Origin of the sequence: Burkholderia sp. Bp9143 (genome assembly GCF_003853645.1) — a bacterium.
Taxonomy (GTDB): domain Bacteria; phylum Pseudomonadota; class Gammaproteobacteria; order Burkholderiales; family Burkholderiaceae; genus Burkholderia.
Genome location: NZ_QTPO01000017.1, coordinates 57027 through 112496, shown reverse-complemented (window position 1 = coordinate 112496; position 55470 = coordinate 57027). Strand labels below are relative to the sequence as shown.

General features: G+C 67.8%; 58 protein-coding genes (2 of these 58 running past the window's edge). 25 read left to right on the top strand and 33 right to left on the bottom strand.

What is annotated here, in order from left to right:
* The 6 genes from DIE23_RS15410 to DIE23_RS15385 form a co-directional block, all read left to right on the top strand.
* Positions 1-70: the 3' end of a type II toxin-antitoxin system RelE/ParE family toxin gene (locus DIE23_RS15410; RefSeq protein ID WP_185646459.1), read on the top strand. The gene continues 260 nt to the left of window position 1, outside the view; only the last 70 of its 330 coding nucleotides appear in the window; its start codon lies beyond the left edge, outside the window; it ends in the stop codon at positions 68-70.
* The gene (locus DIE23_RS15405) at positions 57-344 is read left to right on the top strand and encodes a helix-turn-helix transcriptional regulator (RefSeq protein WP_124612914.1); all 288 of its coding nucleotides are present in this window, start codon (positions 57-59) and stop codon (positions 342-344) included. The genes DIE23_RS15410 and DIE23_RS15405 overlap by 14 nt, the downstream gene beginning before the upstream one ends.
* A gap of 343 nt (positions 345-687) precedes the next feature.
* Complete coding sequence (locus tag DIE23_RS15400) at positions 688-2088, top strand: MFS transporter (protein ID WP_124612913.1); 1401 nt, start codon at positions 688-690, stop codon at positions 2086-2088.
* Positions 2089-2407: 319 nt separating this feature from the next.
* Positions 2408-4858, top strand: a complete 2451-nt coding sequence (gene nirB, locus DIE23_RS15395; protein WP_124612912.1) for a nitrite reductase large subunit NirB — start codon at positions 2408-2410, stop codon at positions 4856-4858.
* Positions 4859-4890: 32 nt separating this feature from the next.
* Positions 4891-5289, top strand: a complete 399-nt coding sequence (locus tag DIE23_RS15390; RefSeq protein ID WP_124612911.1) for a nitrite reductase (NAD(P)H) small subunit — start codon at positions 4891-4893, stop codon at positions 5287-5289.
* Entirely contained in the window at positions 5286-8123 is a 2838-nt protein-coding gene (locus DIE23_RS15385) for a nitrate reductase (RefSeq protein ID WP_124612910.1), read from the top strand. The genes DIE23_RS15390 and DIE23_RS15385 overlap by 4 nt, the downstream gene beginning before the upstream one ends.
* Positions 8124-8196: 73 nt before the next feature.
* Here the strand turns inward: DIE23_RS15385 and DIE23_RS15380 are convergent, their stop codons facing one another.
* Together DIE23_RS15380 and DIE23_RS15375 are read right to left on the bottom strand one after the other, a co-directional pair.
* Positions 8197-8766, bottom strand: a complete 570-nt coding sequence (locus DIE23_RS15380) for a hypothetical protein (RefSeq protein ID WP_124612909.1) — start codon at positions 8764-8766, stop codon at positions 8197-8199.
* 219 nt (positions 8767-8985) lie between these two features.
* A complete protein-coding gene (locus tag DIE23_RS15375) occupies positions 8986-9444 on the bottom strand; it encodes an Lrp/AsnC family transcriptional regulator (RefSeq protein WP_006486309.1) in 459 nt (152 codons plus the stop codon).
* A 125-nt stretch (positions 9445-9569) separates the two neighbouring features.
* Here DIE23_RS15375 and DIE23_RS15370 point away from each other — a divergent pair, with 125 nt between their 5' ends.
* From DIE23_RS15370 to surE, 3 genes are all read left to right on the top strand, one after another.
* Positions 9570-10307 (top strand): AzlC family ABC transporter permease, encoded by a 738-nt coding sequence (locus DIE23_RS15370; protein ID WP_124612908.1) that lies wholly within the window; start codon positions 9570-9572, stop codon positions 10305-10307.
* Complete coding sequence (locus DIE23_RS15365; RefSeq protein ID WP_409364234.1) at positions 10297-10599, top strand: AzlD family protein; 303 nt, start codon at positions 10297-10299, stop codon at positions 10597-10599. The genes DIE23_RS15370 and DIE23_RS15365 overlap by 11 nt, the downstream gene beginning before the upstream one ends.
* Positions 10600-10794: 195 nt before the next feature.
* Positions 10795-11574, top strand: a complete 780-nt coding sequence (surE, locus tag DIE23_RS15360; RefSeq protein ID WP_124612907.1) for a 5'/3'-nucleotidase SurE — start codon at positions 10795-10797, stop codon at positions 11572-11574.
* A gap of 115 nt (positions 11575-11689) precedes the next feature.
* On the opposite strand, the gene DIE23_RS15355 is transcribed toward surE, so the two are convergent.
* The 6 genes from DIE23_RS15355 to DIE23_RS15330 form a co-directional block, all read right to left on the bottom strand.
* Positions 11690-12511, bottom strand: a complete 822-nt coding sequence (locus tag DIE23_RS15355) for an SDR family NAD(P)-dependent oxidoreductase (protein WP_124612906.1) — start codon at positions 12509-12511, stop codon at positions 11690-11692.
* 69 nt (positions 12512-12580) lie between these two features.
* Positions 12581-13048, bottom strand: coding sequence for a cupin domain-containing protein (locus DIE23_RS15350; protein WP_124612905.1), 468 nt, complete (start codon positions 13046-13048; stop codon positions 12581-12583).
* A gap of 127 nt (positions 13049-13175) precedes the next feature.
* Positions 13176-14399 carry a Zn-dependent hydrolase gene (locus DIE23_RS15345; protein ID WP_124612904.1) on the bottom strand — a complete coding sequence of 408 codons (1224 nt, stop codon included), beginning with the start codon at positions 14397-14399 and terminating at the stop codon, positions 13176-13178.
* A 160-nt stretch (positions 14400-14559) separates the two neighbouring features.
* Entirely contained in the window at positions 14560-15912 is a 1353-nt protein-coding gene (locus DIE23_RS15340; protein WP_124612903.1) for a pyridoxal-dependent decarboxylase, read from the bottom strand.
* Between the two features lie 20 nt (positions 15913-15932).
* Positions 15933-16232: a helix-turn-helix transcriptional regulator gene (locus DIE23_RS15335; RefSeq protein ID WP_059464945.1), complete on the bottom strand. Its 300-nt coding sequence runs from the start codon at positions 16230-16232 to the stop codon at positions 15933-15935.
* A gap of 184 nt (positions 16233-16416) precedes the next feature.
* Complete coding sequence (locus DIE23_RS15330; protein WP_124612902.1) at positions 16417-17304, bottom strand: LysR family transcriptional regulator; 888 nt, start codon at positions 17302-17304, stop codon at positions 16417-16419.
* A 128-nt stretch (positions 17305-17432) separates the two neighbouring features.
* On the opposite strand from DIE23_RS15330, the gene DIE23_RS15325 reads away from it, so the two are divergent.
* Entirely contained in the window at positions 17433-18470 is a 1038-nt protein-coding gene (locus DIE23_RS15325) for an aldo/keto reductase (protein WP_124612901.1), read from the top strand.
* A gap of 54 nt (positions 18471-18524) precedes the next feature.
* Here the strand turns inward: DIE23_RS15325 and DIE23_RS15320 are convergent, their stop codons facing one another.
* A complete protein-coding gene (locus DIE23_RS15320; protein WP_124612900.1) occupies positions 18525-20003 on the bottom strand; it encodes a PLP-dependent aminotransferase family protein in 1479 nt (492 codons plus the stop codon).
* Between the two features lie 131 nt (positions 20004-20134).
* Here DIE23_RS15320 and DIE23_RS15315 point away from each other — a divergent pair, with 131 nt between their 5' ends.
* The 3 genes from DIE23_RS15315 to DIE23_RS15305 all read left to right on the top strand — a co-directional run bounded on the left by DIE23_RS15315 (position 20135) and on the right by DIE23_RS15305 (position 22811).
* Positions 20135-20611 (top strand): GNAT family N-acetyltransferase, encoded by a 477-nt coding sequence (locus tag DIE23_RS15315; RefSeq protein ID WP_124612899.1) that lies wholly within the window; start codon positions 20135-20137, stop codon positions 20609-20611.
* 157 nt (positions 20612-20768) lie between these two features.
* Complete coding sequence (locus DIE23_RS15310) at positions 20769-21782, top strand: hypothetical protein (RefSeq protein WP_124612898.1); 1014 nt, start codon at positions 20769-20771, stop codon at positions 21780-21782.
* A 219-nt stretch (positions 21783-22001) separates the two neighbouring features.
* Positions 22002-22811, top strand: coding sequence for a TlpA disulfide reductase family protein (locus DIE23_RS15305; protein WP_124612897.1), 810 nt, complete (start codon positions 22002-22004; stop codon positions 22809-22811).
* 115 nt (positions 22812-22926) lie between these two features.
* On the opposite strand, the gene DIE23_RS15300 is transcribed toward DIE23_RS15305, so the two are convergent.
* Together DIE23_RS15300 and DIE23_RS39545 are read right to left on the bottom strand one after the other, a co-directional pair.
* Entirely contained in the window at positions 22927-23331 is a 405-nt protein-coding gene (locus DIE23_RS15300; protein ID WP_096500715.1) for a peptide ABC transporter ATPase, read from the bottom strand.
* Between the two features lie 491 nt (positions 23332-23822).
* Positions 23823-23984, bottom strand: coding sequence for a hypothetical protein (locus DIE23_RS39545; protein ID WP_185646458.1), 162 nt, complete (start codon positions 23982-23984; stop codon positions 23823-23825).
* A gap of 19 nt (positions 23985-24003) precedes the next feature.
* On the opposite strand from DIE23_RS39545, the gene DIE23_RS15295 reads away from it, so the two are divergent.
* Positions 24004-24393 (top strand): fucose-binding lectin II, encoded by a 390-nt coding sequence (locus DIE23_RS15295; RefSeq protein ID WP_124612896.1) that lies wholly within the window; start codon positions 24004-24006, stop codon positions 24391-24393.
* Positions 24394-24635: 242 nt separating this feature from the next.
* Complete coding sequence (locus DIE23_RS15290) at positions 24636-25370, top strand: fucose-binding lectin II (protein WP_124612895.1); 735 nt, start codon at positions 24636-24638, stop codon at positions 25368-25370.
* A gap of 194 nt (positions 25371-25564) precedes the next feature.
* On the opposite strand, the gene DIE23_RS15285 is transcribed toward DIE23_RS15290, so the two are convergent.
* On the bottom strand, positions 25565-26935 hold the full coding sequence (locus DIE23_RS15285; RefSeq protein WP_124612894.1) for a M23 family metallopeptidase: 1371 nt from the start codon (positions 26933-26935) through the stop codon (positions 25565-25567).
* A gap of 328 nt (positions 26936-27263) precedes the next feature.
* Here DIE23_RS15285 and DIE23_RS15280 point away from each other — a divergent pair, with 328 nt between their 5' ends.
* Positions 27264-28139 carry a mechanosensitive ion channel family protein gene (locus DIE23_RS15280; RefSeq protein WP_124612893.1) on the top strand — a complete coding sequence of 292 codons (876 nt, stop codon included), beginning with the start codon at positions 27264-27266 and terminating at the stop codon, positions 28137-28139.
* A gap of 54 nt (positions 28140-28193) precedes the next feature.
* Here DIE23_RS15280 and DIE23_RS15275 read toward each other — a convergent pair whose 3' ends face one another.
* Positions 28194-29339 (bottom strand): branched-chain amino acid ABC transporter substrate-binding protein, encoded by a 1146-nt coding sequence (locus DIE23_RS15275; protein WP_124612892.1) that lies wholly within the window; start codon positions 29337-29339, stop codon positions 28194-28196.
* Positions 29340-29409: 70 nt separating this feature from the next.
* On the bottom strand, positions 29410-30447 hold the full coding sequence (locus DIE23_RS15270) for a histone deacetylase family protein (RefSeq protein WP_124612891.1): 1038 nt from the start codon (positions 30445-30447) through the stop codon (positions 29410-29412).
* A gap of 124 nt (positions 30448-30571) precedes the next feature.
* Here DIE23_RS15270 and DIE23_RS15265 point away from each other — a divergent pair, with 124 nt between their 5' ends.
* The 5 genes from DIE23_RS15265 to dbpA all read left to right on the top strand — a co-directional run bounded on the left by DIE23_RS15265 (position 30572) and on the right by dbpA (position 35645).
* Positions 30572-31060, top strand: a complete 489-nt coding sequence (locus tag DIE23_RS15265; protein ID WP_124612890.1) for an Lrp/AsnC family transcriptional regulator — start codon at positions 30572-30574, stop codon at positions 31058-31060.
* 61 nt (positions 31061-31121) lie between these two features.
* Positions 31122-31442: a hypothetical protein gene (locus DIE23_RS15260; protein WP_124612889.1), complete on the top strand. Its 321-nt coding sequence runs from the start codon at positions 31122-31124 to the stop codon at positions 31440-31442.
* Between the two features lie 539 nt (positions 31443-31981).
* Positions 31982-33625, top strand: coding sequence for a malate dehydrogenase (quinone) (mqo, locus tag DIE23_RS15255; RefSeq protein WP_124612888.1), 1644 nt, complete (start codon positions 31982-31984; stop codon positions 33623-33625).
* A gap of 428 nt (positions 33626-34053) precedes the next feature.
* A complete protein-coding gene (locus DIE23_RS15250) occupies positions 34054-34251 on the top strand; it encodes a hypothetical protein (protein WP_124612887.1) in 198 nt (65 codons plus the stop codon).
* Positions 34248-35645, top strand: a complete 1398-nt coding sequence (gene dbpA / locus DIE23_RS15245; protein WP_124612886.1) for an ATP-dependent RNA helicase DbpA — start codon at positions 34248-34250, stop codon at positions 35643-35645. Before DIE23_RS15250 ends, dbpA begins: the two co-directional genes overlap by 4 nt.
* A gap of 21 nt (positions 35646-35666) precedes the next feature.
* Here dbpA and DIE23_RS15240 read toward each other — a convergent pair whose 3' ends face one another.
* On the bottom strand, positions 35667-36551 hold the full coding sequence (locus DIE23_RS15240) for a LysR substrate-binding domain-containing protein (RefSeq protein ID WP_124612885.1): 885 nt from the start codon (positions 36549-36551) through the stop codon (positions 35667-35669).
* A 122-nt stretch (positions 36552-36673) separates the two neighbouring features.
* Between DIE23_RS15240 and hndA the strand changes: the two genes are divergently transcribed.
* A complete protein-coding gene (hndA, locus tag DIE23_RS15235) occupies positions 36674-37624 on the top strand; it encodes a 2-hydroxy-1-naphthoic acid nonoxidative decarboxylase (protein ID WP_124612884.1) in 951 nt (316 codons plus the stop codon).
* Between the two features lie 73 nt (positions 37625-37697).
* Here the strand turns inward: hndA and DIE23_RS15230 are convergent, their stop codons facing one another.
* The 17 genes from DIE23_RS15230 to DIE23_RS40170 all read right to left on the bottom strand — a co-directional run bounded on the left by DIE23_RS15230 (position 37698) and on the right by DIE23_RS40170 (position 51580).
* Positions 37698-38600 (bottom strand): transporter, encoded by a 903-nt coding sequence (locus DIE23_RS15230; protein ID WP_124612883.1) that lies wholly within the window; start codon positions 38598-38600, stop codon positions 37698-37700.
* 67 nt (positions 38601-38667) lie between these two features.
* Positions 38668-39489 carry an alpha/beta fold hydrolase gene (locus DIE23_RS15225; RefSeq protein ID WP_124612882.1) on the bottom strand — a complete coding sequence of 274 codons (822 nt, stop codon included), beginning with the start codon at positions 39487-39489 and terminating at the stop codon, positions 38668-38670.
* Between the two features lie 37 nt (positions 39490-39526).
* Complete coding sequence (locus DIE23_RS15220) at positions 39527-39718, bottom strand: 2-hydroxymuconate tautomerase (protein WP_044845485.1); 192 nt, start codon at positions 39716-39718, stop codon at positions 39527-39529.
* 28 nt (positions 39719-39746) lie between these two features.
* Positions 39747-40535 (bottom strand): 2-oxo-3-hexenedioate decarboxylase, encoded by a 789-nt coding sequence (gene dmpH / locus DIE23_RS15215; RefSeq protein WP_124612881.1) that lies wholly within the window; start codon positions 40533-40535, stop codon positions 39747-39749.
* Complete coding sequence (gene dmpG / locus DIE23_RS15210) at positions 40532-41578, bottom strand: 4-hydroxy-2-oxovalerate aldolase (protein WP_124612880.1); 1047 nt, start codon at positions 41576-41578, stop codon at positions 40532-40534. Before dmpG ends, dmpH begins: the two co-directional genes overlap by 4 nt.
* Before the next feature lie 36 nt (positions 41579-41614).
* Positions 41615-42535 (bottom strand): acetaldehyde dehydrogenase (acetylating), encoded by a 921-nt coding sequence (locus DIE23_RS15205; protein ID WP_124612879.1) that lies wholly within the window; start codon positions 42533-42535, stop codon positions 41615-41617.
* Positions 42536-42576: 41 nt separating this feature from the next.
* Positions 42577-43359 carry a 2-oxopent-4-enoate hydratase gene (dmpE, locus tag DIE23_RS15200; RefSeq protein WP_124612878.1) on the bottom strand — a complete coding sequence of 261 codons (783 nt, stop codon included), beginning with the start codon at positions 43357-43359 and terminating at the stop codon, positions 42577-42579.
* 29 nt (positions 43360-43388) lie between these two features.
* Positions 43389-44900: a 2-hydroxymuconic semialdehyde dehydrogenase gene (locus tag DIE23_RS15195; RefSeq protein ID WP_124612877.1), complete on the bottom strand. Its 1512-nt coding sequence runs from the start codon at positions 44898-44900 to the stop codon at positions 43389-43391.
* A 67-nt stretch (positions 44901-44967) separates the two neighbouring features.
* A complete protein-coding gene (locus tag DIE23_RS15190; protein WP_124612876.1) occupies positions 44968-45417 on the bottom strand; it encodes a heme-binding protein in 450 nt (149 codons plus the stop codon).
* Between the two features lie 21 nt (positions 45418-45438).
* A complete protein-coding gene (locus tag DIE23_RS15185; RefSeq protein ID WP_124612875.1) occupies positions 45439-46383 on the bottom strand; it encodes a catechol 2,3-dioxygenase in 945 nt (314 codons plus the stop codon).
* Between the two features lie 17 nt (positions 46384-46400).
* Positions 46401-46757 carry a 2Fe-2S iron-sulfur cluster-binding protein gene (locus DIE23_RS15180; RefSeq protein ID WP_124612874.1) on the bottom strand — a complete coding sequence of 119 codons (357 nt, stop codon included), beginning with the start codon at positions 46755-46757 and terminating at the stop codon, positions 46401-46403.
* 1 nt (position 46758) lies between these two features.
* A complete protein-coding gene (locus DIE23_RS15175) occupies positions 46759-47823 on the bottom strand; it encodes an NADH:ubiquinone reductase (Na(+)-transporting) subunit F (protein ID WP_124612873.1) in 1065 nt (354 codons plus the stop codon).
* Between the two features lie 25 nt (positions 47824-47848).
* Positions 47849-48205, bottom strand: coding sequence for a phenol hydroxylase subunit P4 (locus DIE23_RS15170; RefSeq protein WP_124612872.1), 357 nt, complete (start codon positions 48203-48205; stop codon positions 47849-47851).
* Positions 48206-48285: 80 nt separating this feature from the next.
* Complete coding sequence (locus DIE23_RS15165; protein WP_124612871.1) at positions 48286-49836, bottom strand: aromatic/alkene/methane monooxygenase hydroxylase/oxygenase subunit alpha; 1551 nt, start codon at positions 49834-49836, stop codon at positions 48286-48288.
* A 38-nt stretch (positions 49837-49874) separates the two neighbouring features.
* Positions 49875-50144 carry an MmoB/DmpM family protein gene (locus DIE23_RS15160; protein ID WP_124612870.1) on the bottom strand — a complete coding sequence of 90 codons (270 nt, stop codon included), beginning with the start codon at positions 50142-50144 and terminating at the stop codon, positions 49875-49877.
* Between the two features lie 37 nt (positions 50145-50181).
* Complete coding sequence (locus DIE23_RS15155; protein ID WP_124612869.1) at positions 50182-51177, bottom strand: phenol hydroxylase; 996 nt, start codon at positions 51175-51177, stop codon at positions 50182-50184.
* 16 nt (positions 51178-51193) lie between these two features.
* Positions 51194-51580, bottom strand: coding sequence for a phenol hydroxylase subunit (locus tag DIE23_RS40170; RefSeq protein ID WP_260436072.1), 387 nt, complete (start codon positions 51578-51580; stop codon positions 51194-51196).
* Between the two features lie 130 nt (positions 51581-51710).
* Between DIE23_RS40170 and DIE23_RS15145 the strand changes: the two genes are divergently transcribed.
* Both DIE23_RS15145 and DIE23_RS15140 read left to right on the top strand, forming a co-directional pair.
* On the top strand, positions 51711-53399 hold the full coding sequence (locus DIE23_RS15145; RefSeq protein ID WP_124612868.1) for a sigma-54-dependent Fis family transcriptional regulator: 1689 nt from the start codon (positions 51711-51713) through the stop codon (positions 53397-53399).
* Between the two features lies 1 nt (position 53400).
* Entirely contained in the window at positions 53401-54141 is a 741-nt protein-coding gene (locus DIE23_RS15140; protein ID WP_124612867.1) for a GntR family transcriptional regulator, read from the top strand.
* 24 nt (positions 54142-54165) lie between these two features.
* Here DIE23_RS15140 and DIE23_RS15135 read toward each other — a convergent pair whose 3' ends face one another.
* Positions 54166-54990, bottom strand: coding sequence for a phosphate/phosphite/phosphonate ABC transporter substrate-binding protein (locus DIE23_RS15135; protein ID WP_124612866.1), 825 nt, complete (start codon positions 54988-54990; stop codon positions 54166-54168).
* 302 nt (positions 54991-55292) lie between these two features.
* Between DIE23_RS15135 and DIE23_RS15130 the strand changes: the two genes are divergently transcribed.
* Positions 55293-55470 carry the start of a fatty acid desaturase gene (locus tag DIE23_RS15130; RefSeq protein ID WP_124612865.1) on the top strand. The gene runs 848 nt beyond the window's last position, so the window shows 178 of its 1026 coding nt (coding positions 1-178); the start codon lies at positions 55293-55295; the stop codon falls past the right edge of the window.

The window sequence follows — 55470 nt, the reverse complement described above, 5'->3', positions numbered from 1 at the left end:
AAGGACGCCCCGAAAAGAACTGGAAATCGCACGCCGTCGACTCAAGGAGGTTCAGCATGGCAACGTATAAGGAACTGCGCGAGCGTGCCTTGTCCAACCCGGAGGTGCGCGCCGAATACGAACGACTGAACCGCGAAGAACTCGCACTGCTCGACGTGATGCTGGCGGCCCGGCGAGACGCCGGCCTGTCGCAAGCCGATGTGGCCGAGCGCATGGGCACGAAAGCACCGGCGGTGACGCGACTCGAGCGCGCGCTCGCAACGGGCCGGCATTCACCGTCCATCGATACGCTGCGCAAGTACGCAGCAGCGTGCGGCAAGAAACTCGTGATCTCGTTCGCGTGATTCGTCATACCTGGCCGCCCGTCGTTTGAGCGGCCAGTCCATTGACCGCATGCCCCATTCCGGTACCCTGCTCGACCAACAGTAGTACCCCGAATCATCCCGGTGCATCGTCGCACCGGCACCGCGCCGCGCGCACGTTGACAGTGCCGCTCTCCCCGCGTCGCACCGATCGCCGTGGATCCCCCCTCTCCCGCCGCCGACAAGGCCCGGCGCCCCATCCACAGACATCTGCCGCAGCTGGCATACATATTGCCAACCAGGACCTGACGCCGCATGACGGCGCCTTGCGATGTTCGGACCGATCCCGCCGGTGTCCGACCGGCAATCCGCAGAGGTCACCACCATGACGCGTTTGCGCACCTCCCTGCAGAGCGGCAACTGGCGCTCGCTGCTCGCGTGCTTCCTGTATTTCGACACCGGCTTCACCGTCTGGGTGCTGTACGGCCCGCTCGCGCCGTTCATCGGCAAGGACATCGCGATGTCCGCCGCGCAGCAGGGCTTCCTCGTCGCGGTGCCGGTGCTCGCCGCGGCGATCCTGCGCGTGACGCTCGGCAACCTGTATCAATCCGCGAACGGACGCACGATCGCGCTGATGGGCGTCGTGTTGTCCGCATTGCCGGCCGTCGTCCTGCCGTGCGTGCCCGGTACGCCGTCATATGCGCTGCTGCTTGTGCTCGGCGTGTTCCTCGGGATGGGCGGCGCAAGTTTCGCCGTTGCGCTGCCGATGGCGGGCAGCAGCTACCCGCCGAAAGTGCAGGGGCTGGTGCTCGGCCTTGCCGCGGCCGGCAATATCGGCGCGGTGCTCGACGGCTTCATGTTTCCGCACATCGCGGCCGCCGTCGGCTGGAAGCTGTCGACCGCCGCCGCGCTGCCGCTGCTCGCGATTGCCGGCTTCGCGATCGCCGCGTGGGCCGACGACCGTGGCGAAAAATCCGGCAGCGTGCCGCGTGCGCTCGGCGCGTTCGCGATCACGCTCGCCGGCCTCGTCGCACTGGTCCTGGCCGTGCACGGCGGGCTGTTCGGTGCCGGCAAGACGGGCGTGCTGCTGCTGCCGGTGATGGGCGCGTTGCTCGCGATCGCGATCCTGCCCGCGCGCTACCGCGCGGTGCTCGCCGAGCGCGATACGTGGGTCATCATGCTGATCTACAGCATCACGTTCGGCGGCTTCGTCGGCATGTCGTCCTACGTGACGCTGCTGCTGACGTCGCTGTATCAGATGCCGAAAATCGACGCCGGCCTGTTCATGTCGTTGCTCGCGTTCCTCGGCGCGATCGTGCGGCCGCTCGGCGGCTTCATCGCGGACCGCGTCACCGGCGTACGCACGCTGATCGTGCTGCTCGCCGCGATCGCCGTCGCCGATTTCGCATTTGCCGCGTGGATGCCGCCGCTCGCAGGCGGCATCGCATTGCTGATCTGCCTGTACGTCGCCTTCGGTCTCGGCAACGGCGCGACCTTCCAGCTCGTGCCGCACCGCTGGCAAGGCAAGACCGGCCTGCTGTCCGGCATCGTCGGCGCCGCGGGCGGAATCGGCGGCTTCTATCTGCCCGTCGTGATGGGCATCGCGAAGGAAAGCACCGGCAGCTACCAGCTCGGCTTCGTCACCTTCGGCGCTCTCGCTGCCTGCGCCTGCGGCGCGCTCGTGCTGCTGCGTGCGCAATGGCTCTCCTGGGCCATGCCCGCCGACGCGCGCACGGCCGCCCTGCCGGCAATGCCGGCGCACGGCATCACGCATGTTGCCGAGTAAGCGCCACGGCGGGCCGGCACATCGGCCCGCTCGACCGGCGAGGTCCATACCGCGTGCAACATGCCGATCCGGGCGGGCTTGCGGCACGCGCACCCGCAAGCGCGCGACGGTAAAACTCTGACGAATCGATCGTTGCCGCCCCCGTGCACCGACTTGCGTTGCAATGCACCAATGTTGCTCGTGCCGCGCATGCAGGCGGTGCGCATGCACCTGCGCGCGTCGTGCCGCGACGCGACCCGTCGCGATTGGCATGTCGCTTGCTTTTTGTCTCCTTGACAAGCGGGGCGACCCGCTCGCTGAACGCCAAGGAGACGTCGGAATGCGGAAGATGAAGCTGGTGATGGTCGGCAACGGAATGGCGGGCGTACGTACGCTCGAAGAACTGTTCAAGCTGGCCCCGGATCTGTACGACGTCACGGTGTTCGGCGCGGAACCGCATCCGAACTACAACCGGATCCTGCTGTCGCCGGTGCTGGCCGGCGAACAGACGCTCGAACAGATCGTCCTGAACGATTACGCGTGGTACGAGCAGCATGGCGTGAAGCTGCTGACCGGCCGCAAGGTCGTGAAGATCGACCGCGTGCGCCGGGTCGTGGTGGCCGACGACGGCACCGAGGCACCGTACGACCGCCTGCTGCTCGCGACCGGCTCGAATCCGTTCATGCTGCCGATCCCCGGGATCGGGCTCGACGGCGTGCTCGGCTATCGCGACATCGCCGATACGCAGGCGATGATCGACGCGTCGTCGCACTATCGACGCGCGGTCGTGATCGGCGGCGGGCTGCTCGGCCTCGAAGCCGCGAACGGCCTGAAGCTGCGCGGCATGGACGTGACGGTCGTCCACCTCGCGCCGACGCTGCTCGAGCGGCAGCTCGACGCGACCGCGGGCGAATTGCTGCGCAAGTCGCTGGAAGCACGCGGCCTGACGTTCCTGATGTCGAAGCAGACCGCCGCGCTCGAAGCCGACGGCCCGGACGGCAAGCGGGTGCGCGCGATCCGCTTCGCCGACGGCGACTCGCTCGAAACCGATCTCGTCGTGATGGCGATCGGCATCCGGCCGAACACCGAGCTCGCGGAAAGCACGGGGCTCTACTGCAATCGCGGTGTCGTCGTGAGCGACACGATGCAGACCTACGACCCGCGCATCTACGCGGTCGGCGAATGCGCGAGCCACCGCGGCATCGCGTACGGCCTCGTCGCGCCGCTGTTCGAGCAGGCCAAGGTCGCGGCGAACCATCTCGCGGAATTCGGCATCGGCCGCTACGTCGGCTCGGTCACGTCGACGAAGCTGAAGGTCACCGGCATCGATCTCTACTCCGCCGGCGACTTCCTCGGCGGCGAAGGCACCGAGGACATCACGCTGTCCGATCCGCTCGCGGGCGTCTACAAGAAGATCGTCGTCAAGGAAGACAGGATCGTCGGCGCGTGCCTGTACGGCGACACCGCCGACGGCGCGTGGTATTTCAAGCTGCTGCGCGAGGGCCGCAACATCGCGGACATCCGCGACACGCTGATGTTCGGCGAGACGAGCCTCGGCGACACCGGTCACAGCGGCGTCACGCACGCGGCGACGATGCCCGACACGGCCGAGGTGTGCGGCTGCAACGGCGTCTGCAAGGGCACGATCGTCGGCGCGATCAAGGAGAAGGGGCTCTTCACGCTGGAAGACGTGCGCAAGCACACGAAGGCGTCCGCGTCGTGCGGTTCCTGCACGGGCCTCGTCGAGCAGATCCTGATGTCGACGCTCGGCGGCGATTATTCCGCGTCGCCGAAGGCGAAGCCGGTCTGCGGCTGCACCGACCGCACGCATGCGGAAGTGCGCACGGCGATTCGCGAGCACAAGCTGCTGTCGGTGCCGGCCGCGATGCACTTCCTCGAATGGCGCACGCCGAACGGCTGCTCGACCTGCCGCCCGGCACTGAACTACTACTGCATCAGCACCTGGCCGCACGAGGCGAAGGACGATCCGCAATCGCGCTTCATCAACGAACGCGCGCACGCGAACATCCAGAAGGACGGCACCTATTCGGTCGTGCCGCGCATGTGGGGCGGCGTAACGACCGCCGACGAGCTGCGCCGCATCGCCGATGTCGTCGACAAGTATGCGATTCCGACCGTCAAGGTCACGGGCGGGCAGCGGATCGACCTGCTCGGCGTGAAGAAGGAAGACCTGCCCGGCGTGTGGCATGACCTCGGAATGCCGAGCGGCCACGCGTACGCGAAGGCGCTGCGCACCGTGAAGACCTGCGTCGGCTCCGAATGGTGCCGCTTCGGCACGCAGGACTCGACGCTGATGGGCCAGCAGCTCGAACGCGCGCTGTGGCGGATGTATGCGCCGCACAAGGTCAAGCTCGCGGTGTCCGGCTGCCCGCGCAACTGCGCGGAATCGGGGATCAAGGACGTCGGTGTGATCGGCGTCGATTCCGGCTGGGAAATCTACGTCGGCGGCAACGGCGGAATCAAGACCGAGGTCGCGCAATTCTTCTGCAAGGTAAAGACGCACGAGGAAGTGCTCGAGTACGCGGGCGCGTTCCTGCAGCTCTATCGCGAGGAAGGCTGGTATCTGGAGCGCACCGTGCATTACCTCGAACGCGTCGGGCTCGACCACGTGAAAGCGCGCGTGCTCGACGATGCCGACAACCGCGCGGCGCTGTGGGAACGCCTGCAGTTCGCGCTGAAGGACGAGCCCGATCCGTGGCACGACACCGACGAGGCGCAGGTCGACCTGCGCCAGTTCACCCCGATCGCCGTCGAGACGGCCGGCCGCTGACGCCGCCACTGCCACCGCCAGGAAACCCTACGATGACCCCTTTCGAACCCGACTGGATCGCGGTCTGCCGGATCGACGACATTCCCCCGCTCGGCGCACGCGTCGTCAAGCGGCCCGAAGGCGCGCCGGTCGCGCTGTTTCGCACTGCCGGCGACCGCGTGTTCGCGCTGCTCGACCGCTGTCCGCATCGCGGCGGCCCGCTGTCGCAGGGCATCGTGCACGGCGAACAGGTGACGTGCCCGCTGCACGGCTTCAACGTCGCGTTCGGCAACGGCTGCGCGCTGCCGCCCGACGACGGCTGTACGCCCGCGTTCAGCGTCGCATGCGACGGTGATGCGGTGCTGCTCAAGCGCAGCGAACTCGCGTCGCTCGCGATCGGCGACGACGCATCCGGCGCACCCGCGGGCGCCGCACCGGGACACGCTGCATGACGGGAATGGCAGCCGTACTCGATCGCGACGCTCGCCCCGACGCGGACCTGCGCGAAACGCATTCGACCTGCTGCTACTGCGGTGTTGGCTGCGGCGTGATCATCCAGACGAGCGGCGATGGCGACGGACGGCGCAAGATCGTCGGCGTGCGCGGCGACCCCGACCATCCGGCGAATTTCGGCCGGCTGTGTTCGAAGGGCAGCACGCTGCACCTGACCGCCGCGCCCGAACGCTATGCGCAGACCCGTGCGACGCATCCCGAACTGCGGCACGCGCGCGACGCCGCGCGCGCGCGCGTGTCGTGGGACGACGCACTCGATCATGTCGCCGCGCGCTTCGCGCGGATCGTCGAGCAGCACGGCCGCGATGCGGTCGGCTTCTATATTTCCGGCCAGTTGCTGACCGAGGACTATTACGTCTTCAACAAGCTCGCGAAGGGCTTGATCGGCACCAACAACATCGATTCGAATTCGCGGCTGTGCATGAGCTCGGCCGTGGTCGGCTACAAGAAATCGCTCGGCGCGGACGCGCCGCCGTGCAGCTACGACGACCTCGATCATGCAGGCACCGTGCTGATCGCCGGCGCGAACCCGGCGTTCGCGCATCCGATCCTGTACCGCCGGCTCGAAGCCGCGCGCGAGCGCAATCCGGCGATGAAAGTGATCGTCGCCGATCCGCGCCGCACCGATTCCGCGAGCGACGCGACGCTGCACCTCGCGCTGCAGCCCGGCACCGACGTCGCGCTGTTCAACGCGATGCTGCACGTGCTGGTATGGGATGGCTCGCTCGACCGCGCATTCATCGACGCGCACACGAACGGCTTCGACGCGGTACGCGACAGCGTACGCGAATGGTCGCCGGCGGTCGCGGCGCAGGTCTGCGGGCTGCGCGCGGACGACATCGTGACAGCCGCACGCTGGTTCGCCGACGGTCCGTCGCTGTCGATGTACTGCCAGGGGCTGAACCAGTCGGCCGACGGCTCGCACAAGAATGTCGCGCTGATCAACCTGCATCTGGCCACCGGGCAGATCGGCAAGCCCGGCGCGGGACCGTTCTCGCTGACGGGGCAGCCGAACGCGATGGGCGGCCGCGAAGTGGGTGGGATGGCGACGCTCGCGTCCGCGCATCGCGATCTCGCGAATGCGGCTGATCGCGCCGAAATCGCGCGGCTGTGGGGCGTCGACGACGTGCCGGCGCAGCCGGGCCTGACGGCGGTCGAGATGTTCGACCGGCTCGCCGCAGGCGATCTCAAGGCCGTGTGGATCGTCTGCACGAATCCGGCGCACTCGCTGCCGAACCAGGCGGCCGTGCGTGCGGGGCTCGCCCGTGCGGAATTCGTCGTGCTGCAGGATGCGTATGCGCATACCGGCACCGCGCCGTACGCCGACGTGCTGCTGCCCGCGGCAACCTGGGGCGAGAAGGAAGGCACCGTCACCAATTCGGAGCGTCGCATCTCGCGCGTGCGGGCAGCCGTCGAACCGTACGGCGACGCGCGCGCGGACTGGCTGATCGCCGCCGAGATCGGCCGACGGCTCGAGGCACGGCTCGCGCCGGGCCGCGCCACGCTGTTTCCGTATGCGGACACGGAAGCGGTATGGAACGAGCATCGCGCGACGACGGCCGGGCGCGATTGCGACATCGGCGGACTATCGTGGCCGCAGCTCGAGTCCGCCGGCCCGCAGCAATGGCCGTTTCCGCCGGGCGCAGCGCACGGCGCCGCCCGGCTGTACACCGATGGGCGGTTCCCGACCGCCGACGGCCGCGCCCGCTTCATCGCGACCCCGTACCAGCCGGTTGCGGAACCGGTCGATTCGCGCTTCCGCTTCGCGCTGACGACCGGCCGGTTGCGCGACCAGTGGCACGGTTGCAGCCGCACGGGCAGCGTGCCGAAACTGTTCGCGCACGCACCGGCGCCGGGCGTCGACCTGAACGCCGCGGACTGTGCGCGCCTCGGCATCGGCCCGCACGACTTCGTGCACCTGACGTCGCGCCGCGGCAGCATGCTGCTGCCCGCGCGCGCCGACGACGCGATCGCGCCCGGCCAGGCATTCACGCCGATGCACTGGGGCGACGAGTTCGTGTCCGGCGTGGCCGGCAATCGCATCGGCGCCGGCGTCAATACGGTGACCTCCGCCGCGCTGGACCCGCACTCGCGTCAGCCGGAACTGAAGCACGCCGCGATCAAGCTGCTGAAAGCCGACCTGCCGTGGCGCTGGCTGATCGCCGCGCGCTTGCCGGCCGACGAACTGCTGGCGCGGCAGCGCGACGTGCGAGCGCTGTTCGCGCGATTCCCGTACGCGAGCTGCGTGCCGTTCGGCACCGACGCCGGCGGCGGGCTCGCGTGGCGCGCGGCCGCGTATGAGCCGGTGCCCATCCCGCTGCAACGTGAGGTCGAGGCGCTGCTCGGCCTGCCCGAACATGCGATCGACGTGATGAGCTACGGCGATGCGCGGCGCGGCACCGCTCGACGTGTGCGCGTGGTCGACGGCGTGCTGACCGCGTTCTCCGTGTCGGGCGCGGCCGGCGCGACCGAGGACAGTGCCGCCGTGCTGCGCGACTACGTCGACAGCGGCACCGGCGTCGGCGCGATCGGGCGGATGCTGTTGTTCGCGGGCCGCGTGCCGTTGCAGGCGGCGCCCGCGCGCGGCCGCGCGGTCTGCAATTGCCTGGGTGTCAGCGAGGGCGAGATTCGTGCGGCGCTGTCGGCGTGCCCCGCGGCCGCGACGCCGGCAGAGCGGTTCGCGGGATTGCAGGCGCAACTCAAATGCGGCACGCAGTGCGGCTCGTGCGTGCCCGAGTTGCGGCGGATGAGTGCCGAGGCGGCCGTATCGTAGCGGACGTGCGCGACAGGGAATCAATCCGCGCCGCCGGGTAGCGAATTCCGGTACCGGCGCGCGTGCGCAATCGTCAGCGATTCGCGCCCAGCGCCACGCGCAACCGCTCCATCAACCGCGTGTAGTGCCGTACCACGTCGGCCTTGTCCGTCACGTTCGCGGTCGAGAACCGCTCGGACCACGCCGCCGTCCATTCATACGTGCCGTGCACGCTGCGGTCGCCGTCCGGCGCGTGGATCAGCGAACGGATCCGCGCGTCGCGCCCCGGCCCCGTATGCATCTCGAACAGCGCGTGGATGAACGTGTGATACGCGTCGTACACGTCGTCGTCGAACAGGTAGCGGTAGATGTGAAACGTGCGATCCAGCTCGCGCTTCGCGCGGATCACGTCGTCCGGCGAGATGTCCTTCCAGTAGCCGATCCACGTGTAGAAGCACAGCAGCGCATTGAGCTGCGGCGCGACCGTGTCGTACAGCGTGAGCCGCTTCTCGATCAGCCGCTGGTTGGTCCACTGCACGAGCTCGAGCCGCTTCAGCCGGCGCGCGACGAGCCAGCCGAGACACGCAACCGACAACGGCGTCAGCACGCCGAGCACGAGCTTGACGATTTCCAGCGAATTCCACGGATTGTTGAATGGCTGCATGAATGGCTCGACAAGAAAAACGCACTGGACGGCGGGTCGCGTCGCGCGCAGCGCGCGTGTTCGTCGGTCGCTTCGCGATTGACCGTTAGTTGCTTGCACATCGAAGTCGCACCGTGCTGCGGCCAGTGCGCGGTGAAGTGGCTTGTCCCGCCAGTGTATCGGCCGATTGTCACCGGCTGGTGACGTTTCGCCGAATCGTCATCGCACGCCCACGCCGCGTTACGTCGGCAGCGCCGACGTGAGCTTGACCTTCTGCATCGGAATGTCGGTCTTCACGCTCAGCACGCCCGGGATGCGCGTCAGGTATTCCATCTGGAAGCGCCGGTAGTCGTCGATGTCGGCGGCCACCACGCGCAGCAGGAAATCGCAGTCGCCAGCCATCAGGTGGCACTCGACCACTTCCGGCATCTGCTGGACGGCCTCGGCGAAGCGGTTCACGGATTCCGCGTCCTGCCCCTTCAGCCACACGCGCGTGAAGATCGTCAGCCCCTTGCCGACCTTCGCCGGGTTCAGCACGGCCACGTATTTCTCGATTACGCCCGCTTCCTCGAGCAGCCGCACGCGCCGCAGGCACGGCGACGGCGACAGCCCGACCTCGTGCGCGAGTTCCACGTTCTGCATGCGGCCGTCGCGCTGCAGCGCGCTCAGGATCCGCCGGTCGATAGCATCCAGCTTCATTGGCATCAAATTCCAAAAAAATTGCAAATCACTTATTCAATGCCAAATTCTCCGGAATACCGATCCGCAACGCAACCCGATTCGAGTCAAAAAAGCAGACAATCCTCCTCCCCGAAGGAGGAGTAATGAGCAGTAGCGTTTCAACGTCGTCCGGGCTTCGCGACAAGCCCGCCTATGTCGCCGAGATGGGTCGCGGATTGCGCGCGGCGCTACCCGTCATGCTGGGTTTCGTGCCGTTCGCGCTGGTGCTCGGCGCGCAGGCCGCGCAAAAAGGGCTGAGCCTGTTCGAGGTCCCGATGATGACGGGCCTGAACTTCGGCGGCGGCTCCGAATTCGCGGCGATCCATCTGTGGACGTCGCCGCCGCACATCGCGCTGATCGTCGCGATGTCGTTCCTCGTGAATTCGCGCCACATCCTGATGGGTGCGGCGTTCGCGCCGTACATCCGGCGCCTGCCGCGCCGCCGCGCGTTCGCGGCGCTGTTCTTCATGTGCGACGAAAGCTGGGCGATGTCGCTCGCCGATGCGCGCTCGCGCTCGGCCACGCACATCAGCGTCCCCTATTACGCGGGCGTGTGTTCCGGGCTCTACCTGACGTGGATCTCGATGACGACGCTCGGCGCGGCGGTCGGCCCGACGATCGGCAACGTCGAGCAGTACGGCTTCGACATGGCGTTTACGGCCGTGTTTCTGGTGCTGCTGCGCGGGATGTGGAAAGGTGTGCGCGCGAGCCGTCCGTGGTTCGTGAGCCTCGTCGTCGCGGCCGCCACGCACCTGGCCGTGCCCGGCGCGTGGTACGTCGCGGCCGGCGCGTGCGCGGGGCTGATCGCCGCGCTGCTGTGGGAGCCGCGCGATGCTGCCTGATTTCGCGACGGTGGCGACCATCGTGCTGATGGCGTCGACGACCTACCTGTCGCGCGTGCTCGGCTACGTGCTGCTGCGCAACCGCACGCTGAGCCCGCGGATGGCATCGGTGATGGAGAACGTGCCAGGTTGCGTGCTGATCTCGGTGATCGCGCCGGCCTTCGTCTCGACGCGCCCGGCCGACCTGCTCGCGCTCGCCGTCACGCTGGTCGCTGCGACACGCCTGTCGATCCTGCCGACCGTGATCGTCGGCGTCGCATCGGCCGGCCTGTTGCGGCATCTGCTCGGGTAATCGGATCGCCGTTCCGACCCACCGCCCGAGCGGCACATCGAACCGGAAAACGGGCGCGCCATGCGCCCGTTTTCACATCCACGCGCCGGGCGCGGCACGGCATGACGCGACGTGCGTCGCGCCGGGATGCTAGCCTTGCGGGTGTACCCGCGATGCCTTCCCCCCTGTCATTGCCCACCTGCGAGGATCGTCCCGATGCAAGAAACCCGCCCGCTGTTCGACCGCGTCCTGCTCACCAACGACGACGGATTCGACGCCCCCGGCCTTGAAGTGCTCGAACAGGTCGCCACGCAACTGGCGCGCGAAGTCTGGATCGTCGCGCCGGCGGAAGACCAGAGCGGCACGTCGCATTCGCTGAGCCTGCACGAACCGCTGCGCGTGCATCGCAAGGGCGAGCGCCGCTTCGCCGTGCGCGGCACGCCGGGCGACTGCGTCGCGATCGCGGTCAGCCACCTGATGAAGGATGCACGGCCCGACTTCGTGCTGTCCGGCGTGAATCGCGGCGCGAACCTCGGCACCGAAACGGTGTTCTCCGGCACGGTCGGCGCCGCGATGACGAGCATGCTGGTCGGCGTGCCGGCGATCGCGCTGAGCCAGGCGTTCAGCGACCGCAACGCGGTGCCGTGGCATACGGCGCGCACGCACGCGCCGGACGTGATTCGCCGGCTCGTCTCGGCCGGCTGGGACAGCGACGCGTGCCTCAACGTGAATTTCCCGGCGCGGCCGGCCGACGACGTGCGCGGCTTGAAGGTCACGAACCAGGGCGCCGGCACGCTGCAAGGCGTCGACATCGTGTCGGGGCGCGATCCGCGCGACATCGAATACCACTGGCTGAAGCTGGCGCGCGCACCGCGCGACGACGATGCGGATTCGGAAACGGTCGCGCTCGGCGAAGGCTATATCGCGGTCACGCCGCTGAAGTTCGAGCGCACGCACGACCACGCGCTCGCGCGGCTGCGGTCGAGCCTCGGCTGAGCGGCGCACTCGGCCCGTCGCGAAACCGGCAGGCGGCTTCGCCTGCCGGCGCGCATGACCTCGGCACAAGGCCGCCGCACCACCTCGCCGCACCGACCGCATCAACCGTCCGCCGTCACGTCAGGTTCAATCCCCCGTCGAGCATCACGATCTCGCCCGTCACGTAATCCGACGCGACGAGCATCGCGACCGTCTGCGCGACGTCGTCCGGCGTCGCCGCGCGGCGCATCGGCGCGCGCTCGCGCCAGAGCCGCTGCGCATCGGTCCAGTCGGCGGTCAGCGGCGTATCGACGAGCCCCGGCGCGACCGCATTGACGCGAATCGCCGGCGCGAGCGTGCGTGCCAGCAAGCGCGTCGTGTGATTGAGCGCGGCCTTCGCCGCCGCATACGGAATCGACGCGCCCTTCGGCCGCACGCCCGCGTGCGAACTGACGTTGACGATGCAACCGGCGCGCCCGCCCGACGCCGCCTCGAGCAGCGCGGGCTGCGCTTCGGCGACGAGCCGGAACGGCGCGATCACGTTGATCTCGTGCATCTCGCGCCACACGTCGGGCGTCGCGGCGGCAAGATCGTCGTGCGGAATCACGCGGCTGACGCCCGCATTGTTGACCAGCACGTCGAGCCGGCCGTGCACAGCGAGCGCGTCGCGGATCAGCCGCACGCGTTCCGCATCGTCGGCGAGATCGGCCTGCACGTAGGCCGCGCCGAGCTCGCGCGCCATCGCACGACCGGTCTCGGCGGAACTGCGCGAATGCAGGATCACCGCGTAACCGTCCGCCGCCAGGCGTCGCGCGATAGCCGCGCCGATCCCCGACGTCGATCCGGTGACGAGCGCGACAGGCCGATGCACGCGCGACGCGCGCGGCTCGGCGACGGTTTCGGTTTCAGGTTCCGTTTCGGAAATCGGGGCATTCATCGGCGGATGCGGCGTGTCCATGGCGTGGAATCCTGTCGGTGGCGTTCCCGCATCATAAGCATGACGACGGCCGATGCGGATGCGTGCCGTCTACGGCCGTTTCGGCAGCTCGACGAAATCCTCGAGCTCGCCGGCGACGTAAAGCCGCTTGCCGATTCTCGGGTATTCGCAGACGTCGTGTTCGAGACGCTGGCCGAGGATGAACAGTTCCAGCGGCACATCCCCGGTGTTCTGCAACGTGTGCGCCTCGCCGCCGCGCGGAAAGCCGAGAAAATCGCCCGGCCCGATCTCGCACGTGCGTTCACCGATCGTGGCCGTGCCGGTGCCGGACAGCACGTACACGCATTCTTCCTCGTACAGGTGGCGGTGATACTCGGCCGATTCGTGACCGGGCATCAGCGTGAGCAGGTGCGCGCCGATCTGCGTGAGGCCGGTCAGGTCGCTGAGCTGTCGTTTGAGGCGAACGGCATTGGGATTGAGCGAATGCACCGCGCGCGTCGGTTCCATCTTCGCGATGTCGGCGGCTTTCAGCAGTTCCCGGGGAGGTGTCGTGGACATGGGAATCTCGTCAGCGTGAATGCAGCGGTTGAACGCGCCGCCCGGGCCGGTACGGCGCGCATGCCGCGCTATTGTCCGACATTTTCACGCAGACGAGAAACGCGTACGCGCACGCCGGCACGCCTCGCTACCGCGCGCAATCGGCCAGCAGGTTCGCCAGCACCGACGCGCCCTGCGCGAGGTGCACCGGATCGGCATCCTCGGCCTCGTTGTGGCTCAGGCCGGCCTTGCACGGGACGAACACCATCGCGCTCGGCGCGACGTACGACAGGTTCACCGCGTCGTGCCCCGCGCCGCTGCACATCTCCATGTACGGATAGCCGGCACCGGACGTCGCCTGCCGCACGCGCGCGACGCACTCGGCATCGAACACCACCGGCTCGTATTCGGCGATCGTCTGCACCTGCACCCGCGTGCCGCGCAGCGGGATGCGCTCCATGCAGATCGCCCCGATATCGGCAACGAGCCGCTTCAGCGCCGGCAGCGACGGATGGCGCACGTCGACGCTGAACTTGACGAGGCCGGGTATCGTGCTCGGCGAGTTCGGCTGGCACGCGACATGGCCAACGGTCACGCGCGCATCGGCATCGAACGCGTGCCCATGGTCGACGATCGCGGCGATCATCGCGGCCGCCACGCCCATCGCGTCACGGCGCACACGCATCGGCGTCGTGCCCGCATGCGACTCGAAGCCGGTCACCGTGACGTCGAGTTCGTAGATGCCCTGCACGCCGGTCACCACGCCGATCGGCAGGCCGGCGTTCTCCAGCACCGGGCCCTGTTCGATATGCGCCTCGAAATAGGCTTTCGGCATCTGCCGCTCGCGCTCGCGGCCGGCGAAGCCGGTGCGCTCGAGTTCGTCGCCGAGCCGCACGCCCGACTGCATGCACGGCCGGGCCAGCGCGTAGTCGAGATCCAGCGTGCCCGCATAGACGGCCGAGCCCATCATGCCCGGCGTGAAGCGCGAACCCTCTTCGTTGGTCCACGCGACGACGTCGATCGGATGACGCGTGACGATGCCGTGCTCGTTCAGCGCACGAATCGCCTCGAGGCCGGCGAGCACGCCATAGACGCCGTCGAAGCGGCCGCCGAGCGGCTGCGTGTCGAGATGGCTGCCGCACATCACGGCCGGCGCGTCGGGCTGCGTGCCGCGCCGGCGCGCGAACACGTTGCCGATCGGATCGATGCGGATTTCGCAGCCGGCTTCCTCGCACCAGCGGATGAAGCGTTGCCGGCCGAGCACCTCATCCGCGCTCAGCGCGAGCCGGCAGCTGCCGCCATGCGCGGTCGCGCCGATCGTCGCCATCTCCATCAGCGAATCCCACAGCCGTTGCTGGTTAGCGAGAATCATCTGGCCGCTCCTCAAAAGCTCCGAGCATATACGCTCGATCCGACAAGAAAAATCCAGGATTTCGTTGCGTGCGATAACTTCTCCGGCGAGCGTGCCGGGGAAGGACGAAGACAAATGAGCGACACCGGCGACGCGCACACGACGCACGCGCCGCCGCTGCTCAGCCCACGTGCACGCCGCGCAGCTTCGTCAGCAACGCGACGAGACGATCGATGTGTTCGTCCTCGGTGCGCCACGACGACACGCTGATCCGGAACGCCGGCCGCCCCTGCCACGCGGTCTGTCCGAACCATACGTCGCCCGAATCCTGCGCGGCCTGAAGGATCGCGATCGTCTCGTCGTCGGTGCCGGCGCGCACGAGCACCTGGTTCAGCACCACGCGGTTCAGCACGTCGTAGCCGGCCGCGCGCAGGCCGTCCGCGACGCGCTGTGCCTGTGCGCAATGCCGCTCGACCATCGTCGCCACGCCGGCGCGGCCAAGCGCGCGCAGCGCGGCCCACACCGGAATGCCGCGCGCACGCCGCGAGAACTCGAGGTTCAGGTTCTTCTGCGCATCCTGCGCGCCGCTCAGGTAGACGGCATCGCTGTTCATCGCGGTCGCGAGCGCGGCCGCGTCGCGGCAGATCACCATCGCGCCGTCGTATGGCGTGTTGAGCCACTTGTGGCCGTCGGTGGTCCAGCTGTCGGCACCGTCGATGCCGTCGGTCAGCGCGCGCTTCGACGACGCACGCGCCCACAGCCCGAATGCGCCGTCCACGTGCACCCACGCGCCGGCGGCCTTCGCGCGCGGAATCAGCGCCGCGAACGGATCGAATTCGCCGGTGTTCACTTCGCCTGCCTGCACGCAGAGGATCGTCATGTCGTCGAGCGGCGGCAATTGCGCGGGGTCGATGCGGCCGTGCATGTCGACCGGCGCGACGATCAGGCGCTTCATCCCGAAGCCGAGCACACGCAGTGCCTTCTTCACCGTGATGTGCGCGAGTTCGGAGATCACGACCTTCACCTCGGGTGCGCCGATCAGGCCTTCCTCGTCGATGTCCCAGCCCTTGCGCGCGAGCAGCGCACGCCGCGCGGCAACCAGCGCGACCAGCGTGCAGGCCGTCGCGCTCGTGCCGAAGCCGACCGCGCTGTCCTCCGGCAGCCCGAGCACGTCGACGACCCAGCGCGCGGCCTGCCGCTCGATCGTCGCGGCCACCGGCGAATTCGCGAACGACGACGCGCACTGGTCCCACGCGAGCATCAGCCGCTCGGCCGCCGCCGCGGCCGGCAGCGTCGCGCCGATCACGAAGCCGAAGTAGTTCGGGCCGTTCGATGCGACGGTCGCGGGCGTGCCGCGCTCGTCGAGCAGGCGCAGCCCGTCGTCGGCCGGGCGGCCCGTATCGGGCAACGGCTCGTCGAAGGCCGCGAGACCGGCGAGCGCGGCCGCGTCGGGATAGACGCGCCGTTCGTTGGTCGCTGCGAGATACGCTTGCGCGCGCCGGTCGGCGTCGGCCAGCAGGGCGAGTTCATCCATGTCGATTGCCTCTGTGAAGATCAGAGTTGCAGGAGATCGCGGCCCAACTGATGCAGCGCATCGTCGATCCGCTTGTAGTACGTGAACTTGCCGACGCGCGTCGCCTGCACGAGCCCGGCATCCGCGAGGATGCGCATGTGGCGCGTGGTCGTCGCCGGCGCGATGCCGAGCTTCTCGGTGATATACGTGCAGCACACGCCGAGTTCGTCGAAGTCGCCGTGCGGCTGCGGCGGGAAATGCTTGCGCGGCTGCTTGAGCCAGCGCATCACGGCCAGACGGCTTTCGTTGGCCAGTGCGCTGATACGGGTGACGTCGTCCATGGGTTCGGTCTCGTTTGACGTTTCGAATATTAGCTAAATGACGAAATGTGGACAACCGGTTTGGCGGACGATTTTGCGTTGGCCGTCGTGCCGGAGGTGGCCGAGTCCGCTACCGCGCATGATTCGACGTCATCGCGTCGCGGCTGGCATGGAAGCGCGTCAGCGTGGCGCGATCAGGTTGCGATCACCCCACCGCGAGCGCCTGCACCAGCCGTTCGATCAACGCCCGAACGCGCCGCGGCTGCACGGCAGCGCCCGGATAGACGATCTGCAGGTCGACTTCGCCCGGCGAGAAGTCGCGGAGAATCTCGACGAGCGCGCCGGACGCCAGATCCTGCTCGACGTCGAGCAGCGACTTCAGCGCGATGCCGTGCCCGGCGACGCACCACGCGCGCACGAGCGCCCCGTCGTTGGCCACGCGCCGGCCGCGCACCATCACGCGCTTCAGTTCATCGTCGATGCGGAACGGCCATTCCGCATACAGCTCCTGGCCGAAGCGCATCACGATGCAGTCGTGCGCGGCGAGTTCGTCCGGATGCCGCGGCGTGCCGTGCGCGGCGAGATACGCGGGCGCGGCACACACCACGCGGCGCGAACGACCAAGCGAGCGGCTGCGCAGCGCACTGTCCGCGAGCGTGCCGCGGCGGATCGCGAAGTCGAGCCCCTGCCCGACGAGATCGACGTAGCCGTCGCCGAGGTGCAGGTCGACCGTGACGCCCGGATGCTCGGCCAGGAACGCGTCGACCACCGGCACGACGCGCACCTGCCCGAGATCGGCCGGCGCGCTCAGCCGCACGGGCCCCGACAGCGTCTGCGCGCCGAGCCGCACGCGGCTTTCGAGTTCGTCGGCCTCGGCGAGCAGGCGCCGCGCGCCCGCGACCAGCGTGCGGCCCTCGTCGGTCAGGCTGATCGCGCGGGTCGTGCGCGTGAGCAGTGCCGCGCCGTAGTAGTGCTCGAGCGCCGCCAGCCGTTCGGAGACCGTGGCCGGCGACAGGCCGACCTCGCGGCCCGCCGCGGCCAGCCCGCCCTTCTCCACGATGCGCAGGAACAGCGCCAGGTTGTCGAGCAGCATTCTTCGCTTCCTCCGAAGGATATTTTCGAAGTCCGCCCAATTATCCGGATGAACCGCAAGCGCTAGAGTGAATGCTCACCTTGCCGGCGCCCGCACGCGCCGGCCTCGACGACGAGAGGACACACGACATGGAATACCGCACGCTCGGCCGCTCCGGCCTCAAGGTTCCCGCGCTGAGCTTCGGCGCAGGCACGTTCGGCGGCACCGGCCCGTTGTTTGGCGCATGGGGCAACACGGGCGTCGACGAAGCGCGCCGCCTGGTCGACATCTGCCTCGAAGCCGGCGTCAACCTGTTCGACACCGCCGACGTGTATTCGGACGGTGCATCCGAGCGCGTGCTCGGCGCCGCGATCCACGGACGGCGCGACCAGGTGCTGATCTCGACCAAGACGGGCCTGCCGACCGGCGACGGCCCGAACGACGCCGGCACGTCGCGCACGCGACTGATCCGCGCGGTCGACGACGCGCTGCGCCGCCTCGATACCGACTACATCGATCTGCTGCAGCTTCACGCGTTCGACGCGGCCACGCCGGTCGAGGAAGTGATGTCGACGCTGGACGACCTGGTGCGCGCGGGCAAGCTGCGCTACATCGGCGTGTCGAATTTCGCGGGGTGGCAGATCATGAAATCGCTCGCGGCGGCCGACCGGCACGGCTGGTCGCGCTACGTCGCGAACCAGGTCTACTACTCGCTCGTCGGCCGCGACTACGAGTGGGACCTGATGCCGCTCGGCGCGGACCAGGGCCTCGGCGCACTGGTGTGGAGCCCGCTCGGCTGGGGCCGGCTCACCGGCAAGATCCGCCGCAACGCGCCGCTGCCCGAACGCAGCCGCCTGCACGACACGGCCAGCTTCGGGCCACCGGTCGACGACGAACGGCTGTACGACGTGGTGGATGCGCTCGACGCGATCGCCGAGGAGACCGGCCGGACCGTGCCGCAGATCGCACTGAACTGGCTGCTGCAGCGACCGACCGTGTCGTCGGTGATCATCGGCGCGCGCAACGAGGAACAGTTGCGCCAGAACCTCGGCGCGGTCGGCTGGTCGCTGACCGGCGCGCAGATCGCGAAGCTCGATGCGGCGAGTGCGGTCGAAGCGCCGTATCCGTACTTCCCGTATCGCCGGCAGGACGCGTTCGCGCGACTCAATCCGCCGATGCGCGGGTAAGCCGGCCAGCGGACAGGCGCGCCCCGACGCGACCACGATGTGGCGCGACCGCCGTCACCGCGCGGCCAGCACGCGGTCGATCATCTCGCCGATCCGGCGCGCGAGCGCGTCCATCCGCTCGGCCGGCACGCCGCCGTAGCCGAGCACGAGCCCGTTGTAGCCATGCGCGGTGCCCGGCATGCAGAACGACGACAGCGGCCGCAGGATCAGCCCGTGCGCCTGCGCGACGCGGCTCAGTTCCGTGTCGGCCACCGGCACGTCGAGCCGCGCGGACAGATGCATGCCGCCCGCGCCGCCCGACACCGTCAGCCGCGTGCGCAGCCGCCGGGCCAGCGCGTCGTGCAACGCGTCGCGCCGCTCGGCATATACGCGGCGCATGCGCCGCAGATGCCGCGTGAAATGTCCGGCGTCGATGAAATCCGCGAGCGCGCGCTGCTCGACCGCACGGCCCTGCAGCATCAGCGCGCCCGCCGCGTCGCGCAGCGGCTGCACAAGCGCGGGCGGCACGACCATGAAACCGAGCCGCAACGCCGGAAACATCACCTTGCTGAAGGTGCCGAGATAGATCACCGGCGCGTCGTCGGCGAGCCCCTGCACGGCCGCGTGCGGCGTGCCGTGGTGCCGGAACTCGCTATCGTAGTCGTCCTCGACGATCCATGCGCCGGCCGCGCGTGCCTGCGCGACGAGCGCGAGCCGCCGTTCGAGGCTCATCACCGCGCCGAGCGGATACTGGTGCGACGGCGTGATGTAGACGAGCTTCGGCGGCCGATCGCGCCAGTCGTCAGCATGCGGCGCGAGCCCTTGCGCATCGACGCCGATCGGCTCGACGCGCAGGTCGGCCGCGAGAAACGCGTTGCGCGCGCCCTGGTAGCCGGGGTTCTCGATCCATGCGACATCGCCCGCGTCGGCCAGCGCGCGGGCGCACAGGTCGAGCGCACCCTGGGTGCCGTCGGTGACGATCACCTGCGCGGCGTCGCAACGCACGCCGCGCGACGCGCGCAGATAGCCGGCGATCGCGTCGCGCAGCACCGCATCGCCTTCCGCGGACTGATAGCCGAGCTGTGCCGGCCCCGCCGTGCGCCATGCGCGTTCTACACAGCGCCGCCACTGCGCGAGCGGAAATTCGTCGACGGCCGGTACGCCGGGCATGAACGGCAGCGACTCGTCGACGCCGCTCGTCGCGCGCTCGGCCTGCGCGACGCGCCGCGACAGCACCGCCGTATCGTCAGCGGGTGCCGCAACTGCGACCCGCGACCCGCGCAAGCCCATCCGCGCGACGACCGTGCCCTGCCGCGTGCCGGTCACGAAGCCTTCCGACGCGAGCCGCTCGTACGCGTACAGCACCGAATTGCGTGCGATGCCGAGTTCGTCGGCGAGCGTGCGCGACGCAGCAAGCCGCGAACCTTCGGCGATCCGGCCGCTCAGGATCGCGTCGCGCAGGCACACGTACAGCCGCTGCTGCTGCGACATCCGCGTGGCCGCGTGCGGCCCCGCTTCGCGCTCGAAGGTCGACAGCAGCACCGCGTAATCCATCGTGGCTCCAGAATGTGGGGATGTCATGGGTCTACACATGGTGCCACGAACTTTCTATCGTAGCGGTCTGCTCCCGTTTCCGGCTACGCCGGCAACGCTTCATTCCATCCATCCTCGAGAGGTTCCAGACCATGCACGCTACCGACGCCGGCCTGACCGTACGCCCCGTGCGCGAAGACGATTTCGACGACTGGCTGCCGCTGTGGGACGGCTACAACCGCTTCTACGGCCGCTTCGGCGATACCGCGCTGCCGCGCGAGATCACGCAACTCACGTGGTCGCGCTTCTTCGACGGCTACGAGCCCGTGCACGCGCGGGTCGCGGAACGCGACGGCCGGCTCGTCGGGCTCGTGCATTTCCTGTATCACCGCAGCACGACGCTGGTCGGGCCGACCTGCTATCTGCAGGATCTCTTCACGCTCGAGAGCGAACGCGGCAAGGGCGTGGGCCGCGCATTGATCGAAGCCGTGTACGACGCCGCACAGGCGCAGCGCGCCGAGCGCGTGTACTGGCAGACGCATGAGACGAATCACACGGCGATGCGGCTCTACGACACCGCCGCGGAAAAAACCGGGTTCGTGATCTACCGGAAGGTCTTGCCGCGCTGATCGTGCGGCGCGCCGCAGGCCGCGCGCTGCATGGCCGCGGCGGCCGGTTTCCGTTTCTGGCCACGACGTTCTACAGTTACGGAAAACAACCTGCGCGGCTGCATATCGTTCGCGTTCGGTGCGCGTACCCATACGCCCCCGATTCCGAGGAAAGTCCATGCCGAGTATCGTCGCCGGTCCCGCCCATCTGCCGCCGAGCCCCGTCGCCGCCGAAACGCGCAGGGTGCACGACGTTGCCACGCTGCAGCCGTCCGACTATCGTTCGGCCGACGGTGCATCGTGGGTCATCGCCACCATCACGCCGGCACCGGACAGCGGCGAAAACGTGACAGGCACGACCTACTTCGATACCGCGAAACAGCAAACCGTCGCAGTGCCCGACGCGCGCCGGCGTTATGCGAACCGCGGCACCTGGCAGGTCGTCGCGAGTTCCAGCCCGTCGGTGCCCGCCACCGGCCGCTACGACTGGCTGACGCTCGCGTGGCTGCCGATCAACCGGCGGCCGCTGCCGCAAACGCCCGAGCACCTGTATTCGCCGTTCATTCACGGCGGCACGATCGTCTATCGGTGGAATCCGGCCGCGCAAGGCGGCGAGCAGTTCGGCAACGTGCGGATGATCTTTCCGGAGTGGCAGCAGCAGGTCGCGGACGTGCTGCGCTCCGCGCCGGGCGACGTCTCACAAGCGGCGGCCACGGCGCCGGCTTCGGCGCTCGATCGCGTGAAGCAGGACGGCAATCCGATGGCCGCCGTACTCGACTTCGGCGCCGCGCTGCATGAAGAACCGGCCGACCGGATCGTCGCGCGCTTGCCGGCATTGCTGCGCGCGAACGACCTGCACGAAGTGTCGGCGATCGTGTTCCAGTGCATGGCCGCATCGCGTGAAGAGGACCGGCCGCGCTTCGTCGAAGCGATCAACGGGTCGATCTTCTCGATCGACGACGGCGCGCGCCTGCTCGCGATCGCCTACGGCGCGTTCGCGGCAGGCAGGGCGAAGCCGCGTCCGTTCAGCGATGCCGCGCAGACCGTGCGCATCAACGACGTGTTCACGGCATTGAAGCAGCGGACGTCGGCACTCGGCGTGCCGGTCGGACAGGGTTCGCCGTGGTACGAGTTCTTCACCGCGTACCGGCTCGGCGGTGTGCCCTCCGGCTCGGTCGGAAACCGGCAGTAATTGCCGAATGCACGGAATCGTCGGTCGGCTCGATCCTTCGGGAAGCGTTGAGGAAAGCGACGTCGTCCTGAATGTCGGCGCCCGGCATGCGCGGAACGACGCCTATCGCGCGGTCGCAACGGGAACCCGCGTGGATCGCGCAGGGTCGAAACGCGACGTGACCGTCGACGGCGTCGCCTTCAGCGGTCACTCCACGATACCCCGCACCCTATTCTTCCCATGTTGAGCATTGGTCCCTTCTCGATCCGCGTCGTCGCGGTAGCCGCCGCGGCGCTGCTGGCGTGGCTCGTCGCCCGCTTCATCCAGCGCCGTCCAACGGACGGCCAGCACAAGACCGCGTCGAGCCTGATCCTCGACGTGCTGCTGCTCGGGCTGGTCGCCGCACGTATCGGCTATGTCGCGCAATGGTGGCGTGACTACGCGACGGCGCCGCGCTCCATCATTGCACTCGGCGACGGCGGCTTCGACTGGCGCATCGGCGTCGCCGCCGCGCTCGTGTTCGCCGTATGGAGGCTGCGTCGCCGCCCCGCGCTGCGCCGCCCGGTGGCTGCCGGCATCGTCGCGGGTCTCGCGGCATGGGGCATTGCGCAAGGCACGCTCGCGACCCTGCAGCGCACCGCGCCGCCGCTCGCCGCGATGCAGTTCCAGGCGCTCGATGCGACGCCCGTGGTGCCGCAACGCTTTGCCGGCAAGCCGGTCGTCGTGAACCTGTGGGCCACATGGTGCGCGCCTTGCCAGCGCGAGATGCCGATCCTCGAACAGGCGCAGCGCGATCATCCCGGCATCACGGTGCTGATGCTCAACCAGGGGGAAAACGCGCAAGCGGTACGCGCGCTCCTCGAACAGCAAGGGCTGCGTTTCGATAACGTGCTGCTCGATCCGTCGCTGCACGCGATGCATGCGTACGGATCGCGCGGGCTGCCCACGACACTGTTCTTCAATGCGAAAGGCGAACTCGTGGAATCGCACATGGGCGAGATCACCGCCGCGCGGTTGAAGGATGCGGTGGCGCAGCGCTTCGGTCAGTGATGCTGTCGGCAGCCTGCCCGAGGTCATGATCGATCGTCGATGGCAGCGCGCGTTCTCGCTGCCGTGACCGACTCGACCGACGACACGCCGACACTTCGACAACCGCCCGCCACGCTTACGGCCTCGACAGCACCATCACCCGCCCCGACACGCGCTGAAGCTTCAGCCACCCCGTGTCGGCGGTAAAGCGCAGCTGCTGCAACGGGAAATCGAACCCGGCCTTCTGCGCGGCGCTGACCACCGCATCGGCGATCCAGCGGATCAGTTCCTTGCCTTCGTCGGTCGTCTGGTGACCGTTCTGGACGCCATAGAAATAGCGGTTCCCTGCGTTGACTTCGTTCTGCAACTGCATCCAGTGCCCCGGGAGGCCAGGCAGGGTCCTGAACAGGTCGGCCACGCGCTGCGTCGTCAGGCCGCGCGCCCACAACGCGCCGTTCACGGCGGGCCGCGCCAGATTGTGACGGTCTGCTTCCTGGGCCTGTCCCTTGATGTCGCCTTTCAGACTATCGGGTTTCGTCATCGCACTGTCCTCGTGAGGGCCCGGCAACAGGCCGATTAAATGAAAAAAGCAGCCGAATATCGAGCGCGCGCTCCTTGCACGATACTGCCAATCTCGAAATTAATCGCCTGTCAGGTGTATCAGGCCGGCGCACCGCAATATCGCAAGCAAAAATCGGCCTTGTCCTATAGGCGCCGCGGCCACAGGCCGATATGCTTCGTCGGGTGCGGTGCCGGTGAAGTGCCCTGTTCAAGTTCGGAGTGAGCCGGTCATTGAGCTTCACCGGCGCCGCACACCCCTCCGTTGTGATCCGGCTTCGGCGTGGGCGTTTGGTGGTGGCCGGTGGGCGCGGCCACAGAGAAAGACGATGTTGAAACAACACGCTGCCATATGCGAACGCCGAGCGTCTGCTCCGAAGCCGGATCCTCCCGCCTTTCCCGCCTGCGCACCCATTCATTATTCAAAAAAGCATGACATGCGGCGATATAATTTCACATATATATCGAACGACATTACATTAAATGCTCACCATTAAATCGGACCGTTTCGGTTTCCGATTTTCTGAACAATTCCCATTCCTGGTCGAATATTTTTTTATTTATTTTTCGCCATGCTGGCTGAACCGTGTTTGAAACAGCAAACGTTTGCGCGACACGGTGAAGTGCCTTATCCATCGATCTCCAGGAGGAAAGCATGGCCGACTCTCAAACGTCCTCGAATCGCGCCGGCGAGTTTTCGATTCCGCCGAACACCGACTTCCGCGCGATTTTCTTCGCGAATGCCGCCGAGCAGCAGCACATCAAGCTGTTCATCGGCGACAGCACGGAACCGGCCGCCTATCACAAGCTGACCACGCGCGATGGCCCGCGCGAAGCCACGCTGAATTCCGGGAACGGCAAGCTCCGCTTCGAAGTGACGGTGAACGGCAAGACGTCGGCCACCGACGCGCGCCTCGCGCCGATCAACGGCAAGAAGTCGGACGGCTCGCCGTTCACGGTCAACTTCGGGATCGTCGTGTCGGAAGACGGTCACGACAGCGACTACAACGACGGGATTGTCGTGCTGCAGTGGCCGATCGGCTGACCTGACGCACGATTGGCGACCGACCGCCGCCGGCCGGCCCAAGGACGAACGGCCGGCGGTTCGCGGCGCGGCCCGGTATGCGCGCCGCTGCCGAACCTGCAACGGTGACGGGGCCAACCACGCATTGCAATTCGAATCATTCGAGCAGTCATTTGCAGTCCCACGCTGTGCTCCGTCGCGCGACAACGGCGAGATCCGCTCACCGGCCGCGACGCGAGATATTCCATTGAGACGAGGACGACATGTCACAACCGTTTACCCATGACGATCTGTACGCACTGCTGCAACTCGCCGGCAACGATGCAACCGCCGTACAGGCGAACGGCGATCAGGCGGTGCTCGACCGGATGCGTCAGTTCATGACCACACAGCTCGTGGAAAAGCTGCCGCAATACGACGTGTTCGTCGACATCGCGACGATCCCGTACAGCTTCGACGTCGGCAGCTGGCAGAACAAGGTGAAGGCCGATGCGGCGGGGCAGGTGATCGCGTGCACGGTGACGTGGGCCGGCGCACCCGGCGTGCTGCCCGGCGCGGCGGCGAAGTTCGGTGTCGGTGCGGTCGTCAATTACTTCTCGAAGGCGACGCCTCAGCCCACGCAGCCGGATACCACGACGACCGGCGGCGGCGAACGCGACGGCATCTTCAACCTGCCGCCGAACATCGCGTTCGGCGTGACGGCGCTGGTCAATTCGTCCGCACAGCAGACGATCGAGGTCTATGTCGACGACAACCCGAAACCGGCCGCGACATTCCAGGGCGCCGGCACGCGGGACGCGAACCTGAACACGCAGATCGTGAACTCGGGCAAGGGGAAGGTGCGCGTGGTCGTGACGGCGAATGGCAAGCCGTCGAAGATCGGCTCGCGTCAGGTCGACATCTTCAAGAAGACCTACTTCGGGCTCGTCGGGTCGGAAGACGGGACCGATGGCGATTACAACGACGGCATCGCGATCCTGAACTGGCCGCTGGGCTAAGCAGGCCCTTCCTGCCGACCATCGCCACGCCGGACGGCGTGGCGATTTGCATCGGCGCAGCGCAACGGCGCGGACCGTACGGATGAATACAGTCCGAGTTCGAGCGGTACCGTGCGGACTTCGATCCGGTTGCCGGTTCCGACCTGCTCGACATCTGGCTGCCGATAGAACACGCACGCTGAGTGAGCTTGCGGTCAGCCAGCCTCCGAAGCAACAGGCTTCGCCATGGCCACCGTCGGCAGCCACGAAGCCGCCGCCAGCCGCACATGCGCATCACGCGCGACACGATCGAACGCCACGCGCTGCGGGCCCTTCAACACGGCCGCATTCGCCGACTGCACCAGCGCGACCGGATCGATCGGGCGATTGTTCCGCCGCACCTCGAAGTGCAGGTGCGGACCGGTCGCCGTGCCGGTACTCCCGACCGCGCCGACCCGCTGCCCGCGCGCGATCCGCATGCCGGTACGCAACTTCGGTTCGAACGCGGACAGATGCGCGTAATACGATGCATAGCCGCCATCGTGGCGCACCACCACGTACTTGCCGTAGCCGCCCGGCTCGGTGCCGACGAACGACACGACACCGCGCTCGGACGCATGGACCGCACGGCCCGTCGGCGCGGCGAGATCGACGCCGGAATGCACGTGACGCGCCCCGCTCACCGGATGCACGCGCGTGCCGAAACGCGAACTGGTTCGCGTCGCGCTGACCGGCATCGCGAACCGCGCGCCGGCGAGCGGCACGCCGTCGAGATCGTAATAGGCGCCCGACGATCCCGCTTCCGCGGCAAACCACACCGCCGCGACGCGCTGGCCGCGAAAGCGGACATCGAGTGCCGTCACGCGCCGGCCGTCCGGCAGCGATGCGTCGCCGTCCGGTTCGAAGGCGATGCGAAAGCTGTCGCCCGCGGCGCCATGCTGCGTCACGTCGAGCCGGCCGACAAGCATGCGCGTGACCTGCGCGGCCACACCGGCCGGCAACTCGGCACGCGCAAGCGACGCGCGCAAGCTGCCGGTGATCGAGCCCGCTCGCGTGCCGCTCTCCTGCTCCGCGAGCGTGAACGGCTCGGCGGATGCCAGATCGGCATGACGTGGCGCGAATGCCGACGGCGTGCCGATTGCCGGCAGAAGCGATGCAAAACCATAATCGAAACGCCCCGCGTACCCGCGCTCGATCGCCCCCCGCGCCGCATCGCAAAGGACGACGTACGGCGCACAGGCGCCGGCACGCACGACGAACATGCCGGGATAGGCCTCCGCACGCACACGCGCCGCCTGCGATTCGGGCGCGATGCCCGCCACCACCGTCGACGCAAGCAAGCCGCCCCAGAGGGTCCGGGTGGAATTGAAGAAAGGCACGTCGACAAGGTCGGCCGCTTGCACCGCCACGGGCGTGGACGGCTCGGCATCGGTGGATGCCAGCGCCATCGCGCCCTGCGTGCCGGCAAGCCACGCCGCCGCAACGACACCGCGCAGCAGCGCGCGGCGAATCGGAAAGCGGAGGGCGCCGCATTGCGCGGATCGACCTTGTTCGCGTGCGAGACGTAAACACAGGTCGAACCGCATCGCGTCGTCACTCGCTATCAATGAAAAGCTGGAAAAGAACCGGATATCGCGGACGAGAGATCGTCGCGATCCGGCAACCTGACAGCGAGTGTATCGGCGCGATCAACATCACGGAATAAGACAAATCCGATTTGTTCTGATGGCGGCTTCGTACACGAACGAAAGCGAAATTTCGCCGTGAAATCGCGCGCGATCCGCCCGCATGCGTTCGCGCGAACCGCCGCATGCCGTGTACAGTCGAGGGCTGCCCGCGAACGAGCGCATGCCCGCCCGACCACGGCGGGCGCGCCGCCCATCGCGCCTTCTGTCCTCAACCCGGAATCCCGTCATGTTTCTCGATCATCTTCATCCGGAACGCTGGACGTTCCTGTGGAACGCGTTGTCCACGCTTTCACTCAGGCTCTGCGCCGCCCTCGCGCTGCTCGTCGCGGGCTGGTGGCTGTCGAAACGCATCGGCAACTGGCTGAACCGGCTGCTCGCGAACAAGGAGCGCGTCGACGACACGCTGCGGCCGATCCTCTGCGACGTCGCCGTATGGGGCATCCGCATCGTCGCGATCGTCGGCGCGCTGTCGCAGCTGGGCATCGAAACCGCGAGCCTGGTCGCGGTGCTCGGCGCGGCCGGCCTCGCGATCGGGCTCGCGCTGCAGGGCACGATGCAGAACATCGCGGCCGGCATCATGCTGTTGCTGCTGCGGCCGTTCAAGGTGGGCGACTACATCAACGGCGGCTCGGGCGTCGCGGGGACGGTGGACGAGGTCGGGCTCTTCATGACGCGGCTGACGAAGCCGGACGGCATCTGCGAATACGTGCCGAACAGCGCGCTGTGGGGCAGCTCGATCCGCAACTACACGCGCAATCCGACGCGCCGTCTCGATCTCGAAGTGGAAGTGTCCGTGCACGACGACATCGATCGTGCGCTCGACGCGTTGCGCGCGCTGGCCGAAGCCGACCCCGACGTGCTGACGGAACCGGCACCGGACGTGATGGTGATGCGCTTCGACGACAGCACGGCGATCGCGAACATGCGCGTGTGGACGCACCCCGACAAGTTCTGGGCGATGCGCTGGCGCCTCGCGCGCAAGGTGCGCAAGACGCTCGCCGATGCGGACTGCGCGCTGCCGATCCGCACGCGCGAGCTGCACATCGTGCACGACGCCGAACAGCAGCGCCGGGCCGACCCGCTCCGCGTACAAGCGTCGTAGGATTTCGGGGCGCGCGACCGCGCATGCCGCACGGCGCCGCGCGCCCCGGCTTCGTCACATCCGGACGATATCGAGCAGCGCCTTCTTGCCGCTCTTGTACGTGAACACCGAGATCGCGCCATGCTTCAGGTCGCCCTGCGGCGTGAAGCTCGTTTCGCCGATCACGCCGCGATAGTCGGTCGCCGGCATCGCGGCCAGCACCTTCGCCGGGTCCGTCGAGTTCGCGCGCTTCATCGCGTCGACGATGATGTACACCGCGTCGTACGAGAACGGCGCATACACCTGCATCGGCTGGTGATAGCGCGCCTCGTAGCGCTTCACGAACCCCGCGCCGCCCGGCATCTTCTCGAGCGCGATGCCGGCTTCCGAGCACACGACGTTGTCCGATGCCGGGCCCGCGAGCTTCGGCAGATCGGTCGAGCACACGCCGTCTCCGGCGAGGATCTTCGCGCGCATGCCGAGCTGGCGCGCCTGCTTCGCGAGCGGGCCGCCCGTCGCGTCCATTCCGCCGTACATGATCGCGTCGGGGTTCTCGCCCTTGATCTTCGTGAGAATCGCGCGGAAGTCGATCGCCTTGTCGTTGGTCGCGTCGCGCGAGATGACCTTCATTCCGGCCGATTTCGCCGCCTTTTCGAACTCGGTCGCAAGCCCCTGACCGTACGCGGTCGAATCGTCGACCACGGCCACCGTCCTGATGCCCATGTTCTTCGCCGCATACATCGCGAGCGCGGGCCCTTGCTGCGCATCGGTCGCGACCACGCGATAGGTGGTCTTGAAGCCCTGCTGCGTGTACATCGGATTGGTCGCGGCCTGCGAGATCTGCACGACGCCGCCGTCGCGATAGACGCGCGACGCCGGAATCGACGTGCCCGAGTTGTGATGGCCGACGACGCCGACCACCTTGTCGTCGACGAGCCGCTGCGCGACCTGCGTCGCGGTGCGCGGGTCGCCCGCGTCGTCCTGCGCGTCGAGCTGCAGCGTGACCTTCTTGCCGCCGATCTCGAGCCCCTTCGCGTTGATCTCCTCGACCGCGAGCCGCGCGCCGTTCTCGCTGTCCTTGCCGAGGTGCGCGATCGCGCCGGTCAGCGGCGCGACGTGCCCGATGCGCACGACTTCGTCCGCGTGCGCGGACAGCGCGGACAATGCGCATGCCAGCGCCGCCGCGATCGCGCATGCGGTCTTCTTCTGATGTCGATTCATGTTCGTCTCCTTCCTTGTCGCTGTGGGTTCGTGATCCGGACCGTCGTTAATTGCAGTCAAAGCGATGCGGTCACGCGCGCCCTTCGAAGCCGAGCAGCACGTTCACCGCGTTGATACCGATTTCCTCGACCATGTAGCCGCCTTCCATCACGAACAGCGTCGGCAGGCCCAGGTGCGCGAGCGCTTCGCCGATCCGCAGGTAGTCGGGCGAGCGCAGCTTGAAATGGCTGATCGGGTCGTGCTCGAACGTGTCGACGCCGAGCGACACGACGAGCAGGTCGGGCGCGTGCTTCGCGATCGCGGCAGTGGCCTGGCCGAGCGCCGCCGAGTAGGTGTCCCACTGCGTGCCCTTCGGCAGCGGCAAGTTCAGGTTGAAGCCCTCGCCCGCGCCCGCGCCGCGCTCGTCGGCATAGCCAGAGAAGTACGGATACGACACCGCCGGCTCGCCGTGCAGCGACGCGAACAGCACGTCCGGTCGGTCGTAGAAGATGTCCTGCGTGCCGTTGCCGTGGTGGAAGTCGACGTCGAGCACCGCGACGCGCGCCGCACCGCTCGCGACACCGTGCTGCGCGGCGATCGCCGCATTGTTCAGGTAGCAGTAGCCACCCATGTACTCGCGGCCCGCATGGTGGCCGGGCGGGCGGCACAGCGCGAACGCCGCGCGCGCGCCGCCGTTCGACAGCAGGTCGGCGCCGGTGAGCGCCGAGTTCGCGCTCGCGCTCACCGCGTCCCACGTGCCGGCGTTGATCGGCGCACCCGCGTCCATCGCGAAGAAGCCGAGCTTGCCGTCGATGAAGTCGGGCAGCGTCGCCGCGGACGGCATCGCGCGTACCGGCCACACGAGCGGCAGCGCCTGGCAGGTGCGGCCGGTCGCGGTCCATTCGTCCCATGCGCCGGCGAGGAAGTCGACGTAGCGCGCGCTGTGCGCGCCGGCATAGCTCGCGCGGTCGAACGCGCGCGGCGCGATCACGTCGCCGAGGCCGGCCGCGCGGACCTGCGCGAGCACCGTTTCGGCGCGAAGGGGGTTCTCGAACGAATCGGTGATCGCGCCGTCCTTCAGTTCGACGCCGCGATGCAGATGGTGATCGCTGCTGTAGACCGTGAGCATGGTTGACCGTTGCAGTGAGGGCTGTGGGGGTGGCAACAGTCTATTGAGGCCGGCCGGCAATAACTTTGCTTTTCACCTCTTCGTTTCGTACAATTTTGAGAAAACCGTCTACGGAGACCCGGGAATGAGCAAAAATCGCGCTTCGGTGGAACTGGACGGCGTCGACCGCGCGATGCTCCGCCTGCTGCAGGAAGACGGCGCGCTGTCCAACGCGACGCTCGGCGAACGGCTGTCGCTGAGCGTCACGCCGTGCTGGCGGCGGCGCAAGCGGCTCGAGGACGAAGGCGTGATCACCGGCTACCAGGCGAACCTCGACCGCCGCGCGCTCGGGATGAACGTGTTCGCGTTCGTGCAGGTCACGTTCAACATGCATTCGGACCAGGATTCGGATCACTTCGAGGACGTGATGCGGCGTCACGACGAAGTGACGTCGTGCCACAAGATCACCGGCGCGGCCGACTACATCCTGCAGGTCGTCGCCACCGATCTCGACGCGTATGCGGAATTCGTCGAACGCGTGCTGCGCAAGCAGGCCGGCGTGTCGTCGATCCATTCGAGCCTCGCGCTGCGCGAGGTCAAGTTCTCGTCGCGCGTGCCGGTGCCGGATGCGTGATCGTTCATGCGCCCGCGCACGGGCATTCGCTGTCGACCTTCATCCCATGGAGCGCTACCGTATGAAACATCTCATTCCTTCCGCGTCGCTTGCCGCCATGATCGCTCTCGCGTTTGCATTGGGCGCGTGCGCGACGCAGCCGCCCACCCCTCTCCCGCCCGATGTCGCCGGACAGGGCACGCAGGGCGCACAAACCGCCCAGGCCGCGCCGCCGATGGTCGGCGGCGATCGCGATGCACATGGCTGCATCGGCTCGGCCGGCTACGCATGGTGTGAACAAACGCAGCAATGCGAGCGTCCATGGGAACTCGCGAAGGCGCGTGGCTTCGCGAATTCGGCGCTGGGGTACGAGCAGTTCTGCCGGAACGACGGAGCGAAGTGAAGTGATGTGATGTGACCGGGTCGCGGTGCAACGCCGCGGCTCGATGACGTGCAAGCGCGATGCGCGACATGCCCGTCGCGCGCGTTTCGCCCCCGCCGATCCCCGTCGTCTTTCCCGTTCCGCGCACTGTCATTCCGGAAACCCGGACACGCAAAAAACCCCACGAAAACAAGGATATTCCGCGCGTGCGACACGGCAATCGAGTTCGGTTATATTACGCGCCCCTTGCCATCCCGCCCCCGCGGAACGCACTGCGCGCGCCCGCTTTCGACGCGGTCTGAAACGCCTTCCGGCGAGGCCCGCAGCAAGGGCCTGCGCGCCCTTCGCACGACCGGGAAGCATGCGATTGCGCGAGCGCATGAAGCCGATCCGAAGGTGTCCTTCGCAACGGCTTCACGTGTGCAAATGCAACGGCGAACGCGGTCGGTCCGGAATTCCGGATTCGCGGTCCGGATCTCCGGATGCGCGAGCCGGTCGCGATTCCGCATCGGCCGGCGGCATGGCAAACCGATGCATCCAAGTTGAAAAAGGGATCTGCTGTGATCAAAACGTTACGGGTAATACTGTCCGCGCTCGCGCTGTGCGTCGCGGCGTCGTCCGCGCATGCCGCCGATACGAAGAAGGTCGACGTCCTGCTGGTGGGCGGCGGCATCATGAGTTCGACGCTCGGCGTGTGGCTGCACGAGCTTCAGCCCGACTGGTCGATGACGATGGTCGAGCGCCTCGACGGCGTCGCGCTGGAAAGCTCGAACGGCTGGAACAACGCGGGCACCGGCCACTCGGCGCTCGCGGAGCTGAACTACACGCCGGAGAAGGCGGACGGCAAGATCGACATCTCGAAGGCGATCGAGATCAACGAGTCATTCCAGATCTCGCGCCAGTTCTGGGCGTGGCAGGTCAAGCAGGGCGTGCTGAAGAATCCGCACTCGTTCATCAACTCGACGCCGCACATGAGCTTCGTGTGGGGCGACGACAACGTCCGCTTCCTGAAGAAGCGCTATGACGCGCTGCAGGCGAGCCCGCTGTTCCGCGGGATGCAGTATTCGGAAGACTACGACCAGATCAGGCAGTGGGTGCCGCTGATGATGGAAGGCCGCGACCGCAGCCAGAAGGTTGCGGCAACGTGGACGCCGATCGGCACCGACGTGAACTTCGGCGAGATCACGCGCCAGTTCGTCGGCTACCTGAAGACGCAGCCGAACTTCACGCTGTCGCTGTCGAGCGAAGTGCGCGAGATCTCGCGCAACGCGGACGGCACGTGGCACGTGTCGTGGGTCAAGCTGCATTCGGATGAACCGCCGCAGGCCGTCGACGCGAAGTTCGTGTTCATCGGCGCGGGCGGCGGTGCGCTGCACCTGCTGCAGGCGTCGGGCATCCCCGAGGCGAAGGACTACGGCGCGTTCCCCGTCGGCGGCTCGTTCCTCGTGACCGACAACCCCGAGGTCGTGAAGCGCCACCTCGCGAAGGCGTACGGCAAGGCGTCGGTCGGCTCGCCGCCGATGTCGGTGCCGCACCTCGACACGCGAATCATCGACGGCAAGAAGATCATCCTGTTCGGGCCGTTCGCGACGTTCTCGACCAAGTTCCTGAAGAACGGCTCGTACTTCGACCTCGCGAAGAGCACCAACCTGCACAACGTCGCGCCGATGATGCGCGTGGGCGTCGACGAATTCCCGCTCGTCCAGTACCTGGCCGGCCAGCTGATGCTGTCCGACGACGACCGCTTCAACGCGCTGAAGGAATATTTCCCGGACGCGAAGAAGGAAGACTGGCGCCTGTGGCAGGCCGGCCAGCGCGTGCAGATCATCAAGCGCGACCCGAAGAAGGGCGGCGTGCTGAAGCTCGGCACCGAGATCGTCAGCGCGCAGGACGGCAGCATCGCGGGCCTGCTCGGCGCTTCGCCGGGCGCATCGACGGCCGCGCCGATCATGCTGAACCTGATGCAGAAGGTGTTCAAGGACAAGGTCGCGACGCCCGAATGGCAGCAGAAGATCCGCCAGATCGTGCCGAGCTACGGCACGAAGCTGAACGACAGCCCGGCGAAGGTCGTCGAGGAATGGACCTATACGAGCGACGTGCTGCAGTTGTCGCCGCCGCCGAAGATCGACATGAATGCGCCGTCGCAGGCGACGGGCACGGCCCCGGCGCGCCCCGCGAAGGCATCGGCCGACATGGCGCTGTAACGCGTCCGGCCCCGTTTCCTCGCATCGCACGGCCGCCCTCCGGGGCGGCCGTTTTTCATGGAGGATGCGTGCGGTACGGCGTGCTTCGACGGGTGGCGGCGTAGACGGCTGCTACACCGCCGGTCGCATCGATGCCGATCGGCCGCTACCGGCCGTCCGCTACCGGCCGTCCCGCAGCCGATCGCCCCGGCCGCTCGACCGCTGCGGGTTGTCCGCTGTCGGCCGCGCGCTGCCGGTCGTCCCCAGCCCGCCCCCCGCATCCGCTAGAATTGCGGGCACGCGCGACGCCGTCGCCACCCGATCCACCATCCGCATCGACGCGGTCCACGCGACCGCCGGTGCGGCCCGCGCCCGAGCCGCGCGAGCGCCGCACGCCGTTGCCGCGCCCGCCGGGCGCGCCATCAACCGAATTCAGCTGGAGAAAGACCGTGTTTACTTGCCGAAACCAGAGCTGCGGCACGCAGTGGGAGACGTCCGACGTCGTCATCAAGGACGAAGGCCAGGGGCTGCTGTTCCGCTGCCCGCTGTGCGGCGCGCGCAACTATCTCGAACGCTTCGAGGACGACGAAGGCACGGTCGTCTACGAACAGATGGAAGGCCGCCCCTACCTCGGAGACCTCTCTTGAGCCAACCGACCGCCACGCCGTTCAGCGCGCTGTCGCTGACGCCCGCCACGCTCGCGAACCTCGCGCAGCTCGGCTACGTCGACATGACGCCGATCCAGGCCGCGAGCCTGCCGATCGCGCTCGCCGGCCACGACCTGATCGCGCAGGCGAAGACGGGCAGCGGCAAGACCGCCGCGTTCTCGCTCGCGCTGCTGGCGCGCCTCGACACGCGCCGCTTCGACGTGCAGGCGATGGTCCTGTGCCCGACACGCGAACTCGCCGACCAGGTCGCGCAGGAAGTGCGCCGCCTCGCGCGCGCCGAGGAAAACGTGAAGGTGCTGACGCTGTGCGGCGGCACGCCGATGCGCCCGCAGGCGCAGAGCCTCGAGCACGGCGCGCATATCGTCGTCGGCACGCCGGGCCGCATCATGGATCACCTCGACCGCGGCAACCTGCAGCTCGACGCGCTGAACACGCTCGTGCTCGACGAAGCCGACCGGATGCTCGACATGGGCTTCTTCGACGACATCGCGAAGGTCGCGCGGATGTGCCCGACGACGCGCCAGACGCTGCTGTTCTCGGCGACCTATCCGGACGGCATCGCGAAGCTGAGCCAGCAGTTCCTGCGCAATCCGAAGGAAGTGAAGCTCGAGGAGCGCCACGACGACAGCAAGATCCGCCAGCGCTTCTACGAAGTGACGGAAACCGAGCGGCTGCACGCGGTCGGCCAGTTGCTGAACCACTACCGGCCGGTGAGCACGATCGCGTTCTGCAACACCAAGCAGCAATGCCGCGACCTGCTCGACGTGCTGCACGCGCAGGGCTTCCACGCACTCGCGCTGCACGGCGAGCTCGAACAGCGCGAACGCGACCAGGTGCTGATCCAGTTCGCGAACCGCAGCTGCTCGGTGCTGGTCGCGACCGACGTCGCGGCGCGCGGGCTCGACATCGCGCAGCTCGAGGCGGTGATCAACGTCGACGTGACGCCCGACCCCGAAGTGCACGTGCACCGCATCGGCCGCACCGGCCGCGCGGACCAGGAAGGCTGGGCGCTCAGCCTCGCCAGCATGGACGAGATGGGTCGCGTCGGCGCGATCGAGCACGCGCAGAAGCGCGACGTCGAATGGCATCCGCTCGCGGAACTGAAGCCGGCCGGCAACGACACGCTGCTGCCGCCGATGGAAACGCTGCAGATCCTCGGCGGGCGCAAGGACAAGATCCGTCCGGGCGACGTGCTCGGCGCGCTGACCGGCGACGCAGGGTTCGACGGCAAGCAGATCGGCAAGATCAACGTGACCGAGTTCTCGACCTATGTCGCGATCGAGCGCGGCGTCGCACGTGATGCGCTGCGCAAGCTCAATGCGGGGAAGATCAAGGGCAAGCGGGTCAAGGTCCGGTTGATGGACGAGGAATGATGCCGGCGCGCGCCGCGGCACTCACGCGGCGCGCTCGCCCAGCATCGCCAGATACTGCCCTACCGCCCCCCACTCCCCGCCGATCCGGCTGAGCGCGACGAGTTCGGACCCCGGCACGTTGCCGGCGAGTTTCCGGTACACGATGTTCGGTGCCGCGATCCGGCTCAGCGGCGCCGGCACCAGCGCCACCCCGAGACCTGCCCCCGTCAACGCCAGCACCGACAGCGTGCTGCTCACCTTGTGCGCGATGCGCGGCGCCCGGCCGAGCACCCGCCGCAGGATCGCCAGCTGCCCTTCGTCGTCGCCGTCGGCGGCGTAGAAAATGAACGGTTCGTCTGCCAGCGCCGCGACGCTCACCGAGCGCCGCTTCGCGAGCCCATGCCGGTCGCTCATCATCACGTCCCACGCCCAGCTGCCGACCGTCCGCACGGCCAGCTTCGAATCGAAGTCGGTGCCGAAGGCCGGGCAATAGCCGATGTCGAGCCGGCCCGCCAGGATCGCGTCCTGCTGCGCGGCCAGCGCCATTTCATGCAGGTCGAGCGTCACCTCCGGCCACGCCGCGTGAAACGCGATCAGGTCGTCGGACAGCCGCCCTGTCGCAACCGCATTGCCGACGAAGCCGATCCGCACCACGCCCGTCTCGCCGCGTGCCGCGCGCTGCACGACCGTCTTCGCGCGCTCGGCCTGCTCGAGCGTGTGCCGCGCTTCGGTCACGAGCAAGCGGCCCGCGTCGGTCAGCAGCACCTTGCGGGTGGTGCGCTCGAACAGCGTGGCGCCCAGTTCCTCCTCGAGCGCGCGGATCTGCGCGCTCAGCGCGGGCTGCACGATATGCAGCCGCTCCGCCGCGCGGCCGAAATGCCCTTCTTCGGCAACCGCGAGGAAGTAGCGCAAATGGCGAAGATCCATAGGGTCGATTGATCACTCGAAACGATTAATTCTGAAATTTAATCTATTGGAATGAAAAATCAACCGCGCGCATCCTGACGAACATCCACTGCTTCGCAGCGAACGTTCACAGGAGCCCGATCATGTCAGACCGCAACCGTATCGATGTTCACCAGCACGTCGTCCCGCCGTTCTGGGCCGACGCCCTGCCTGCCCACGGCGGCGACCCGTCCGGCTGGGGCAGCCCAACCTGGAGCCCGGAAAGCGCACTCGCGTTCATGGATTCGCTGGAGATCCAGACCGGCGTGCTGTCGCTGACGGCGCCCGGCGTGCAGGGCTGGAACGGCCACGCAAAGCGTGACATGGCCCGTCAGGTCAACGAATACGTGGCCGGCCTCGTCGCGACATGGCCGACCCGCTTCGGCAACTTCGCGACGCTGCCGCTGCCCGACGTCGACGGCGCGCTCGCCGAAATCGACCACGCATTCGACACGCTGAAAGCCGACGGCGTCGTGCTGCTCAGCAACTACGGCGGCACGTATCTCGGCAACGCGGCATTCGACGCCGTGTGGGCCGCACTCGATCGCCGTCACGCGGTGGTGTTCATTCATCCGGCCAAGCCCGCGATCGACGCATTGCCGGGGATGCCCGGTCCGCTGCTCGACTACCCGTTCGATACGACGCGCACCGCGCTGCAGCTCGTGCTCGACGGCGTGATCGCGCGCTACCCGAACGTGCGCATCATCCTGTCGCACGCCGGCGGCTTCCTGCCGTACACCGCGTACCGCTTCGCCGATCTCGCGCCCGGCGTGCGCGACGACGTGCCGGATCGCGACGGGCTGCTCGACCTCCTGCGCACGTTCTACTTCGATACCGCGCTGTCGTCGCCGTCCGCGCTGCCGAGCCTCATCGCGTTCGCGCAACCCGATCGCGTGCTGTACGGCAGCGACTTCCCGTACGCGCCGCCCGCCGTCAGCACGTCGTTCACTCACGCGCAGGATGCGTATGCGGCGCTCGGCGCCGACCGGCACGCCGCGATCAACCATGCGAACGCGCTGCCGCTATTCCCGCGTCTCGCCGCACTCGCGCGGTAACGCACGATGACGTGCGACCTGACGCCCCGCGACGGCCGCGTCACGGGCGCGAACGGCCATTCGTGCGGCGCCGTCAGAATGGAATGACGGCCTTCGCCCACACGGCCTCGCCGGCCGGCCGGTTGCGCACGAAGAACTCCTTCACGACGCGCGCCTCCACGCTGACCTTGCCGAACTGGTAGCGCAATCCCGGCCCGATCGCGAACACCTGCCCGAGAAAGCCGTCGCCCGCGACCGGCTGCCCGTTCTGCATGTCGTCGGTGGTCTGCTTGACGAAGTACCCTGACAGCCCGACGCGCGCCTTCGGCGTGACCGCGTAACTCGCCGAGTAATCGATGTGGAACAGGTTCCCCGAGTGGTAATGGGTGTCGTTGTTCGGCGAGTTGAAGCTGTAGGTGATCTTCGCGGACACCTCGATCTTGTCGTTCGGCAACCACGACACGCCGAACACCGGCCGCGCGGTGTAGTAGTTCTTGCCCGTGTTCAACGCCGCATGCGCATCGTACTGTCCGGTCGGGAACACGAATTCGATCGCCGCGACGGTACGCAGCGCGCCCGATCCCCATGCGATCAGCGCGGGGCTGACGATCAGGTCGCCAAGATTAGTGCGGTCGAACGACGCGCCGCCCGCGTCCAGCGCCAGATGCTCCATCGGCAGCACCGCATACGCGCCGTAGCGCCCACCGAGCACCGACAGGCTCGACATCCAGACGACACGCGGAATCAGCACGTCGGCATCGAGCTTGAAACCCGGCACCGAGCCGTTGCCGTGCGAATCGTTGAAGCGCGACGCATGGTAATGCGTGTAGTACAGCAACGCGTACAGCCCGGCCGGCGGCAGCGCACCGGCGAAGAACGCCTCCGCGCCCTCGCCGATCGTGTCGCCGCCGCCCTCCGTCGCCGATGCGCCGGTGCTCAGCGCCATGCCCGCGCACGCGGCGAGCGAGACCAGTCCGAATGCAGCCTTTCGTTTCATCGATGTCTCCAATATTCGTTCTACTGAATTGATTTTCTATGGTCGTCCTGCGCGCCGATCCGGCCGGCTACTCGTTGAAGTGCTCGATCACGAGCCGGTTGAAGCGTGCCGCATGCTCGATCTGCGTCCAGTGGCCGCAACGGCCGAACACGTGAAGCTGTGCATTCGGCAGCAGGTCCAGCAGCCGCATCGAGCTGTCCAGCGGAATCACGCGATCCTCGCGACCGTGGACGATCAGCGTGTCGTGCGGCAGCGCGCGCAGTTTCGCCTCGTCGCTCGCGAGCGCATCGACCCAGCGCTGGCGCGGCGCCGGGAACATGTTCGCGAACGCCTCCTGATAGCCGGGCCGCACGCTCGCGTCGTAGCGCAGCTTCGCGAGCTCGTCGTTCACCAGCGTGCGATCGAACGCGAAGATGTCCAGCAGGCCGCGCATGTTCGCGATCGACGGCGTATAGCCCCACACGGCATCGAGCCCCTCGGTCAGCGTGAAGCGCGTGCCGGCCGCGCCCATCAGCACGAGCCGGCCGACCCGGTCGGGCGCGCGGATCGCCAGCGCGAGCGCGAGCGCGCCGCCGAACGAATTGCCGATCACGTGCGCGCGCTCGACGCCGAGCGCATCGAGCAAGCCGAGCGCGTGGTCGACCCAGTTGTCCATCGAATAGACGTAGCCGCTCGGCCGTTCGGTCTCGCCGAAGCCGGCCATGTCAGGCGCGATCACTCGAAACCGCGCGGCGAGCGCGGGCATCGTGAGCCGCCAGTTCGCATAGGCCGTGACGCCCGGCCCCGAGCCGTGGATCAGCAGCACGGGCGGCCCGTCGCCGAGGTCGTGATAGTTGGTGTCGAGACCGCCGGCGACGATCCGGCGGCCCAGTTCGGGATTGGTTGACATGACGCTCCTCCTGTCGATTTCGATGGTGCGCGGCGCGTCAGCGCCCGCGCTTCTTCGCGCTCTGCCCGCCGATCCCGAAGTGCGCCTTCGGCATCTCGGTGATGATCACGCGCACCGATTCGAGCGGCGCGTCGAGCGAGCGATGGATGGCTTCGGTGACTTCGGCGATCAGGCGTTCCTTCTTGTCGTCGTCACGGCCTTCGAGGATGTAGAGATGAGCAACCGGCACGATGGCCTCCTGTTTGGTCGTGTTTCGTTCAGATGAAGCGCACGCCGATCGAGCCGATGTCCTGCACGCGCAGCGTCACGCTATCGCCGGCCGCGACGGCCACTGCCTCCGTGATGCCGCCCGACAGGATCAGGCTGCCCGCCGGAATCGATTCGCCGCGCGCGCCCAGATGGTTCGCGAGCATCGCGATCGCGGCGGCCGGATGCCCGAGCACGGCCGCGCCGGCGCCGAACGCGACCGGCAGCCCGTTCTTCTCGAGCACGATGCCGAGCGTGCGCAGGTCGACGCCGTCCACCGCCAGCGGACGGCCGCCCGCGACGAAGCGCGCGGCCGACGTGTTGTCGGCCACCACGCTCTTCAGGTCGAACTTGAAGTCGCGGTAGCGGCTGTCGATCACCTCGATCCCGGCGATGACGAAGTCGGTCGCGGCCAGCACCGCGCCGACATGACAGCCCGGCCCCTTCAGCTCGGCCTTCGTGACGAACGCGATCTCCGGCTCCACCTTCGGATGAATCAGCGCGGACGTATCGCACTCGCCGCCGTCGGGCAGGTCGTGGAGATCGGTCAGGAAGCCGAACACGGGCGTGTCGACGCCCATCTGCCGCATCTTCGCGTGCGACGTCAGGCCGGCCTTGTAGCCGACGATCCGTGCGCCGCGCGCGAGCTGCCGGCGGCGGATCGCATCCTGCACCGCGTACGCGTCGTCCCAGTCCATCTCCGGATGACGGTCGGTGATCTTCGGCGTGTCGCGCGCTTCACGCATGCAGTCGTCGAGATGCGCGGCCAGCGCCTCGATCGTGTCGGTCGACAGGTTCATGCGGCCTCCCGCTTCGCTTGCGCCGCGCGCGCCTTCGCGAGCGTCAGCGCGGTGTCCTCGATCATGTCCTCCTGCCCGCCGACCATCCCGCGCCGGCCCAGCTCGACGAGGATGTCGCGCGCCGGAATCCCGTACTTTTCGCCGGCCCGCTTCGCGAACAGCAGGAACGAGCCGTAGACGCCCGCATAGCCGAGCGTCAGCGCGTCACGGTCGATGCGGATCGGGAAGTCCATCATCGGCACGACGAGATCCTCGGCAACGTCCTGGATCTTCCACACGTCGACACCGGTCTCGATGCCCATCCGCTCGCAAACGGCGACGAACACTTCGAGCGGCGTGTTGCCCGCGCCGGCGCCGAGCCCGGCCGCCGCGCCGTCGATCCGGTTCGCGCCGGCCTCGATCGCGGCGATCGAATTCGCGACGCCCATCGCCAGGTTGTGGTGGCCGTGGAAGCCCAGTTCCGTTTCAGGCCGCAGCGCGTCGCGCACCGCGCCCAGGCGCGCCTTCACGTCGTCGGGCAGCATGTAGCCCGCGGAATCGGTGATGTAGATGCAGTTCGCGCCGTACGACTCCATCAGCTTCGCCTGCTGCACCAGTCCTTCCGGGCTGTTCATGTGGCTCATCATCAGGAAGCCGACGGTATCCATGTCGAGCTTGCGCGCCATCGCGATGTGCTGTTCCGAGACATCCGCCTCGGTACAGTGAGTCGCGACGCGGATCGTATGCACGCCGAGCGCGTGCGCTTCCTTCAGGTGATCGACGGTGCCGATGCCCGGCAGCAGCAGCGCCGACACCTTCGCGCGCTTCAGCAGCGGGATCACCGCGCCGAGGTATTCCGCGTCGGGATGCGCGGGAAAGCCGTAGTTGACCGACGAGCCGCCGAGCCCGTCGCCGTGCGTGACCTCGATCAGCGGCACGCCGGCCGCGTCGAGCCCGCTCGCGATCGAGCGCATCTGGTCGAGCGTCATCTGGTGACGCTTCGGGTGCATGCCGTCACGCAGCGTCATGTCGTGGACGGTGATTCGTTTGCCTTTGAGATTCATTGCCGTTCCTTTGTTCGTCCGGTCGGGGGAGTCGCGTCAGGCCGCCTGCGCGGTCGACGCCAGCGTGAGGCGGCCGGCCAGCAGTTCCTCGGCGAACATCTCGGCGGTGCGCGCGGCGGCGGCCGTCATGATGTCGAGGTTGCCCGCGTACTTCGGCAGGTAGTCGCCGAGGCCTTCGACCTCGAGATAGACCGACACGCGGTTGCCGTCGAACACCGGCCCGTTGACGAGCCGGTAGCCGGGTACGTAGCGCTGCACGTCGGCGATCATCGCGTGTACCGATTCGACGATGCGCACCTCGTCCGGCGCGCTTTCCGTCAGGCAGTGCACGGTGTCGCGCATGATCAGCGGCGGGTCGGCCGGGTTGATCACGATGATCGCCTTGCCCTCTTTCGCGCCACCGACCTGCGCAACCGCCGCGGCCGTCGTGCGCGTGAACTCGTCGATGTTCTTGCGCGTGCCGGGGCCGACCGAGCGCGACGACACGGTCGCGACGATCTCGCCGTATGCAACCGGCTGCACGCGCGAGATCGCGCGCACCATCGGGATCGTCGCCTGGCCGCCGCAGGTGACCATGTTGACGTTCATCTCGCCTGAGCCGATGTGGTCCTTCAGGTTCACCGGCGGCACGCAGTACGGACCGATCGCGGCTGGCGTCAGGTCGATCATCAGCACGCCGAGCGCGTTGAGCTTGCGGCTGTTCTCCGCATGGACGTATGCGCTCGTCGCGTCGAACGCGATCTGCACGCCGTCCGCCCGCACGTGCGGCAGCAGGCCTTCGACGCCGTCCGCGGTCGTCTTGAGGCCGAGTTCGCGCGCGCGCTTCAGGCCGTCGGAATCGGGATCGATGCCGACCATCCACACGGGTTCGAGCACGGGGCTGCGCATCAGTTTGGCGAGCAGGTCGGTGCCGATGTTGCCGGGACCGATCAGCGCACAACGGATCTTTCGGGTCATGGGGAAATCCTCGTTTGCGTGGAAAGGGGAACGGGCGGTGCTCACGCGAACCGCACCGAACACGCGCCGATCCCGCCGATCGACACGCGGAAGTTGTCGCCGCGCCCGACCGGCGCCATCGCGGCGAGCGCACCGGACAGGATCACTTCGCCGGCCTTCAGCGGAATGCCGAGGCGGCCGAGCGTGTTGGCGAGCCACGCGACCGCGTTCACCGGCGAGCCGAGCGCGGCCGCGCCAGCGCCCGTGCCGATCACGTCGCCGTTCTTCTCGAGCACCATCCCGCAGGTCGACAGGTCGACACTGCGCGTGCTCACCGCGCGGTCGCCGAGCACGAACACGCCGCACGACGCGTTGTCGGCCACCGTGTCGCCGATGCGGATCTTCCAGTCGCGGATCCGCGAATCGACGATCTCGAAGCACGGCATCACGCATTCGGTCGCGGCCAGCACCATCGCGTTCGTCACGCCGGGGCCGAGCAGGTCGCGCTTCAGCACGAACGCGATCTCGCCTTCGGCCTTCGGCTGGATCAGCGTGTCGAGCGCGATGCATTCGCCTTCGCCGTACACCATGCCCGACAGCAGGTAGCCGAAATCGGGCTGGTAGACGCCGAGCATGTCCATCACCGCCTTCGACGTGACGCCGATCTTCTTGCCGATGACGGTCTCGCCCGCGTCCAGCCGGCGCTGCACGAAGCGCTGCTGGATCCGGTACGCGTCGTCGACCGACAGGTCCTCGTGCTGCGACGTCAGCGGCGCGACGGGCGTACGCGACGTCATCGCGTCGTACAGCCGATCGCCCAGCGTGGTGATCAACGTGGAGTCCATATGAATCGTCCAGTCAGTAGAAAAGGGGATCAGAGCTTGATGCAGACGTTGCGCAGCTCCGTGTAGAACTCGAGCGAATGCACGCCGCCTTCGCGGCCGATGCCCGATTGCTTCGCGCCGCCGAACGCGGTGCGCAGGTCGCGCAGGAACCACGCGTTGACCCACGCGATGCCGACGTCGATCGACGCGGCGACGCGATGCGCACGCGACAGGTTGGTGGTCCAGATCGCGGTCGACAGCCCGTACGCATTCGCGTTCGCGCGGCCGATCACCTCGGCTTCGGAATCGAACGGCATCACGAGCGTGCACGGCCCGAAGATCTCGTCGCGCGCGATCGGCGAATCGTCGCCGAGGCCGGTCCAGATCGTCGGCTGCACCCAAGCGCCATCGCGCAGGTCGGCCGGCATGTCGGGCACGCCGCCGCCCGTCACGACCGTCGCGCCGAGTTCGGCCGCCTTGCGGTAGTACGACAGCACCTTGCCGCGGTGCTCCTGGCTGATCAGCGGGCCGAGGCCGGTCGTGTCCGCTTCCGGCCGGCCCGGCTGCAACCGCTCGGCGCCGGCCTTCAGCGCGGCGACGAAGCGCTCGAACAGCGGACGCTCGACATAGACGCGCTCGGTGCCGAGGCACACCTGCCCCGCGTTCGCGAAGCACGAGCGCAGCGTGCCTTCGACGGCCGCGTCGAAATCGCAGTCCGCGAACACGATCGCCGCGTTCTTGCCGCCCATCTCGAGGCTGACGGGCCGCGCGCCGTCGGCCGCGGCCTTCATGATCGCCGCGCCGGTGCGCGTCTCGCCGGTGAACGTGATCGCGTTCACGCCCGGATGGGTCGTCAGGAATTCGCCAGCCGAGTCGGGCCCGAAGCCGTGCACGACGTTGTAGACGCCGCGCGGCACGCCAGCCGCGTTCATCACCTCGCCGAGCAGCGCGGCCGTTTGCGGCGTTTCCTCGGACGGCTTCACGACCACCGTGTTGCCGCACGCGAGCGCAGGCCCCACCTTCCACGTCATCAGCAGCAGCGGCAGGTTCCACGGGCAGATCACGCCGACCACGCCGACCGGCCGGCGGATCGCGTAGTTGAGCGCGCCCGCGCCGTCCGGCGTCGCCATTTCGAAGGTTTCGCCGGGCACGTTCTTCACGACGTCGGCGAACACCTTGAAGTTCGCCGCGCCGCGCGGGATGTCGATATGGCTCGCGAGGCTCACCGGCTTGCCGGTGTCGGCGACTTCCGCTTCGAGGAAATCGTCGAAGCGGCGCGTGATGCCGTCGGCGACCGCGTACAGCAGATCGACGCGCTGCGCGACCGTCAGGCCGCCCCACGGCCCGGCCAGTGCCGCGCGTGCGGCCTGCACCGCCGCGTCGACGTCGGCGCGGCTCGCTTCGGCCACGCGTGCGATCACCGCGTTGTCGAGCGGCGAGCGCTTGTCGAACCAGCGTTCGCCCGCGCGATAGTCGCCGTCGATGAAATTGCGGACGAGCCGCGGTTCCGGCTGCCCGCCGGTGGGGCCGCGTGTCGCGGCGATGGGTTCGGTGTCATACATGATGTGTGTGCCGATAGTCGTGAATCCGTGATCCGTGGGTTCGTGAAGCGCGTTCGCGTGCCGTGCGTCATGGCCCGCCGAAACCGGCCGCGTCGAGGCCCGCGTGCGCGCATTGCTCGTCCTGCGTCTCGCTGCCGCCCGACACGCCGATGCCGCCGATCAATGCACCGTCGTCGACGATCGGCAGACCGCCGCCGAACGCGACGAAGCGCGGCCGCAGCACGAGGCCCTGCCGCACCGCATCCGAGTGCGACGCCAGCGCGTCGTGCCACGCGCCGGTCGGCAGGCCGAAGCTCGCGGCCGTGTACGCCTTGTCGATCGCGATGTCGATCGAATGCAGCGGCGCGCCGGGCATGCGCACGAATGCCGCGAGCAGCCCGGCCGCATCGACGACCGCGACGTTCACACGCACGCCGAGCCGCTCGGCGGCCTCGGCCGCCGCCTGCGCCGCGCGAGACGCGGCGGGCCAGTCGATCGTGCGCACGTCGACGCTGCGGGTCGTATCGTTTCGGTTCATGACGCGGGGCTCCTTCGCGGCTCAGGTGTAGACGGTCGTGAACGCTTCGTTCAGCTCGCCGGAGTGGAAGAAGATCCCGCGCCCGAGTTCCTCCTCGGTCCACGTCGTGACCGGGCGATCGGGTTGCGCGAGGTAGCCGAGCCCCGCGAAGGTCTCGTTGCGGTTGCCGCTCGGATCGAAGAAATAGATCGTGGTGCCGCGCGTGATCCCGTGGCGCGTCGGCGCGACGTCGATCTTCACCTTGTTCTTCGCCATCACGTCGGCCGACTTCAGCACGTCGGCCCAGTCGTCGAGGAAGAACGCGATGTGATGCAGGCCGTTGCTCGGACCGCCGACGAACGCGATGTCGTGCGGCGTCGTGCTGCGGAACATCCACGTCGCGGCCTGGATCGTGTTGCCCGGGCCGACCATCACCTGCTCCGCCAGATGGAAGTCGAGACACTCGGCCATGAAGCGCGTGTTCTCCTCGACGCGGTTCACGCCCGCCTCGGGGTTCAACTCGCACATCAGCAGGCAGTGATCGAGCCAGTGCACGGCCGAGCCCGGAACGTCGTCGGGCCAGGGATCGGGGTTCAGCGAGCCGACCGCGGTGCCCACCAGCTCCTTCTTCGCGAACAGCCGCAGCTCGTGCCCGCTCGGCAGCAGGAACCGCAACTGGCGGCCCACGCCCGGCAGCGCGCCTTCCGGCAGCATCTCGGTCGCGATGCCATACGCTTCGATGCGCTGCTGCAGCGCGTCCAGGTCGGCGTCATGCTCGACCTTGTAGGCGGCATGCTTGAGCCCCGCCTGGTCGGACGGCGACAGGATCAGCGAATACTTGTCCCATTCGTCCCAGCATTTCAGGTAGACGTTGCCGGCCCCGTCGCGCATCGTCTCCTGCAATCCGAGTACGCGTACGTAGTGACGCAACGCCGCTTCCATGTCCATCACCTTCAGATTGACATGACCAATACGCATCACACCCATGGTGAGTCTCCTCCTGGTTACTTGTTGATCGCCGGCGCGCCGGCACAGGCCGCGCCGCAGAAGAACGGTTTTTTCAGCTGGCCGGCCACTTCGAGTTCGACGTCGCCGTCCGGCACCACGCGGCACGCGAGCGCATAGCCGTCGTGCTCTTCTTCGGCGCTGACGTGTGCGCGGCTGACCGGCCCGAGCTTGTGCACCGAACCGCGCAGCACGCGCACCTTGCACACGCCGCACCCGCCGTTCAGGCACCCGACCGGAATGCCGCGCCGGCCGAGTTTCGCCATGCCGGCCAGCAACGACTCGCCGGACACGCACGCATAGCGCTCGTCGGTCTGCGCGATCCTGACCGTCCCGCATACGCGGCCCGCGTCCATGTCACACCCGCCGGAACAGCGGGCTGCGCGTCTGTTGCGCGTCGGCCGCCGAGATGAACTTCTCGTGGTAGATGTCGCGCTCGAACAGGCGGCCCTGCATCAGGGTCGTGATGCAGGCGTCGATCATCGCCGGCGGTCCGCACAGGTACGCCTGGTGCCCCGAGAAATCGCCGTCGAAATGCGCCTTCGCAACGTCGTGCACGAACCCCTGCGCGACGCCGTCGCCCGCGTCGGCCGCACCTTCGGACAGCGCCGGCACGTACGTGAAGTTGGGATGGCATTCGGCGAGCGCGCGAAACTCGTCGTGGTAATAGAGTTCCTTCGCGTTGCGTTGCCCGTAGACCAGCGTGATCGGCGCGGTGACGCCGCTCGCGAGCAGGTCCGCGATCATCGAGCGCGGGCTCGACAGGCCCGACCCGCCGGCCATGAAGATCATCGGCCGCGCGGCCGAGCGGCGCACGAAGAAGCGGCCGTACGGGCCCGACAGGCGCACGCGGTCGCCCGTCGCCAGCTGCTCGTGCAGGTAGCCGGTGCCGAGCCCGCCCGGCACCTGACGCACGTTCAGCTCGATCTCGCCGGTGGCCGCGACGTCGGCCGGCGCATTCGCGATAGAGAACGCGCGGCTCTGCCCGAGGCCGGGAATCTCGAGCTGCACGTACTGGCCCGCCTGGAAATGGATCGGCTGCGACAGCTTCAGGCGGATCGACTTGATGGTCGGCGTCAGCTGCTCGATGCGCACCACGTCGGCCGCGAAGTCCTTGACCGGGATGATCTCCGCGTCCGGCTCCTCGTCGACGTCGGCCTCGATCACGGTGTCGGCCTGCAGCGTGGCGCAGCACGCGAGCGCCTTGCCTTCCTCGCGCTCGAAATCCATCAGCGCGAACGGATTCGCGTCGCCGAGATCGGTCTCGCCGTCGAGCACGGCGACCTTGCAGGTGCCGCACAGGCCGTGGCAGCACGCGTGCGGGATGTAGATGCCCTGGCGCAGCGCCGCATCGAGCATCGTCTGTCCTTCCTCGACCTCGATCGTGACGCCCAGCGGCTCGATGGTAAGTTGGTGGCTCATGATGGTTCGCTCGTCCGCGTGGCGGTCAGAAGCTCGCGCCGCCCAGGCCGTCGAGGCCCGGCGTGCGGAAGCTGATCAGGTCCTTGTGCCCGAGGCCGTTGTCGGCCAGGCTCTTCGCTGCATCCGGCGTCCACGGCTCGCCGGAGCGAAACCACTCGACGCGATCCCAGTCGATCTTCGCGAAGTCGGGGTGATAGCCATAAATCGGCGGCAGCACGTCGCGCGCGAGCGCGCCGAACGGCATGTCGGGCGGCAGCGGCAGGCAGAACGGCGCCGGGAACATCAGGTGGCCCTCCCAGCACACGTAAAGCAGCGGCGCCGGAAACTTCTCGACCGTGTCCTTGATCGGAAAGTCGTAGGGTTTGAGCGCGATGACGGTCATGCTTGTCTCCTGTCGGCCGGCGTTTGCGGATTCGCGCATGCGCCGGTCTCGTTCAAGGTTGCGTATGGGTTACGTATCGATCAGTTGCGCGTGGCCTGGCCGCGCCATGCCGCGAAGTTCTTCTGGTCTTCCGAGCCTTCGAAATCGAGGTTGTCGCGGCCCATCTGCACTTCGTAGTAGTCGAGCACCGCGGCGAGCGGATCGAAGCCTTCCGCGGTCGGGTCCGCGTCGGGCGGGAAGCAGTTGCCCTGATAGATCTGGTGCACCGGCAGCCACGCCTGCACGTACTTCTGCGGCTCGTGGTCGAAGATTTCCTTGCAGTGATCGCTGCAGAAATGGAACTTGTTGCCGAGATAGTTCGACTCGCGCGCGCCGATCTTCGTCGGGTTGCCGGGCTCGGTGAACAGCATCGGGATCTGGCAGGTCTGGCACAGCATCGGCAGCGTCTTCATGTAGAAGCGGTTGCCTTCCTTTGCCTGCTCGCCCCAGTAGTCGAAACGCGGACGGTAGTAGCGGTCGAACGAATCCGGATACTTCGCGGACAGCCACGCCATCTCGTCTTCGGTCGGCACCCAGGTGTGGAACGCCGACGCCGCGTTGAAGCCGTAGAACGTCGACCATGCCTGGTGACTGATGTGGTCCTTGCCTTCGCACGCATCCTGCCAGCCCTTCGGCTCGCGAATGCCATAGCGCGCGAGATCCTTGAACAGCGCGCCGCCGTTCTGCTCCGCGTACATCTCCCACGATTCGCGCCAGCTCATCACGCGCTTCGGCTGCATGTAGTCCATCATCATCGCGACCAGCGTCAGCAGCCGGTAGCCGCGCCAGAACCACTTGTCGATCCAGCGCTGCACGATCGGCACGTTGTCCGGATCCTGCTCGAGCATGAACTTGATGCACTCGATGCCGAGCGTCATGTGGCGCGACTCGTCCGACTGCGCGGAAAAGCCGAACGTGACGGTCGACATGTCGCCGTTGTACGCGGCGCCCGACATGAACGGCACGAACAGCAGGTTCGTCAGCACGTATTCGAACGAGAAGCTGACCGCGGTCAGGAACTCGAACGGGCCGGCCGAATACGCATCCTCGAAGAACGACTTCGGCACCGACAGGTACCACACGCGGTCGAACCAGTGGTTCGAGTGATGAAAGCCGTTGAAGAACTTGTTGTACGTCGACATCGCGTGCGTTTCGGTCTGGTAGTGCCGCAGCTCGTCGATCGACTGCATCTGGCACGCGATGCGTGCGCCCTCGCCGGTGAAGTGTCGGCCGACGTGCGCGAAGCCGCGATGCGCGAGATATTCGAGCGGCGTCACGCCCTGGATGAACAGCTTCAGCGCATTGATGTAGCGCGCGTCGGTCACGCCGAGGAACGCGTTGTTCTGCGTGAACGCGTCGATCACGGCGTACAGTTTCTTTTCCTTCTCGCCCTGGTATTTCCAGTACGCGTCCATCGTCAGACGGAACGGGTCGACCCACTTGTCCCAGTCGTGGATCTTGATGCCCTCGTAGCGGTCGTACGGGAAAACCTTGTCCATCGGCTGATAGGTCGTCTCCCAGCCGAGGCCGCGCGTCATCGCCGCGTAGCGGTCCTTCAGGCCGAGCTTTTTCTTGAGCGTTGGCGTGTCCATTCGTGTCTCCGGTGTTGTCGGTGCGTGGTGCGCGGCGTTCAGTGCGACCAGCTCAGCGTGAACTGGTCGTCGTCCTCGTCGATGTGGCCGGACAGCGTGATCAGGTTCACCTGCAGCTGCTGCAGGTCGAAACGCGTGCCGGTCAGTTCCTCGATCGTTTCGCGGCGGATCGTCAGCCGGTCCGGCGCGTCGATCTTGACCATCCCGGGCGACTCGACCACCACCGCGCGCGGGTTGTCGGCGACGATCGCGTCGACGATCGGTCTGGAGTCCTCATTGGCCTGAAAGGCGATGAATACGTTGGACATGCTGGCTTTCCTTGGGTTGTGGGGTGGATGCCCGTCGTCAGAGCGCGATGCCGAGCCTGGCGACGCGCGCATGGAACTGCTCGCGCACTTCGTCGAGCGCCGCCCGCCCGGCGTCCTGCAGCGCGCGCGCGGCGACCGGCGCGAGCGCCGCGTCGGCCCGTGCGGACCAGTCGCGGGTCCAGCGGGCGAGCAGCGCGCGGTTGTCGTCGGATTCGGCGGCCATGGTCTTCACCACCGCATCGATCCAGCGGTTCGATTCGGTGTGCCATTCCGGCATGAATGCCGTGAGCATCGCGACGGCCGAGCCGCCCGCGAGCGCGATCCGTTCGTCGACGAAGCGGTCGTACACGAGCGGATACAGCAGGCCGTCGAGCGCGAGGTTCTGCGCGACGAACAGCTCGACCGGGTCGGTCACGACCAGCGTGTCCTCGACGTAGCGGCGCAGCGGCTGCCATGCGGCGTCGTTCGTCCAGGTCGCCTTGGCCGCGTCGAGCACGTCGGGCTCTGCCATCGCGAGCGCGAGGCGCGTCAGGTACTGCGCGACGCCGAGGTTGTCCATCGCATGGAACATCGCGGGTGCCGTGAACGCGGTGCCGTAGCCGAGCGCGCAGATCTGCGCGTTGTTCATGTTCGCGCCCCATGCGGCATGGCGCAGCGGCACCAGCACGTCGAGCGCCTGCGCGGCCACGTCGTCGCGCATCAGGCCGATCATCCGGCGCGACTCGACGAACTCGAAGTTCGACTCCATCGCGTCCTGCTGGCGCGCCCGCGTCGTCGCCCACGACGCGTAGTAGAACTGGCGCGGATCCTTCAATGCGTACCAGTTCGCCATCCGGATCGCCGAACGCGACGGATCGAAGATCTCGTGGTCCGGGTCCCAGGTGGGCCGGTAATGGAAGTTCGCCTGGGGCTGCGCGCCCATCATGCCTTCCTGGTAGCGCGTCGCCGTCTTGTCGCCGCCGATGTTCTGCGCGACATGCGCGAAGGTGTGCCGGAGCGGCTTGATGTCGACTGTCTTCAGCTCGATGGTCACTTCTTGCTCCTCAAGGTCATGGGTTCGCTTCGACGTCGAGCCGCGTGACCTGCTGTTCGCGGCAGAACGCATCGAAGGCGGCAGGAGACAACGCCAGCTCGACGAACAGGTCCGGCGCGCCGCCGAGCGAAAACTCGAATTCGACGAAGCCGCGCATGTTCGTGCCGGTCACGCGGACGCACTTGCGGCCGGGGTCGAGCGGGGAAAGATCGGTCGGGTGCTGGTTCATGATCGGTGTCGCCTCCATGCCGGACTTCATTGCAGCATCCGTGCCACGTTCGGCCAGGCACCCAAAAAATCTCGATAATTCAGGGAAAGCCCTGACGCAAAGTTCAAATTCGCGATCCACAATGGCGGTTAACCAGAACGGAAAACGCCCGCCGGCGATCGCGCCGAAACCCACATCCGGCGGCCGTTTTCATCATTTGAGCAACCCGGTCGAGCGCATTTGATGAAATGATCAAATCGATCCGCTTGCCGCGACGCTGCTGGCGAAAATTTTGAAAATCACGAGAAATCTCGACGGAGACGACATGACGCGGCCCAGCCTGCCCCCTTTGCCGCCGGACACCGACCTGCGCAAGCTGATCCATTTTTCGGCGAGCGACGGCCGCATCTGGCTGGCCGGACAGCGGATGGTGCTGCTGCATGCCGGCGCGCTGGCGACGCTGCGCCAGGAACTGATGGAAAGCGTCGGCCCGGCGCAGACGCGGCGTTTCTTCACGCGGGTCGGCTTCGCCGCGGGCGAGCGGGACGCCGCGCTCGCCCGCGAGATCCGCAGCGGCGCGTCGCTGTTCGACATGTTTCATGTCGGCCCGCAGCTGCACATGCTCGAAGGCGCGGTGCAGGTCACGCCGTTGCGTTTCGAGGCCGATCCCGCAACGGGCGCGTTCTATTGCGAATACCGCTGGGAACATTCATGGGAAGCCGACGTGCACCGCCGCACGTTCGGTCCACAGCCGGAACCCGTGTGCTGGATGCTGATCGGCTATGCGACCGGTTACACGAGCGCGTTCATCGGCCGCCAGATCCTGTTCAAGGAGACGACCTGCGTCGGCATGAACGACCCGCACTGCACGATCGTCGGCAAGCCGGCCGACGAATGGCCCGACGCGGAAGAGATCGCGTCGTGGTTCAAGGCCGACTCGCTGATCAACACGATCCGCGACCTGCAGACCGAAGTCGAATCGCTGCGTCTCGAGATGACGCCCGACGACGGCCGGACCCGTCTCGTCGGCCGCTCCGATGCGTTCCGCGCGGCGTATGCACTGCTGGAGACGGCCGCGCCGACCAAGGTCGCCGTGCTGCTCACCGGCGAAACGGGCGTCGGCAAGGAGCGCTTCGCGCGTGCGCTGCACAGCCTCAGCCCGCGCGCGCCGAAGCCGTTCGTCGCGATCAACTGCGCGGCCATTCCGCATGCGCTGATCGAGTCCGAACTGTTCGGCGCGGAGAAAGGCGCGTTCACGGGCTCGCAAGCCGCGCGCGCGGGGCGCTTCGAGCGCGCGGACGGCGGCACGCTGTTTCTCGACGAGATCGGCGAGTTGCCGCTCGATGTCCAGGCGAAGCTGCTGCGCGTGCTTCAGGAGGGCGAGGTCGAGCGGCTCGGCGCGACCGACGGCCGGAAGGTGGACGTCCGCGTCGTCGCGGCAACCAACCGCGATCTCGAGCAGGCGGTGCGCGACGGCACCTTTCGCGCCGACCTCTTTTACCGGATCAACGTCTACCCGGTGCTGATCCCGCCGCTGCGCGACCGGCAGGACGACATCGCGCCGCTCGCGGACGCGATGCTCGAACGTTTCGCGGCCGTGCACGGCAAGCCGGCGCCCACGCTGACCGACTACGCCTACGACGCGCTGCGCGGCTACCGCTGGCCCGGCAACGTGCGCGAACTCGAGAACCTGATCGAGCGCGCGGTGATCCTGTCGCGCCCGAACCGCCCGGTCGACGCGAAGGACCTGTTCCCCGGTGTCGGGTCGCCCGGCGGGGCAACGGTCGACCGGGCCGGACAGATCCGGCCGGCGGCCGCGATGTCGATCGACTGCGGATCGATCCTCGACCAGCTGCAGGGCGGCGGCGGGCTCGACGGCCTCGAGCGGGCGCTGCTGCACGAGGCCGTGGACCGCGCGAACGGCAACCTGTCGGCCGCCGCGCGCCTGCTCGGGCTGACGCGCGCGCAGCTCAGCTATCGGCTCAACCGCAAACAGGATCAGGAGGACGCGTGACATGAACACCATCCTGCCCGCCCATCCGTTCGACGACCCGCTGCCGGCGCTCGAGCCGGCCGCCGACGATACCGCCGAGCCGCACGCCCGCACGCTCAGCGAGCACGCGTATCACCAGCTTCGGCAGCACATCATCGAAGGGCATTACCCACCCGGCGCGAAGCTGCGCGTCGAGCATCTGAAGGACGTGTACGGCGTCGGCGCGGGCACGCTGCGCGAGGCGCTCACGCGGCTCGTCAGCGACGCGCTGGTCGTCGCCGAAGGGCAGCGCGGGTTTCGCGTGACGCCGATGTCGGTCGACGATCTGGAGGCGATCACGCGGCTGCGCATTCATATCGAGGTCGATGCGCTGCGCGACTCCGTGCGGCGCGGCGACGACGCCTGGGCGCAGCGCGTGCGGCAGAGCTTCGACCAGTTGTCGGCCTGGGAACAGCCGGTGTCCATCGAGAACCGCGCCGCATGGGAAGCGTGCAACCGGCGCTTTCACGAAGCGCTGATCTCGGCGGCCGCGACGCCCTGGACGTACCTGATCCTGCGCATGCTGTCGCAGCAAAGCGAACGCTACCGGCGCGTGTGCATCGGGCTCGGCGATTCGAAGCGCGACGTGCATGCGGAGCACACGTGTCTGTTCGAGGCCGCGATGCGCCGCGCCGACGCGCGCGCGGCACTCGCGCTCGAAGACCATATCGGCACCACGCTCGCCGTGGTGCGCAATGCGCCGCCCGGTACGTTGCCGTTCTAGCGCACCGCCGCGCGGACGACGCGCTCACGCCAGGTCGGGATACCCTTGCGCGGCCGCGTCCAGCGCGAAGCGGGCAATCGTGTCGTAGGCGTCCGGCGGCAGGCGCTCGAATCCCTTCAGCCGCAGGGCGTGCGCCCGTTCCGGATCGACCGCGACCGCGTGATCGAGCGCATCCTGCAACGCCCCCACGAGTCGCCCTTCCAGCGCCTTCGACGCAATCAACGGCAACCCCGGTGCCGACGCCGTCATGCCGATGATCCGGATCTCGTTCAACAGCTCGGGCTGCGCATCGCGCACATACGCGAAAGTCACGCAGTCGATCGCCGCGCAATCGGCGTCGCCGTCCGCCAGCGCGCGCAGCACGTTCAGGTGCGAGCCGAACGACACGACCGAACCGAAGAAACGTCCGTCATGCGCATGCGGCGCGACCGCATGCCGGAACGCGTTCATCCCGCTGTGCGAATCCGCGCCGTTGAATGCGGCCCGCAATCCGCGACAGGCAGCCGGCGTCGTCGCGCCGCCCGCATGCACGCGCGCCGACACGACCAGCACGCTGCTGTAGCGGGCGCCGTCGCAGCCGGGCGCATCGAAGGCCGGCGTCGCGATCAAGTGCACGGCATCGCGCAATCCGAGCATCCGGTACGGATAACCGCACGTCTGCGACAGCAGCAGGTCGTCGCGTCGCCACAGCGCGTGCAGATCCCCGAACGGCTCGTCGAGCAGCGCGACGCCGGCAGGCCCGCCGGTGCGCGCGAACGCGTCGAGCGCATCGCGCAGCAGCGCGCGCCACAGTGCGGCGTGGCGCGGCGTCACGTTGTACATCGGCAGTCCAGCGATCCATGGGCTCATGCGGGCATTCTACGCATCGGCGGTGCCTTGGAGAAAGCCCGTTCGCTTGCGCTTCGGCGGGGTCCGGCGCGCGGCGGGGGCAGTCAATGCTTATCGGCCGCGCAGCGATAAGCAAATGCGAATTGCTTGGTTGGCCTGACTACGCGGCCCGGTTAGCGTTCCAGTGTCGCGATGCCGTCGCATGCTGCGTTCGCTTTCGCGGCTGACCGCAAGCCGCGACGCATATCGGCCAATCGCATCGTGCCCCGTACGGGTGCGATCGTCCGCTACCCGCATCACCCGTTTCATCCCGCCCCAGCACCATGGCCGAATACTTCGACGTCGACCACGCACGCGCGATTGCCGCGCTCGACGCCCGCTTCACTGCCCGCACCGAATGGCCGACCTGGCTGCTGGTCGTCGCGATCTACGGCGGCTGGCTCGCCGTGCTGCTGCTCGTGCGTGCCGAGCGCCTGTCGCTCGCGGCCGCGACGCCGCCGC

Bases quoted from the DNA above. Each gene is read 5' to 3' on its own strand.
- DIE23_RS15160 (WP_124612870.1), bottom strand. From the start codon at position 50,144: ATGTCCAACGTATTCATCGCCTTTCAGGCCAATGAGGACTCCAGACCG.
- DIE23_RS15285 (WP_124612894.1), bottom strand. From the start codon at position 26,935: ATGCGGTTCGACCTGTGTTTACGTCTCGCACGCGAACAAGGTCGATCC.
- DIE23_RS15260 (WP_124612889.1), top strand. From the start codon at position 31,122: ATGAAACATCTCATTCCTTCCGCGTCGCTTGCCGCCATGATCGCTCTC.
- DIE23_RS15190 (WP_124612876.1), bottom strand. From the start codon at position 45,417: ATGAACCGAAACGATACGACCCGCAGCGTCGACGTGCGCACGATCGAC.
- DIE23_RS15170 (WP_124612872.1), bottom strand. From the start codon at position 48,205: ATGACCGTCATCGCGCTCAAACCCTACGACTTTCCGATCAAGGACACG.
- DIE23_RS15405 (WP_124612914.1), top strand. From the start codon at position 57: ATGGCAACGTATAAGGAACTGCGCGAGCGTGCCTTGTCCAACCCGGAG.
- DIE23_RS15240 (WP_124612885.1), bottom strand. From the start codon at position 36,551: ATGGATCTTCGCCATTTGCGCTACTTCCTCGCGGTTGCCGAAGAAGGG.
- DIE23_RS15380 (WP_124612909.1), bottom strand. From the start codon at position 8,766: ATGCAGCCATTCAACAATCCGTGGAATTCGCTGGAAATCGTCAAGCTC.
- DIE23_RS15180 (WP_124612874.1), bottom strand. From the start codon at position 46,757: ATGGACGCGGGCCGCGTATGCGGGACGGTCAGGATCGCGCAGACCGAC.
- DIE23_RS15135 (WP_124612866.1), bottom strand. From the start codon at position 54,990: ATGAGCCCATGGATCGCTGGACTGCCGATGTACAACGTGACGCCGCGC.
- DIE23_RS15280 (WP_124612893.1), top strand. From the start codon at position 27,264: ATGTTTCTCGATCATCTTCATCCGGAACGCTGGACGTTCCTGTGGAAC.
- DIE23_RS15185 (WP_124612875.1), bottom strand. From the start codon at position 46,383: ATGGGTGTGATGCGTATTGGTCATGTCAATCTGAAGGTGATGGACATG.
- surE (WP_124612907.1), top strand. From the start codon at position 10,795: ATGCAAGAAACCCGCCCGCTGTTCGACCGCGTCCTGCTCACCAACGAC.
- DIE23_RS15320 (WP_124612900.1), bottom strand. From the start codon at position 20,003: ATGGATTACGCGGTGCTGCTGTCGACCTTCGAGCGCGAAGCGGGGCCG.
- DIE23_RS15305 (WP_124612897.1), top strand. From the start codon at position 22,002: ATGTTGAGCATTGGTCCCTTCTCGATCCGCGTCGTCGCGGTAGCCGCC.
- DIE23_RS15315 (WP_124612899.1), top strand. From the start codon at position 20,135: ATGCACGCTACCGACGCCGGCCTGACCGTACGCCCCGTGCGCGAAGAC.
- DIE23_RS15310 (WP_124612898.1), top strand. From the start codon at position 20,769: ATGCCGAGTATCGTCGCCGGTCCCGCCCATCTGCCGCCGAGCCCCGTC.
- DIE23_RS15300 (WP_096500715.1), bottom strand. From the start codon at position 23,331: ATGACGAAACCCGATAGTCTGAAAGGCGACATCAAGGGACAGGCCCAG.
- DIE23_RS15205 (WP_124612879.1), bottom strand. From the start codon at position 42,535: ATGACCCGAAAGATCCGTTGTGCGCTGATCGGTCCCGGCAACATCGGC.
- DIE23_RS15175 (WP_124612873.1), bottom strand. From the start codon at position 47,823: ATGAGCCACCAACTTACCATCGAGCCGCTGGGCGTCACGATCGAGGTC.
- DIE23_RS15340 (WP_124612903.1), bottom strand. From the start codon at position 15,912: ATGGATGAACTCGCCCTGCTGGCCGACGCCGACCGGCGCGCGCAAGCG.
- DIE23_RS15365 (WP_409364234.1), top strand. From the start codon at position 10,297: ATGCTGCCTGATTTCGCGACGGTGGCGACCATCGTGCTGATGGCGTCG.
- dmpG (WP_124612880.1), bottom strand. From the start codon at position 41,578: ATGAATCTCAAAGGCAAACGAATCACCGTCCACGACATGACGCTGCGT.
- DIE23_RS15140 (WP_124612867.1), top strand. From the start codon at position 53,401: ATGAACACCATCCTGCCCGCCCATCCGTTCGACGACCCGCTGCCGGCG.
- DIE23_RS15295 (WP_124612896.1), top strand. From the start codon at position 24,004: ATGGCCGACTCTCAAACGTCCTCGAATCGCGCCGGCGAGTTTTCGATT.
- DIE23_RS15400 (WP_124612913.1), top strand. From the start codon at position 688: ATGACGCGTTTGCGCACCTCCCTGCAGAGCGGCAACTGGCGCTCGCTG.
- dmpH (WP_124612881.1), bottom strand. From the start codon at position 40,535: ATGAACCTGTCGACCGACACGATCGAGGCGCTGGCCGCGCATCTCGAC.
- DIE23_RS15345 (WP_124612904.1), bottom strand. From the start codon at position 14,399: ATGATTCTCGCTAACCAGCAACGGCTGTGGGATTCGCTGATGGAGATG.
- DIE23_RS15330 (WP_124612902.1), bottom strand. From the start codon at position 17,304: ATGCTGCTCGACAACCTGGCGCTGTTCCTGCGCATCGTGGAGAAGGGC.
- DIE23_RS15270 (WP_124612891.1), bottom strand. From the start codon at position 30,447: ATGCTCACGGTCTACAGCAGCGATCACCATCTGCATCGCGGCGTCGAA.
- DIE23_RS15390 (WP_124612911.1), top strand. From the start codon at position 4,891: ATGACCCCTTTCGAACCCGACTGGATCGCGGTCTGCCGGATCGACGAC.
- DIE23_RS39545 (WP_185646458.1), bottom strand. From the start codon at position 23,984: ATGGATAAGGCACTTCACCGTGTCGCGCAAACGTTTGCTGTTTCAAAC.
- DIE23_RS15355 (WP_124612906.1), bottom strand. From the start codon at position 12,511: ATGGACACGCCGCATCCGCCGATGAATGCCCCGATTTCCGAAACGGAA.
- DIE23_RS15265 (WP_124612890.1), top strand. From the start codon at position 30,572: ATGAGCAAAAATCGCGCTTCGGTGGAACTGGACGGCGTCGACCGCGCG.
- dmpE (WP_124612878.1), bottom strand. From the start codon at position 43,359: ATGGACTCCACGTTGATCACCACGCTGGGCGATCGGCTGTACGACGCG.
- DIE23_RS15325 (WP_124612901.1), top strand. From the start codon at position 17,433: ATGGAATACCGCACGCTCGGCCGCTCCGGCCTCAAGGTTCCCGCGCTG.
- DIE23_RS15230 (WP_124612883.1), bottom strand. From the start codon at position 38,600: ATGAAACGAAAGGCTGCATTCGGACTGGTCTCGCTCGCCGCGTGCGCG.
- DIE23_RS15385 (WP_124612910.1), top strand. From the start codon at position 5,286: ATGACGGGAATGGCAGCCGTACTCGATCGCGACGCTCGCCCCGACGCG.
- DIE23_RS15350 (WP_124612905.1), bottom strand. From the start codon at position 13,048: ATGTCCACGACACCTCCCCGGGAACTGCTGAAAGCCGCCGACATCGCG.
- DIE23_RS15145 (WP_124612868.1), top strand. From the start codon at position 51,711: ATGACGCGGCCCAGCCTGCCCCCTTTGCCGCCGGACACCGACCTGCGC.
- DIE23_RS15370 (WP_124612908.1), top strand. From the start codon at position 9,570: ATGAGCAGTAGCGTTTCAACGTCGTCCGGGCTTCGCGACAAGCCCGCC.
- DIE23_RS15275 (WP_124612892.1), bottom strand. From the start codon at position 29,339: ATGAATCGACATCAGAAGAAGACCGCATGCGCGATCGCGGCGGCGCTG.
- DIE23_RS15290 (WP_124612895.1), top strand. From the start codon at position 24,636: ATGTCACAACCGTTTACCCATGACGATCTGTACGCACTGCTGCAACTC.
- DIE23_RS15195 (WP_124612877.1), bottom strand. From the start codon at position 44,900: ATGTATGACACCGAACCCATCGCCGCGACACGCGGCCCCACCGGCGGG.
- nirB (WP_124612912.1), top strand. From the start codon at position 2,408: ATGCGGAAGATGAAGCTGGTGATGGTCGGCAACGGAATGGCGGGCGTA.
- DIE23_RS15375 (WP_006486309.1), bottom strand. From the start codon at position 9,444: ATGAAGCTGGATGCTATCGACCGGCGGATCCTGAGCGCGCTGCAGCGC.
- DIE23_RS15225 (WP_124612882.1), bottom strand. From the start codon at position 39,489: ATGTCAACCAATCCCGAACTGGGCCGCCGGATCGTCGCCGGCGGTCTC.
- DIE23_RS15335 (WP_059464945.1), bottom strand. From the start codon at position 16,232: ATGGACGACGTCACCCGTATCAGCGCACTGGCCAACGAAAGCCGTCTG.
- hndA (WP_124612884.1), top strand. From the start codon at position 36,674: ATGTCAGACCGCAACCGTATCGATGTTCACCAGCACGTCGTCCCGCCG.
- DIE23_RS15165 (WP_124612871.1), bottom strand. From the start codon at position 49,836: ATGGACACGCCAACGCTCAAGAAAAAGCTCGGCCTGAAGGACCGCTAC.